The sequence below is a fragment of the Micromonospora sp. ATLC16 genome (genome assembly GCF_057196645.1).
In genome coordinates, this window is the sequence record NZ_JBXUOW010000002.1 from 115,344 (window position 1) to 160,073 (window position 44,730).

The following is a 44,730-nucleotide window of genomic DNA, read 5'->3' on the forward strand; positions in this document are numbered from 1 at the left end:
GTCGTGAGCCGAACACGGAGATCCGACCGTCGGTGGGTTCGCACGCTCGCCGACGTCGAAGAGCCCACCGCGCGGCTGGTCTGCTTCCCGCACTCCGGCGGCACGTCCGCGGTGTACCGCCCGTGGTCCTCGATGCTGCCCGCAGACGTGGCCCTGCACGCCGTGCAGTACCCGGGCCACGCTGATCGACTTGCCGAGGAACCCGCCAGCAGCATCGCCGAGATGGCGGCCCAGGTGGCCGCGGAACTGCTGCGGATGCCGCCCGCCGGGTGCGCACTTGTCGGACACAGCCTGGGCGCGCTGGTCGCCTACGAGACGGCGCGGGCGCTGCGGGCCAACGGCAGCCCCGTACCCCACCTGTTCGTCTCGGGCGCGGCCGGGCCGTGGCTCGCCGGCGGCGGCACCACCCACCAACTCGGTGACGAGGAGCTGTGGGCGGCGGTCGCGAAGCTCGGCGGGATCGAGCCGGAGATCGCCGACCAGACCGAACTACGCGACCTGCTGCTGCCGGTGCTCCGATCGGACATCACCCTGCACGAGACCTACCGGCCCGCGCCGGACGCCGCGCCGCTGGACTGCCCGGTCCGTGGCTACTACAACACGGAGGACCCGCTGGTCGACGCCGACCAGGTAGCCGCGTGGGCCGTGGTCAACGAGCGCGGGTTCAGCATGCGTGCCTGGCCCGGCGGCCACTTCCGGTTGCTCTCCCATCCGGACGAGCTGCTCGGCGACGTCCTGGCGACCCTGACGGAAAGCGGTGTGCCGCAGTGACCCTCGACGGGAGGTCGGTCGTCGTCACCGGCGCCGCCACCGGTATCGGTCTGGGAATCACCGAGTGCCTGGTGAAGTCGGGCGCTAACGTGACGATCGTCGGCCGTCGCGAGCAGCCGTTGCGGGACCTGGCAGAGCGGTACCCCGACACCGTGGCGGTGGTGGCGGCGGATGTGTGCGCACCGGACACCGCCGACCGGGTCGTCACCGTCGCCGCGGAGACCTTCGGCGGGCTCGACGCGGTGGTCAACAACGCCGGACTGGCCCGGTTCGGCCCGATCGACGCACTCGATCCGGCGTACCTCGACGAGATGTTCGCGGTGAACGTCCGCGCGCCCGCCGACCTGATCCGATGCGCGCTGCCGCTGCTGCGGGCCAGCAGCGGCAGCGTCGTCAACGTCTCCTCGGTCGGCGGCGTCCTGTCGATGCCGGGACGCGCCTACTACGGCGCGACCAAGGCCGCCCTCAACAGCCTCACCCGATCCCTGGCCCGTGAACTCGCACCCGGGGTACGCGTCAACGCCATCCTTCCCGGGCCGGTCGACACCCCGATGTGGACCGATGCGGGACTTGACGACGCCGGCATCGAGCGGCTGCGGGCCGACCTGGCCGCTTCCACCCCGATGGGACGCTTCGGCGACCCCACGGAGATCGGTCAATGGGTCTGCACGCTGCTCGACCCGGCGCTGTCCGGCTGGGTCACCGGCGCGCTGATACCCGTCGACGGCGGCCGCACCGCATGAGACCCGCCCAGTCAGCACCAACCCTTCACCGAACAGAGGTGGTCAGAGCGTGAGCCCCGAGATCTCGTCCGCTGCCAGCTTCATCCCCTCCTCGTGTCTGCACACCATCTTCCGCGCCGCGCAGGAAACCGAGCGGCGAACCGGTGCCGAGGTGGTCAAGCTGCACGTCGGCGACCCGTACTTCCATCCCGCGGGCAACGTCGCCGACGCCTTCGTCGACGCGGTGCGGCGCGGCGACACCAAGTACACCGGCCCCGACGGGCTGCCCGAGCTGCGCGAGGCGGCGGTCGAGAAGCTGCGCACGGACAACGGTGTGGACACCGTGGTCGACCGGGTACTCGTCACACCGGGCTCGTGCGAGGGGCTCGCCGCCCTCTTCCAGACCCTCACCGAGCCGGGAGCCGAGATCCTGCTGCCGGAGCTGCACTGGCCGGTCCACCTGCAGCAGAGCCTGCTCGCCGGACTCCGGCCGGTGCTCTACTCGCTGGGGCCGGGTTTCCGACCCGAGGTCGAGCGGGTCGCGGCCGCCGCCGGCCCACGGACCAAGGTATTGCTGATCAACTCACCCGCCAACCCCACCGGTGTGGTGCTGGACCCCGGAGAGATCAGCGCCCTGCTCGAGCTGGCCCGCACGCGGGGTTGGCACGTGGTCAGCGACGAGGCGTACGAGCACTTCTGCTACGAGCGCGAGCACCTGTCCGTCGCCTCGCTGGAACGCGACGTCCCGGTCGAGGAGCGCATCGTGCACAGCGTCTTCAGCTTCTCCAAGAGCTTCGCTATGACCGGCTACCGGCTGGGGTACGTCGCGTTGGCCAACGATCGTGCGGCCGACGTCATGCGGGTGGTCCAGGAGGCGAACATCATCGGCACCAACACCCCGGTGCAGCACGCCGGAGTGGCCGCGCTGGCCAGCCGGTCCGACGCCGCCGCCACCAACCGCAAACTGGTGCAGCGCAACCGGGACGTGGCCCTGCCGCCGCTGGTCAGGGCCGGGCTGCTCAGCGAACTGCCGGCCGGCGGCTGGTACGCGATGCTGGACGTGGCCCGGACCGGACTGGACGCCGAGACGTTCGCCCTGCGGCTGCTGGAGCGCAAGGGCGTCGCCGTGGTCGCCGGCAACGGGTTCGCCATGCGTCCCCAGCTCGACGACCGGGGTCACATCCGTAGCCACGACTACGCGCCCTGGGCACGACACCTGGTCCGGGTGGCGTTCTGCGTGGATCCCGGCTGGCTGGAGACCGGTGTCCGCAAGATCCTGGAGTTCGTCGACGAGTGCGGCGGCGAGGGTCACCACTCCGCCGAATGAGCCGGCACCTTGCCGTCGGCCCAGCGCCGGGCCGGCAGGTACGGCAGTCCGCAAGGCTCTTTGTGCGTTCGAGCGAGGAGGTGGGCACACCATGCCGGAGCCCGTGACAGGCACCGTCGCACCGCCACTGGTCGACCCGGCGCAGTTCCGTTCCCTCATGGCCGCACACCCCGCCGGGGTCGCCGTCGTGACGACGACGGCGACGGACGGTGCGCCTTGGGGTATGACCTGTTCGTCGGTGTGCAGCGTCGCGCTCCAGCCGCCGACCCTGCTGGTGTGCCTACGCGCCGCGAGCCCGACGCTGGCCGCACTGCTCGACGTGTCCACCTTCGCGGTCAACCTGCTGCGCGACCACGCCGAGCCGGTGGCGCAGCTGTTCGCCTCCGGCGCTCCGGACCGGTTCGAGAAAGTCTCGTGGGTGCCGGATCCGGAGTCCGGGATGCCACACCTGATCGAAGACGCCCACACGACCGCGGACTGCCGGGTCAGCAACGCCCTGCCCGTCGGGGACCACGTCGTGGTCTTCGGGACGGTGCTGCGGGTACGCAGCCACGCGGTCGCCCCGGTCAGCCCGCTGCTGTACGGCATGCGGCGGTACTGGTCGCTTGCCGTCACCCCCGCCTCCGAACGCGGCAGGCCCGACCCCGACGGTCGGCCGTGAACGAGTCCTCTGGAGTCGAGATGAGCACTGTCCACCCCGGCGCCCCGCCCGGCGCACCCCGCCCGACCGGCCCGAGGGCCCGGATCCCCGACTGCCCCCTGGGACGCACCGTGGAGGTCGTGGGCCCCTGGTGGACGTTGGAGATCCTGCACGAACTGTTCGACGGCAACACCCGGCTCGGGGCCATCCGCCACAACCTCGGGACACCCACCGAGCTGCTTCTGGAACGCCTCGCTGACCTGCGGACCAAGGGCTTGATCGAGCAGGTGGCCGATGCTCCGGATCCGGACGGCCGAGAGTACCGGCTGACCCCCTTCGGCCGGACGCTTCGTCCGCTGCTGCTGGTCGTCGCGGCGTGGGGCAACCATCGGCTCGCCCCCCAGGACCGCAGCGTCATCCTGGTCGACACGGAGACCGGTGCGGAGGTGGAACCGGTCGTGGTGGACCGGCGCACGGGTCGGCGGATCGACAACGAGAACGTGGTGTTCGCCCGTGGCCCGAAGGCGAGCGCGATGGTCACGGCGCGGTACCCGAAGATCATGCTGACCACCTGAGGTCGTCGTCAGGAAGGGTGGCGGTGCCCCGCCGCGTGCGCGCCGTGAAAGGGTGTGCTGACGCCGTCGTACCGCAGGCGGAGCATCATGCCCTGGTCGGCGTGCGGCAGGTTGTGGCAGTGGTTCATCCAGATGCCCCGGTTGTTCGCCTGGAACGCCACCTCCCACACCTCGCCGGGGCGGACGTCGAACGTGTCCATCCACAGCGGGCTGCCCGAGGACGGCTGGCCATCGCGGGACAGGATCAGCACCGGATGGCCGTGCAGGTGCCAGGGATGGGTCTCCAGACTCCGGTTGACCACGGTGAACCGGACGATGTCGCCCTCGGCTACGAGCTGGTCGGGGATCGACGGGTGACCACGCCCGTTGACGATGTGCGCGAAGGCGGGTCGTCCGTCGACCATGGCCAGCCCCCGGTCGAGTACGAGGGTGAAATGCCGGTCCGCGGTCGCGGTGCGCAGAGGCACGGGGGTCGAGGCCCCGTAGGTGAGCAGGTCCAGTTCCGGCCACGCGGCGGTGTCCTGCCCGGCAGCCGCACCGTCCGGCGCGCCCGGGTGCGGCCGTAGCCACACCGTCGCCACACCGTCGACGAACAGCGCGACGGCGGTGTCCGGCATGGCGAACACCAGATCCCGGCGCCCACCTGCGGCGACCCGTACCGCCGTCCGGCTCGTCTCACCCGGCTCGTGCAGGTCCCGGCCGTCGACCGCGACCAGCCGGAACGGGGTGCCGGCCAGCGCGAAGCGACGCGGGTCGGAGTCGGTGTTGATCAGACGCAGCCGGATCTTCGCACCCGCAGCCGCGACGTGCTCGACGCCCGCGACCGCCGCGCCGTCGCTGAACGTGTGCACGGGAACGACCAGGTCGAGATCCGCGGGGTCCGGATCCGTGCGAGGGGTCACGACGAGCACGCCGTAGAGGCCGCGCCGCACGCCGATGTGGGACGCGTAGTGGGTGTGATACCAGTACGTCCCGACCTGGTCGGCACGGAACCGGTAGACGAAGGCGGCACCGGGCGCCACCGCCGGTTGGCTGAGGCCCGGCACCCCGTCCTCCCCGCACGGCACGTCGTAGCCGTGCCAGTGCAGGGTCACGCCCTCGTCGATGTCCTGGTTGACCAGCCTCACCTCGAGGAGGTCGCCCTGGGCCACGCTGAGCTGCGGACCGGGCACCGCGCCGTCGAAGGTCCAGGCATCGGTGTCCTTCCCGGACGGCAGACGCACGGCGGCCTTGCGGGCGGTCACCCCGTACGCGCGTCGAACGCCGCCCGGGGCGGGAGTGTCCGGCCCACGCAGGTCGGCAACCGACACCAGCGAACCCCGGCTCGGGCCGGGACCACCGCCAACCGTGTGTGCCGCCCCGGAGGAAAGCGCCGCCAGGCCCGCGCCGGTGCCGGTCGCGCCGACAGCTGCCACGCCGCCGGCGACGCCGAGGAAGCCACGGCGGGACAGGCCCATCCCCGCATCCGGGACCGCCTGCACCGCGACGTCCGCGCCGGGTACCGGAAGCGACCGTGCGGTCAGCAGGACGGCCGCCATCACCAGGCCGACCGTGATCAACGCGGTCGGCAGGGTCAGCGGATACCCCACGAGGTAGGTGACCACGAAGCCGGCCAACGCGGCGTACCCGGCGGCGAACAGCGCGACGACAGCTACCTTCTCGCCGGCTGCGCGCCGGGGTGCTCCGGTGACCCGAGCCAGCAGCATCGGTCCGGCGGTCACCGCGGCGGCCAGCGTGGCCGCCCCGAGCAGCGGCAGCCCCAGCAGGACCTTCTCCTGGACGAACCACCAGCCCCGTCCGGCCAGCACCGCTACCGACACGGCCTTGGCCAGGGTGAGCACCAGTGCCGCGCCGAGCAGCACCAGGGCGGCTCTGGCGCGACCCCGTATGACGGTCACTCCGGCGGCGAGCCACGCGGCGGCGCCGAGCAGCGCCCAGACATGATCGAGGACGGTCAGCGCCGCCGTGGTCATGACCGGGTCGCGTGGCTGAGTTCGGTGCGCTGCCAGGCAATCTGGCGAGCCTCACGCACCACCCAGATGGTGACCCCGACGATGATCAGTCCGTTGACGGCGTGTACGCCGAAGATGAGGTGACCCGCCTCGGAGCCCTCACCGAAAGACCGGGCGACCTCCCGGATCAGCGACTGGATGAGCACCAGCCCGGCCACCAGGGCCGTCCTGCCGATGACTCGGCCGGGCATCCGGGCCAGCGCGGAGACAACCGCGAGCACCACAGCGGAGAAGAGGATCAGGTAGCCGAGGAAGCGATGGGGGGAGAACGCCTCCTCGGTCGGCGCGGAGTCGAACGCTCCGCTGGCGGCGAGATAGAACTGTGCGACCTCGGCGAGCAGCAACAGCGACGCCAGGCCCGCGAAGAGCTTCTTCATGGTGCCGATCCTGGTGCCGGGACCGCCCGTCGCGCATGATCCGAGGCGTGACTCCGGCTACGCGAATTCGCGTAGCCGGAGTCGGTCCGGATACGTCGCGGGGCGTAGTCGGCCACGCACCGGAGAGTGCGAGAGGTGCCGTAGGATCGCGGCATGAACCTGCGGGTGATGCCGGAACGACTGCGGGCCTGGCTCGACCGTCGACCTGCCTGGTTCGCGGACGTCCTGTTGGCACTGTTCATCACGGCGGTTCAGGTCCAGAGTGTCAGCGAGCACGGTGCCGTCCTTCCCGAGCCGATCGCCCGCCCCGCCTCGGACTTCGGGTATGCCGGCTACGGCCTGGTGGTGTTGAGTGGCGTGGCCGTCGTCGCCCGGCGCCGCTGGCCGGTCGCCGTGTTCGCGCTCACCGGCGCGACCAGCCTGGTCTACTTCGGTCTCGGGTTCCCTGACCGGATGTCCTGTCTCGGTCTGTTCGTCGCCCTCTACACCCTCGCCGCCTACGGCGACGGGCGTCGGTCGCTGCTGATCGCGGGCACGGGCACCGCGGTGCTGGCCGTCGGTTGGCTGGTCGCAGGTGCGGACGTCCAGCCGAGTGAGGCCCTGGGCTGGGTGCTCTTCCGAATCGGGGCGTCGATCATCAGCATCACGCTCGGCGAGTCCGTCCGGTCCCGCAGGGTCATCGCCGCCGACGCCCAACGCCGGGCCGAATTGTCCGAGCGATCCCGCGAGGAGGAGACCCGAGCCCGGGTCGACGCCGAACGGTTGCGGATCGCCCGCGAGGTCCACGACACCGTCGCACACGCCATCGCCATCATCAACGTGCAGGCCAGCGTCACGGCGCACGTGCTCGACAAGCGTCCGGCTCAGGCGCGCGACGCGCTGCGGGCCATCGAGCAGACCAGTTCGCGGGCCCTGCACGAGATGCGCGCCGTGCTCGGCGTCCTACGCGAGGACGACGGGCGCGAACCGCACCCCGGTCTCGACCAGGTCGACGCGCTCGCCGGCAAGGCGCGCGAGGCCGGCCTGGAGGTCACCATCGAACAGAGTCCGACCGCGACGCCGCTGCCGAGCGCGGTGGACAGCGCGGCCTACCGCATCGTCCAGGAATCGATCACCAACGTGATCCGTCACGTCGGGCCGACCCGGGTGAGCGTGACGATCGAGACCGTCTCCGACGCGCTGCTGATCCGGGTGGTCGACGAGGGTGCCCGTGACCCGGTGCCTGTCGCGGTGGGTGCGGGTCAACCGTCGAGCGGCCGTGGGATCGTGGGCATGCGGGAGCGCTGTCAACTGCTCGGCGGGGAGCTGCACGCCACGGCATGTCCCGGTGGCGGCTTCGAGGTCGTCGCCCGCCTGCCGCTCGCGCCGGTTGCGTCCCTCCCGTGACCGCCGTGCCCATCAAGGTGCTGCTCGCCGACGACGAACGGCTGGTCCGCTCCGGTTTCCGGCTGCTGCTCGACCTGGAGGACGACATCACCGTGGTGGGCGAGGCCACCAACGGCGCCGAGGCCGTCGAACTGGCTCGCGCCACCCGACCCGACGTCGTCCTGATGGACATCCGCATGCCGCGACTCGACGGGATCCGCGCCGCGGCGCAGATCGTCGAGATGCCCGGCATGGACCAGGTCCGCATCCTCATCCTGACCACCTACGACACCGACGAGAACGTATTCGAGGCCCTCCAGGCGGGTGCGAGTGGCTTCCTGCTCAAGGATGCCGGCCCTGCCGAGCTGCTGCACGCCATCCGGGTCATCGCCGCCGGAGACGCGTTGCTCGCTCCACGGGTCACCCGCCGGCTCATCAGCCAGTTCACCGCGCAGCGCAAGGCGGCGCAGGCCGGCGAGGACCGGCTCGCCGTGCTCACCGAACGCGAGCGTGAGGTGCTCGCCCTGGTGGCGCAGGGGCTGAGCAACGACGAGATCGGGGCCGCCCTGTTCCTCAGCCCGGCCACCGCGCGCACCCACGTCGGCCGCATCATGGGCAAGCTGGGTGCCCGCGACCGCGCGCAACTGGTGGCGATCGCTTACCAGACCGGTCTGGGCCAGTACACCGAGCAGCACTGATCCAGTCCCGCACCGCGCGGAAAGGAACAGGCAAGAGTCCACTCGGGAGTGTCATCGGGCTGCCACCATCGGGCCATGAGTGAGCCCGCCCTCGGCGTCCGGTCCCTGGACCTGGTCGATCCAGCCACCTTCGTCGACAACGACGTGCATGGGTTCTGGCGGGACGTGCGGGCGGAGCGCCCGGTCTACTGGCATGCGGCCACCGACAGCAGTCCGGGGTTCTGGGTTGTTTCCCGGTACGCCGATGTCCAGGCGCTCTACCACGACGCGGCGCTCAGTTCCGAACGCGGCAACGTCCTGGATGTCGTGCTGCGGGGAGACGACTCCGCCGGCGGAAGCATGCTCGCGGTCACCGACGGACCGTCGCACCGGAAACTGCGCAATCTGATGTTCAGCGCCTTCACGCCACGGGCGCTCGCCGAGGTGGTGACCAACGTTGAGCTCCGCTCCACCGAACTCGTGTCGGCGGTCGTGGGCGCGGGCTGTTTCGACTTCGCCGCCGAGGTGGCCGAGCAGATCCCGATGAACACCATTTGTGATCTGCTGTCGGTACCGCACGCCGATCGCAGGGACCTGCTGCGGTGGAACAAGATGGCCCTGTCGTCGGACCGGGCCGACAGCAGCGACCTCGACGCGCTCAGTGCCCGCAACGAGATCCTGCTCTACTTCGTCGAGCTGGCTGAGGAGCGGCGGAGCAAACCGGGTGACGACGTGATCAGCATGTTGGCGAGCGCCGAGGTGGACGGGGTCGCGCTCACCGTCGAGGAGATCGCGGTCAACTGCTACAGCCTGATCCTCGGCGGCGACGAGACGTCCCGGATCTCGGCGATCTGCGCCGTGCTGGCCCTGATCGAGAACCCGGACCAGTGGGACGCCCTGCGGACCGGCGTGGTCGACGTCGACTCGGCGGTGGAGGAGGTGCTCCGCTGGGCGACCCCGGGAATGCACGTGGCGCGTACCGCGCGCACCGATCTCACGATCCATGGGCACCGGGTCGGTGCCGGCGACATCGTCACGCTGTGGAACATCTCGGCGAACAACGACGAGTCGGTGTTCCACCAGCCGCGACGGTTCACCCTGTCCAGGTCACCCAACAAGCATCTTTCGTTCGGCCACGGCCCACACTACTGCCTTGGCGCGTTCCTCGGCCGGGCGGAGCTGCGGGCGCTGCTGACCGCCCTTACCAACCTGGTGACCCGGATGGAGCTGTGCGGCAGGCCCCGCCCCATCTACTCGAACTTCGTGTCCGGCTACGACACCCTGCCCGTCCGTTTCGAGATGTCGAGGTGACCGTGAAGAAAGCCGTTTGTGTCATCGGCGCGGGCCCGTCGGGTCTGATCGCGATGAAGGAACTGCTCGACGAGGGCCACACTGTGACCTGCTTCGATCACAACGCCGAGCTGGGCGGTGTGTTCCGCGCCGGGGCGGGCACCGACGAGCCGGGTGCCTACGACTCGACGCTGCTGACCATCTCCAACTACATGATGGCGTTCTCCTGCTTCCCGCCGCCGGAGAAACAGGAGCGACGGTTCTGGACGGCGATCGAATACCGGCAGTACCTCCACGACTTCGCCGACGCCTTCGGCCTGCGTACCCTCATCCGCCCTCGTACCGATGTGCTGAGCGTCGCGAGGAACGACAGCGGCGACGGCTATGTGGTCGAGACCGCGCCCGTGGACGATCCGGCCGCCCGGATCAGTCACCAGTTCGACGCCGTGGTCGTGTCCAGCGGCACCCACCGGGTCCCCAACAAGGTCGGCCTGCCGGGGCAGGAGGACTTCGCGGGCGTGGTCACCCATTCGGCCTTCTACCGCAACGCCGAACCGTTCCGCGGGAAGCGGGTCCTCTGCGTGGGCATCGGCGAGACCGCAGCCGACGTCGTCAACGAGATCGCCCAGGTGGCGGTGAGTTGCACCCTGTCGATACGCCGTTGGCAGTCCGTCGTCGCACGGTTTCCGGGTGACCGGCCGCACCCGAACGACGCCTACACCTCCGAGATGCTGAACGCGCTACCGCTGTCGGCTGCCACGGCTGTCCACCGCATCGGCATGCGGTTGGGCAAGCGGTTCGGCAAGACCGCCGCAAACCGGGCGATTGCGGCATGGAACTCGAACAACAAGAGCTTCTTCAACCACTTCCTGACCAAGAACGATGCGTTCATCCATCGGATCGTCGATGGCACGCTGACGGTCAACGCCTCCGGCATCGAGCGGCTCGGTGCGGACCACGTCGTGTTCAAGGACGGCCGGCGGGAGCAGATCGACACGATCATGCTGAACACCGGGTACACCGAGGACTTCACCCTCCTCAAGGACGTGCACATCACCGACGTACGCCAGATGTACAAGCACATGATCCATCCCGAGCTCGGTACCGGCGTGGTGTTCATCGGATGGGCGCGGCCCGCCGCCGGCGGTGTCCCGGCATGCTCGGAGATGCAGGCCCGCTACTTCGCGCTGCTGTGCAGCGGCAAGCGGATGCTGCCGCCGCCGGAGCAGCTCAATCAGCTGATCAAGCGGCAGGCAACATACGAGGACGAGTTCTTCACCGGCAACCCCGAACTGCGCACGCTGGTGCACTACAACCGGTACATGATCGATTTCGCCAGGGTGATCGGGTGTTCGCCGTGGCGTCCCGAGGTCTTCCGCAACCCGCGGCTGGCCTACCACCTGTGGTGCGGTTCCCAGGTGCCGCTCGTCTTCCGCCTGCACGGGCCGCACAGCGACCGTGAGACGGCACAGCGTCGGGTTCTGGAGCTGCCGGTCGCCTTCAATCCCGCGGAGATCATCCTCGCCACCGCCCTCACCGGTGTCACCCGCGCGCTGGGCGCGGTGGGCCTGGTCAAACGCGACGGCGTCTACTGACCTGCTCCACAGCTCGGGTGCTGCCCGCGACCGACCGGCCGGGCAGCACCCGAAACCTGGCTACCTGGACTGCGCCATCAGCTCGGCCAGCTCGGCCAGGCTCTCGGCCTCGAACACCGAACGCATCGGCACGGTCACGCCCAACTCCTTGCGCATCCGGCTGGCCAGCTTGGCGGCGAGTACCGAGTGTCCGCCCAGCTCGAAGAAGTTGTCCTGCGGCCGCACCTCGGTGATCTCCAGCGTCTCGGCCACCAGGCCGCACAGCCGATCCTCCAGAGACGGCGCGGGACCCGATCCGCCGACGGCGGGCTCGCCGTCGGCGCGCGACGGGACAGGGAGCTGCCCGGTCGGAGCCGTCGCCGCCCGCTCGGCCAACGCCTTACGGTCGATCTTGCCGTTCGGCAGGGTGGGCATCCGGTCGAGCACGACGACGGCGGACGGAACCATGTGCTCGGGCAGTGCGGCCCGGGCGTGCTCGCGTACCTGCGTCGCCACCATCGCCTGCTGTCCCGAGGCCGTGACGTAGGCGACGATGTGCTGCGACGAGGCGTCGGTGCCGGCGAGCACCGCCACGGCCAACTCCACCGCCGGATGCCCCTCCAGGCGTGTCTCGACCTCGCCCAGTTCCACCCGGAAGCCGCGTACCTTCACCTGATCGTCGACACGCCCGGTGAAATAGAGCTGCCCGTCGGCCGCACGCCTGCCCCGGTCTCCGGACCGGTACATCCGACTGCCCGGCGGGCCGTAGGGGTTGGCGACGAACCGTGCCGCGGTCAGGCCCGGACGGTGCAGATATCCCCGGGCCATGCCGCTGCCGGCCAGGTAGAGCTCTCCCTCGTCGCCGTCCCGCAGCTCCCCCAGGTGCTCGTCGAGCACGTGCACCGCGCTGCCGTCCCAGGGCGAGCCGATGCTCACCGTCTGCTGTACGCCCTCGACCGGTCCACCGATCGACGTACCGACGGTCACCTCCGTCGGACCGTAGCCGTTGAACAGCCGCCGACCCTGCGACCACTGCGTCGCCAGGGCTCGGGTACAGACGTCTCCGGTGGAGGTGAGCGTGCCGCCCGACAACAGCCCGGTGCCGTCGGTGATGCTCAGCGCCACCGGGGGCAACGTGGCGTGGTTCACCGCGTACTTCACCATCGTGTCGCGCAGTGACTCGCCCGGCATCAGGTCGTCCTGCTCGGCCATCACCAGCGTCGCGCCGTGCATGAGGGCCATGGTGAAGTCCCAGAACCAGGCGTCGAAGCTGAACGAGGCCCACTGCAGCACCCGGTCGCCGGGGCGGATGTCGTACACCCGGATCTGCGTGGCGACCAGATCCGCCACCCCGGCGTGGGTGAGCGCGACCCCCTTGGGCACGCCGGTCGAGCCGGAGGTGTAGATGACGTACATCAGGTTGTCGGCGGTCAACGGCGCCAGCCGCTCCTGCGCGGTGACGTCGTCCCCGCGCTCGCCCGCGCATTCCGCCACGAAGGCGGGATCGTCGAGCACGATCTCCGGCACACCCAGCTTCAGCGTCGCGACGCTGCTGGTCCGGATCGACAGCATGGCACGCGCGTCGGTGACCATGTGGGTCAGCCGCTCGACCGGGTAGGTCGGATCGAGCGGCAGGTACGCTCCGCCGGCCTTCAGCACGGCGAGAACCGCCGTGATCAGGGCGTCCGAGCGCGGCACCGCGACCGCGACCAACGAATCCGGGCCCACACCGGCCGCGATGAGCCGACGGGCCATCCGATTCGCTCGTGCGTTCAGTTCCGCGTACCCGACGGCGGTCTCGCCGAAGATGACCGACGGCGCATCACCGGCCCGCAGCACGCTCGCCTCAAAGAACTCCGAAACAGTGTCCACTCCGCCTCCGACGCAGCTTTCCTGCCGATGTGGTACCGAACATAGCGGTGGTCGCACGGCCCTTCGCCGTACGCTTTCCCGGATCTTTCAATCTCCTTGAACGCCGACGGACCGCGGGGTCGAATTCATGGCGTGCGCACCGACTCACGTCGAACGGTTCTTCTTCGAGACCGCGGTGACGGCTCGCCGCGGGTCCACCCGAGGCGTCGACGCCCGTGATCCGGGCTCGACGAAGAAGCCGCGCCCCCAGACCGTGCGGATCGCGAGGCCGACGATCTCCAAGCGCCGGCGCAGCCGCATGACGTGCAGGTCCAACGCGTTGCTCGACGAGCTGGCCCCGGAGCTTTCCAGGATCTCCCGCAGCTCGGTCCGGTAGACCAGCTGGCCGTACCTGGTCAGCAGCGGCGCCAGCATCTCGCACTGCATCAGGGAGAGCGTCACGGACGTGCTGTTGAAGTACAGCATTCCGGCCGGGTCCAACACCGGCTTCTCGTTGAGCACGGCCCGGGCCGCCAACTGACGGACCCGGACCTGGAGATCTTCCCGTCCGATGGGTGGACGCACCCAGTCCTCGTAGAGGCTGAGTTGGTCCGGCGGCGCCGCGCCGTGCTCCACGATCAGCAGACAGAGGTGCTGCTGTTCGTGGCATTCCGCGCGGATGTCGCTCTCCGCAGGCCAACGAACGAACTTAACCCGATTCTTGACATCGACCATCGCCTGCATCCCCCATAGCCACCATGTCCCGATGGGAATTAAGAAATGCCACCATTGAGACTCCTCACAGTTCCGTCTGCTTTGCGTCCCAGCGCTGAACCGGTGCGCCGGTCACCAGCGGGCGGTCTCCTCGGTCCGGCCCGGAGGGCGGTGCCGGTGATCCGAGCTTCCCGTCGCGCCTCAGCGACCAGCGCACCAGCGGCCCGGTCACCGCCGTGGTGAGCACGGCGACGAGCACGAGGACGCTGTATCCCAACTGATTGAGGAGGCCGGCCTGATATCCGATGCTCAGCACGACCAGCTCGGTGACCCCTCGGCAGTTCATCAGGATCCCGAATCGCAGCGCCTCGCCGTTCGGCATACCGGCCAACCGCACCACCCCGCCCGCCCCGACGATCTTGGTCACGACGGCCGCCACGAACACCCCGGCGAGCACCAACCAGGTGATCGGCGCGGTGCCGAGCAGCCCGACCGAGGTCGTCAGGCCGACACCGGCGAAGAACAGCGGCAACAGGATGAGCAGGGTGAAGCCCTCCAACTGCTGACAGATCCGTTCCACGACCAGCGAGTCGCGCGGTACGGCGACGCCGAACAGGAAGGCGCCGACCACCGGATGCAGTTGGATGGACTGGGTGAGCACCGAGTAGCCGATCGCTCCGGCCACCAGCACCACCGTCAGCGACTGGCCAGAGCCCAGCCGCCGGACCAGCGCCAGCAGCAGCGGGCGGACGCAGAGCACGGTCACGAGAACCAGCGCGGCCCCGAGCAGCAGGACGCGCAGACCCCCGCCGGCCGCGCTCTGCCCGGCCAGCAGGAAGGCCAGCACCAGCCAGAGCAGACCGTCACCGATGGCCGCTGCCGACACGGACAGCACGCCGACGCTGGTGTGCCGCAGTTTCAGGTCGTCGAGGATGCGCGCCAGCACGGGTAACGCGGTCACCGCCATGGCCAACCCGACGAACATCATCGTGCCCACCGGCGAGCCCTGCGAGCCGACGAACAGCCCGTCGGCGGCGGCGACGATGCCCATCCCGGCCAGCCACGGCAGACCCATGCCGGCGACCACCACCGCCCCGACCACGCCCTTGCGCTCGATCCGGTCGGTACGCAGTTCACAGCCCAGCAGGAAGACGAAGATGACCAGACCCAGTTGCGCGACCTGGTTCAGCCCTTCCGTCACCGCCGGGGGAAACAGGAACCCCGTCGCCGCCGGCCAGACCGCGCCGAGCAGGGACGGACCGAGCACCAGACCGCCCACCATCTCGCCGACCACCGAGGGCTGGCCGAACCGGCGGGCCAGCCCTGCGCACGCCTGGCAGGTCACCAGGACCACCGCGACCGCGAGCAGGAACCGGGTGAGCGTGCCCCCTGCGTGCGGCAATGCCGTGTCCCACAGCGGCACCGTGCTCACCAACACGACCATGCCGACGGTCGCACCGAGCAGGGTCCGGGTCCGGGTGGACAGGGTCGTCACGCCCGCGAGCCGGTCGACGGGGCCGAGTCCGGGCCAGTGCCGGCACCGCCGTACTCGAGCACGGCGTCCCGCAGGCTCTTCGGCCGCATGTCGGTCCAGGACCGGTCGATGTGGTCGACGACCTCCCGTCGGGGCGCCGGGCCGTACACCACCTGCCAACCGGCTGGCACGGTGATGCCTGTCGGCCACAGCGAGCACTGCTCCTCGTCGTTGCGTAGGGCCAGGAATTCTTGGCTGTCGTCGTCGAACGGATTGGACACGCGGACAACCCCTCAGGATCTCGAATGGCTTCCGGATGGCGACGGGCAAGGGTTGTGGCAGGCCCGGTCCTCGTGGCTGGTGTGGTGGTGGCCGGCGAGGTGGGTGAGTGTCCGGTTGTCAGGCCGGTGCGGGTGCCGCCTTCTCGATGAACAGTTGTCGCGCTTTCGCTCGTTGCAGCTTCCCGCTGGTGGTCTTGGGAAGGCTGCGTCTCGGTACGAGATGCACCTGGGCCACGGGCACACCGCTGCGTGCGCTGACCGCGGCCCGCACCGCCTGGCGTAGCTCTTCCTGCTGATCTGCGGTCACGTACGACTCGACGATGAGGTGCAGTTCCTCCGAGTCGCCGTCCTCGGGTCGGTGGCCGACCGCGACGACCGTGCCGAGGCGGACACCCGGCGCCGATTCGGCGGCCTGCTCGAAGTCCGACGGGAAGTAGTTGGCGCCGCGAATGATGATCAGATCCGTGGAACGCCCGGTGATGCGGATCTCGCCGTCTCGCAGATAGCCGACGTCGCCGGTCTTCCACCAGTCCGGCTCGGCGATGGCCGCCGCGGTCTCCGCCGGCAGGCCGAAGTACCCCATCGTGCGCGAGGGGCTGCGGAACTGGATGTCGCCGATCTGGTTGTCGCCCAGCGGCTTTCCGTCGCCGTCGACGATGCGGACCTCGCTGCCCACGACGGGCGCACCGCAGGCGACGACCTGCATCCCGCTCGCCTCCCCCGGGTCAACGTCGATCACCTGACCGTCGGTGGAGGCGGCCGTACGGTCGATGGTGTCGACCCGGACCGGCGCGTTGTGCGGCGGCATGGTGATGGTCAGGGTCGCCTCTGCCATGCCGTAGCAGGGCATGAACACGTCCGGCCGCAGGCCCCACTGCCGGAAGCGGTCGACGAAACGCTGGATGGTGCCGGGATGGATGGGTTCCGCTCCGCAGAATGCCATCCGCCAGGACGACAGGTCGACGCCCTCGAGGTCGCTGTCGCGGACCCGGTCGGAGGTGTAGCCGTAGGCGAAGTTGGGCGCCGCCGCGAGGGTTCCCCCCAGCGCACTGATGTTGCGTAGCCACTCGACCGGTGAGCGGAGGAACTGCGTCGGCGGCAGGAGGACGCTGCTGCTCCCGGTGTAGACGGGAATCATGATCCCCGAGATGAGGCCCATGTCGTGGTACAGCGGAAGCCAGCTCACCGAGGTGTCCTCGGTCGACCACCCCGTCGCCGCGGCACTCTGTGCCAGGTTCGCGGCCAGATTGCCGTGCGAGATCATGACGCCCTTGGGGCGGCCTGTCGAACCGGACGTGCACTGGATGAACGCGAGATCGTTCTCGGATGGCAGCTGGAACCGTCCTACCGAAGCCTCGGCGGACGCGGCCCGCTCCTGAAGCAAGTCCGCGTCGATGAACACCGTGTCCGTCACCGCCTCGGACGCCTGAACCACCGCGGCCCTGGCCAGGACCGCTGCCGGCCGCAGGTAGGCCACCAGATCCTTCACCTGGCCGTCGAATCCGGCCGCCCGCCCGAAGCTCGTCGGCACGGCGATCGCCGTAGGGGCAGCGCCGAGCAGCTGACAGCCGAGGAACGCCGTCACGAACGTCCAGCTCGTCGGTAGGCAGAACAGCACCCGGTCGCCACGACGCACGCCATACTCGGCGAGAACCGCGGCACAACGCAGCGCGTCATCGAACACCGTGTCGTAGCGGCGCGGCTCCACCCGCCCCGGCTCGGGCACCACCGACATGCCCGCCCCGTCCGAGCCGCGCTCCGCCTGGGCCATCAGGGCATGGATCACCGTCGGATAACTCGGCACAATTTCACTCATCAACCCCGCTCCTCACAACCTGGGACGGCCTTACTGACAGCCCTCAACCACATCCCGCACATCGCGCTCCCCCGCCCGACACGTCGTCCCCGCCCGACACGTCGTCCCGGCCGACCGCCACGTTCGCCGGCGTCGAGACGCCTCACCACCGCACCGCCAGGGCGAACGCGAGGCCGTCCGCGTAGTGGGACCACACCGGTACCGACCGGCCGCCGAAGGAGGCGATCAGCCCATCGCCGGCCCGGAGCAGCTCGATTCGCCAGAACAGCAGGCCGCCGCCGACGGCCGTGGAGTCCAGCGCCTTGAACGCGGCCTCCTTGGCCGAGAACAGCTCGACCGGGCGGTACCGGCCGTCGGGCGCGAGCAGGGTCCGCCGCTCCCGCTCGTACAGGACAAAATCGACCATGCGCTCGGTGACGGCCGCGTCCTCGATATCGACGCCCACCCCGGCGGCGCCGGGGACCACCACCGCGACCGCCATCCGATCGGTGTGCGCGATGGACCCGGGGTACCCACGCGGAAAGGCCGGCCTGCCGCCGGCGGCGCGCGGCACGCTCCGGACGACCGAACCCGCCGCGGCCAGCGCCGCCGCCGCGGCCTGACGGCCGGCCAGGAACTGCTCGCCCGGACCGTACGGCGGCGCCACCGGCGACCATTCGAGGTACGTGCCCGATGTGACGAGGGTTCCGAGCCCAGCGGTCACCGAAGTCACCTCACACGCGCAGCGCCGCGACGTGGTCAGCCAACGAGCTGATCGAGCGCAGCACCTCCGGTTGGATGTCGTCGTCCCACTCGAAGCCGAATGCGTCCTCCATCGCCACGAGCAGGCTGACCAGCGCGGCGGAGGACAGCCCCTGCTGACGCAGCGACACCGTGTCCGACACGGTCCGGACGAAGCTGTCCGGGCCGTGCATCTCGACCAGCAGCTCGCGAATGCGCTGCCGGGTCGCTGCCACCTGTTCAGCCATTGTTGTCGACCTCATCGACGAACCTGGTCACCGACGTCGGCCACTCGATCCTCTTCGGATTCGTTTTGGAATTGCTGAGCGTCAGGTTCGACGGACACTCAGGAACCTCACCAGCGGACACCACACCCCCCTTATTCATCCCCCTGCGCGCGAGGCGCATTCGGGTGACTGCGTCACGTCCCGCCGGTGTAACATCATGGGCGAATCCCAGTCCAGGAAGCGCCCACCGGGTGCCATCTCCACGACGTCGCCCGGTGCCGCAACAACCGCGCTGATCTCGTGGCATCGCGCGGATTGCGCCCCTTCACCAAACCGGCGGAGCACCACCGTACGGTATCATCTGTTCAATATGTTGCAATGTGTTAATTCTGCACACCCCGTTGTGCGCTTTCCACACACGGGGCAATCAAGAATAGACCGGACCACACCGGTGAACCGCCAGGGTGGAGATCCATCTTCCCGACGGCCCACATATGTTGACAAATTCCGGACACGGCCTAACGGGCGTCACGCCACATAAAAGAGGTATTGATGCCGAGAATCGCCTCCTGGCTGACCACCCGGAAGCCGAACCTCTCGTAGAGCACGACGTTGCGGTCGACATCCGCCTGGAGGAACGCCGGCACCTGCTGGGTGTCCACGTCAGCGAGAAAGGCCGTGAGCAGTGCCGAGCCGATCCCGTACCCCTGCTGGCGCGGGTGGACGGCGATCGGTCCGATGTGCCAGTGGGGTTTGTGGGGTTCGTGCCTGGCACGCCCACCCACCACCTTCAAGGCACGCGGCAGTCCGAAGCCCATCGCGCGGACCTGCGACGGCACCGACTTGATCTTCTCGCGTGCCGTCATCTGGCAGTGCGGCCACTCCGCGGCCTTGAGCACCCCGGCGAGTTCGCCCTCCCGCTCGGCGACGAGCACGTGGCTGGCCGTGTTGCCGAGCTTCAGGGTACGGGCAGCGTGTTCCATGATCCGGGCGGCCTTGTCGCGGTTGCCGCCGGCGATCGCCAGGTTGCTCGGGTTGAGGGCGAACGCGAGGCCGACTATCCGGCTCGCTTCGGCCATCTCAGTGGGCGTCATCCGTCGTACGGTCACCACGCTCATATGCCAACCTCCGGTTGGGTTGTCGGTCCGGTGGGATGCCGCACCATCCACGGCGCCGTCGAGACGTCCGCCGCGGTGATCCGGGTGGGATGGAAGCCGTGTCGACCGGCCAGTTCCAGAGCCGACAGCACACCGTCGACCGAGAGTCCGCCGTAGGACGGGCTCGCCGTGGCCGGTTCCAGGCCGAGCAGAATGGTCTCGGCCAGGCACGAGTAGACGATGCCCGGCGGCAGCGTGACACCCGGGAAGTGCGGTGTCTGCCCGTCGGGGAGCCGGACCCGGCCACCGGACACGAGGGTGACGTTCGGCAGATCCGCCACCGCCGGGTGCGCGTCGCCCGGCACCGCGAGATCGCAGACGAGGACGTCCCGGTCGGCCGCCAGATGGCTCGGCAGGATGACCGGGTCGGCCGCGTTCGTGGCGCTCACCACGATCGGGCAGTCACGCAACGCGTCGAGGTCCTCGGCGACCGAGACGTCGACCAGGTGGGCCATCCGTTTCGCGACCGCGGCGAGCCTGCGCCCGGATCCGGGTCGGCCGACGAGGACGAGCGAGTCGCAGTGCGGGGCGACCAAGTCGGCCATCACGGCGCCGATGTTGCCGATGCCGCCCACCAGCCCGACCCGACGCGTACCGGAACCGCTGCTGCTCAGATGGCGCTGGAGCAGGTCGTACGCGCAGGCCGCGGTGAGCGAGTTGCCGGAGGTGACGCGTACCTCGTGCTCGATCACTTCCCGCCCGGCGCCGGTGACGATCGAGGTGTAGCCGCCCAGGCCGACCACGTCGCCGCCGAGGGCGACGCCCAGTTCCACCGCGTCCAGTACCGTCCGGGACAACCAGGGCCGATGCCCCGCGCGCAGCGCGTCGACCGCCTGGGCGGCGGTGAACGGCACCGCCACCACGCTGACATCGGCCACGCGCCCGGCTGCTGAGGTCACCCGGTGCCGGACCACCTCGAACGGATCCAGTTCGCCGCGCATCCGGTCCAGGGCCGCCGCGCACCGCCTGTCCGACCATTCCGCCAGTTCGGGCGCCAGGGAGCGCACCGTGGACGCGTTGTCGAGATTGGCGAGGAACACCACGTGCGGAACGTCGTCGTCGCGGCGCTTCCGGCGGGCACGGGGAGGCGACGGCACATGCTGACGCGGTCGCCAGGCTCCCGTCGGTGGCACGGCCAGGTGCGACAGCAACGTCGCGTAGTCACCCTTGGCGAGCAGGCCGGCCACGTCGTCGAACGCCGCGACGGCCCGCTCGATGTCCTCGGGTTGGAGCAGGGCGGACGGCTGCACGCGTACGGTCGTGGGCGCGGACAGGGTCGGCATGACCCGGACCCGATGTGCGTGCAACAACCGACCCGCGATCAGGAAACCGAGCGACTCGGCGTCGAACACGGTGCGCAACAGGGCCGACTGGGGCTGCGGCAGACGAAACTCCACGCCGATGAGCAGCCCCCGACCGCGGACCTCCACGACCGCCTCCGGCCACCGCGCCGCCACCTTGGCGAGTCGGTCCCGCAGTTCCGCGCCGGTCGCGGCGATCCGGTCGCGGTGACTCTCGGAGAGCTCCAGCGCGGCCGTGGCGATCAGCGCGGAGAAGTCGTCCTCGGCGAAGGTGGACGTGTGGTGTCGGCCGAAGTCGGCGACGTATCGGTCGGTGGCGACCATCATCGCCGAGATCTTGGCCAGTCCACCGCCGAGCGACTTCGACAACAGATAGTAGTCGGCGACCACACCGGACGGCTCGGACGCCAGAAACGTGCCGGTACGACCCATGCCGCACTGGATCTCATCGAACACCAGCGCGGCATCGTGCCGGTCGGCCAGCCTCCGCAGAGCGGCGAGGGTCTCGGTCGGAACTTCCCGCACCCCGGCCTCGCCCTGCACCGGCTCGGCGAAACAGGCCGCCACCGTAGACAGGTTGCGGGCCCGGGACTGCGGCACCCCGTCCGCGTCCACGGTGACGGTGCAGACCTCGACCAGCCGGTCGTCCAGCGCCGCCACCACCGCCTCGGGCGTCCAGTCGGACAGCCGCACCCGCCGGGGTCCCGGCACGTGCAGGTCCTCGGGCACGTTGGAGCCGTGGGTCAGGGTGCCCGCGGCGGTCGTCTTGCCGTGGAACGCGTCGCGCAGCGAGACCAGGACCGGCTCGGCCCGCAGCAGTTCGGTGACCTTCTCGACCGCCGCACCGACCACCTCGCCGCAGCGGCGTCCGGCCGCCGGCCCGCTGCCGCACGGAAGGTCGGCGATGCCGTCGCGGTGCAGCCGGCGCAGGGACCGTTCGAGCTCCTCGTGCAGCGCGCCGAGCCGCCTGCGTCGTTCGACCACGGCGTGCTTCACCGCGGCCTCCACCGCCTCCGCACCGGTGGACCCGAGCGTCACGACGTAGTCAACGCCGGTGGTGGCCCGCACGAGCGCCGACAGCTTTGCGGCCAGCCCTGCCGCCCCCGGGCGGATGCTGGCCTGCGCGTTGAAGGGAAGCTGCTCGTCGAGGCACCTTCGGGCCACCGCGACCAGCACCGGATGGTTGTGCCCGAACAGCGAGGAGCCCGCACCGCCGACCAGGTCGAGGACCTGGTCGGCGGTCTCGGTACCGTCCGCCGATTCCGGCGTGAGGTGGTCGCCGTGCCCGCGGCGGTACGCCACGTCGAGGTTGAGTGCCTGGAACAGGCGGCCCAGTTCCGGGCGGGCGTAGCGACCGAATTCGAGGTCGGTGCTCACGGCTGACCGATCCCGTTTCCGACCCGTACGGTCATCGACGCGGTGACCTGGTCCACGACGTCACGCAGCGTGCGCATCGACGCCGCCTGTCCATCGGACATCTGCACCTCGAAGAGGGACTCCATCTCCACGATCAGATCGATCGACCGCACCGAGTCCAGGCCGTAATCCGCCAGTGGCGTGTCCGGATCCAACTCCGGCACCTGCAACCGACGGCGGAACAATTCGTCAACCACATCCAGAACTTCGCGATCCACTGCGCTCCCCCTCCTCACGCAAAGCGCCGTCCCGTCCGGCGCTTCGACAGCCGCCACGTCGGTCGAGCGCGCCGCGACGGGGACTTCCCGACCGTCACCTGGTCAGGCACGGGCTTCGACCTCGTCGATGAACTTCGCGACCAACGCCTGGAAACCCGCCGTGTCGTCCAGGAACGGCAGGTGGCCCGCTCCCGGCATGATCTCGTAGCGACCGTTGGGAAACTTCTCGGCCAGTTCCTTGGCCCCGGAAAGGCTCAGCAACACGTCGTCGTCACCAATGACCACCAGGGTCGGTGCCTCGATCTGAGCCAACACGTCCGCGCTCGTCTCGCCGGTCAGTGCCAGCTTCAACCCGTTGACCAGATCCTCCTTCGTCGACAGAGCCAGGAAGCTCTCCCGCAGTCCGAGGAAACCCGGGGTGCCCAACTCTTCGATCATTTCCGCGCCGAACACCTCCGGGTACAGGTGCGCGTACAGCGGCGCCATCCCGTGCTGCTCCAGCGTCAGCAGCCACGCCCGCTGCACCAGACGATGGCGACGCATACCCCGGGGGCCGAGCGCCGGCCCCGCCAGCACGATCCCCTTGACCCGGTCCGGGTGCTTCAGGGCCACATCCCGCGCCAGCACCGTGGAGATCGAGGTCGACAACAGGTACGCCTGGTCGATCTCGAGCGCATCCAGCAGCCCGACGACGTCCTCGACGTGCTCGTCCCACGTCGGGTACTTCTCCGGGTGCGACGACCGGCCATGACCGCACAGGTCGTAGCTCACCACGCGATGGCCCACCGACAGCTCGTCCGTGAACACCCGCCACGTCGGAGTGGTCATGAAGAAGTTGTTAAGCGTCAGGACGACCGGACCGGCACCGGTCGACTCGTAGTACAGCTCGACACCCTCCCGCCCACGGGCCCGGACCGCATCCTCGCGGTACGCCACCTCAAGACGCTCGAGAACCTCACCAGCAGACACAGCATCCCCCTTATCCCAGTTAAATGCGTTGAGCAGCAGGAAGTACGCCGGCGAACCCGGCGACGACATCGGCTGCCGATGTCTCGTCGGAGACCGATTCGCACGACAGGCCGCAGTACATCGCCATCTCCTCGATGCGGCCGGTGGTCGCCACGGTGGGCACCGCGGCGCTGAAGCGGGGCACCAGGTACGAACGGTCCTCGACCGTCGTCCGGCCGATGAACTTCTTCGGTTGCCCCGGGTCCTCGGTCACCGGTGTGGCCAGCACCCGGTGCCGCCGACCCGGCCACCCGATCTCGTAGACGTCGGTGATCACTGTGTCGGCGCCGTCCGCCGCGCAGACCGCCGTCTTGAAGTGGGGGTGGGCCCAGGACTCCCGGGCCACGACGAACGCCGTACCCAGCAGCACGCCGTCGGCTCCGGCGGTCATCGCCTGCTCGGCGTCGGCCGGGGACCCGATGCCACCCGCCGCGACGACGCAGGCGGTGGGCACCCGGTCGCGCAGCCGGGCGACCAACTCGTCGCGACGCGACACACCGAGCAGGTGTCCACCTGCCTCGATGCCCTGCGCCACCACGACAGCGCCCCGTTCCGCCGCCCGTACGCCATCGTCCACGGTGCCGACCTGGACCACGAGGACCCGGCCGGTGGCGGCGACGCGCTCGAACACCGTCTCGTCGGGCATGCCGAACAGCGACACGTAGACGTGCGGCGGCGTCTCGGCAAGCACCTGCGCCACCTGACGGTCGAGGTCGTCGGGACCGACCACCTCCGGAATGAAATTCACCCCGACCGGTCGCGACGTGCCCGCGACCATCCGGCTCAGCACCACCGACAGCGCCTCACCCATCAGCTTGTAGCCGCCCACGCAGCCGGCCGCTCCGGCGTTGGAGACCGCGCACGCCAGCTCCGTGCCCGCGACGCCACCCATGCCCGACTGGAGCAGGGCCACGTCGGTGCCGAGCACCGTCGCCACGCTCGATCGCATCAGCCCAGGCTCTCCACTGCGGACAGCGCGGCCTCGACACCACCGAAGCGCGCGGTAAGCGTGTGCACCCACCGCTCGACGCCGAACGCCAGACAGCTGGTGTGGGCGGTGTCGGCGCCGGCCTGGATCTCGCACCGCTCGCCGAAGAAGTTCCGGTGGTAGTTGACCGAGCCGATGGCCAGGCCGTCGACGACGAACTCCTCCTTCACCGGGAACAACCGCTGCATCTTCGCCTTGCCGCTGTTCTTGTCGAAGAACGGATCCGTGGCGACCTCGAGCTTGACGTCTAGGCCGAGCTCGGCGCACAGCGCCAGCACCGCGTCCTTGGCCCGACCGAGGTGCTGCTTGGCACCCTCCTCCTGGCCGATGAAGACGATTTCCCGCATGGAGAAGCCGAGCAGCCGCTGCAGGCCGTCGTAGTGCTCCTCGTTGCGGAAACAGGTGCCCAACGTGGTCCGCAGGACCCCGTCTGCCGGCAGCACCGACCCGGCCACGTCCAGATAGATCGCGTAGCAGGCGGCCGAGGGCAGGGCGAACTCGGCGGGCCGCAGCACGTCGGCCGGCACCTGTTCCAACGGCCGGGACGCCCCAGCCAGCAGGGTGCCCACCCGCTCCGGGTCGAGCCGAGCGGCGGCCAACCCCAGATGCGGGAAGTTGTCGTAGTAGTCGAAGGTGTCCAGGTCGCGGGTGCGCAGCAGGAACGGGAACCGGAACTCCTCGGCACTCCAGCCGTCCCCGAGTCGCCGGAACACCGCGTCGATCGCTCTCAGCAATCGCAGCTGGCCGCCGTCGAGGACCCGCAGGCCATTGTCGGTAACGGTAGTCATGACGCCGCCTTCTGCTTCAGAAACCGCGCCCCGATCGCGTTGAGGGTGCGGAAGTCGTCGAGGTCGAGTTCCTCGGGGTCGATCGACTCGCCGGTCAGTTCCTCCAGCAGGAAGATGAACTCGACGAAGGCAAGTGAGTTGATCGCCCGGCTGTCGATCAGGTCGAGGTCGTCGTCCAGCTTGTCGAGTTTGGGATTGCGGTCCAGGATGAACTCCCGCACCGCCTGCATCGGTTCGGTCCTCACTTGACCAGTTCCCTGCCCACGCCGGCCTTCGTCAGGAAGCTGCGCGTCCGCTTGAGGACCCGCTCGTGCGCGGCGTGTCGGGCCGGATGCTCCAGTGCGCGGCGGCGCAGCGCCAAAGCGTCCGGGATGCCGGCGTCGCGGTAGGCCGCCGGGTTGTAGAGCGTGGCGATGCTGTACCGCAGGTAGTTCTCCAGGTACTCGGCGACCAGCGGCACTTCGGCCGGGTCGCGCTTGGCCACCTGACCGAGCAGGTTGGTGAAGACCATCCGCCCGAATGCCACGTGCCGGCTTTCGTCCTGGTGGTGCACCCGGTTGATCTCACGGGCGATGTGCGGCAACGACTCGTCGGTGGCCATGTACGCGTTGTAGTGGTCCACGATCTCCTCGAAGATGAGGATGCGGGCGAACACCACCAGTTCGCGGGCCACCTGCGACAGGTGCTCCACCGAGTCGGCCTGCAGGGACGGCTGGGCCGGGTACAGCTTGCCGCCATAGCGCAGGCAGAACTGCGCGAAGAACCACATGTGCTCGTTTTCCTCACCGATGAAGTGGTGCAGGAACTCCGAGACGTTCGCGTAGGCCCGCTCGTGGATGCGCATCACCACTTCGCTCATCAGCTCGCGGATGCCGTGGATGTTGAGGCTGAAGAAGTTGATGGCCTCGTACTTGGTCAACGCGATCTGCTGCTCACGGGTGAGCTCGTCCCACATCGGCGTGCCCGCGAGGGTGGTCAGGCTCTCGCTCATCCACGGCATGTCCGGCTCGATGGCGTCCGGCCAGTCGAACAACGTGTACGGGTTGTAGTAGCCGGACTCGGCCATGTGCTCGAGCCGGTCCAGCTCCAGCTCGATCGGTTCGATCTCTCGTACCGCCATTGTCAGTCGTCCTCCCCGATAGGTGGTTCAAGAGGTCAGGTTCACCGCACCGACCTGATGTCGGCACGCAACAGCGCCGGCCGTGCCGACCCACATTCGTGGTGTCCGAAGGATGCGTTGCCGGCAGCGGTCGACGGGATGACCTTGTTGTAGATCGAGCCGAGGCACAGCTCCTGGAACTGCTCGGTGTTGGCGGACAAGCGCGCCGCGAGCTGGGCCTTGGCGATGTCGACCGTCTTGGTCACCCCGTCGTCGTCGGTCACCTCGACGCAGGCGTGCGGCAGGTCGAGTGCGCCGCCGAGCACCCCGGTGAACCAGCCGCGCTTCGCCTCCGCGCGGTAGCCCGCCGCGCGGAACCGCTCGGCCAGCAGCAGGCTCGCCGCGATGCAGCTCGTCACTCCGAGTTCGTGCACCAGCGCGTAGTCGGCCTGCATCGGCACGGGGATCATCTGCCAGCGGTAGCCGGCGTGCAGGTAGTCGCGGGTCAACGTGCGCAGGGTCGGTGAAACCAGCGGAGTACGCGCGCCGGTGTTGGTGACGGTCGCGACGTACTCCGCCGACCCTTCGCTCGGCGTCAGTGGCGCGATCTCCTCCAGCTGGCCCCCGAACCGGACCACGTCCGGCCCCTCCAGCCGCCACGGCGCCACCCCCGAGCACTCGTGGCACTCCAGTCGGACCCGGAAGCTCCAGGTCTTCGGCCGCAGCAGGTCGTCGAGCGACCGGCCCGCGAACCGGAACAGCATCCGGAACGCCAGCTCCGGCTGCGTGTTCGACCGGTACGAGTACATGCCGAGGTTGTAGAGGTCGTTGGGGTCGAAGTAACGTACGCCGTCCCGCTCCTCGACCGGCAGACCGGCATCGACCAGTCGATCAACATCGGCCGAGTCGCAGTGCAGCATCTCCCGGGCCACCGACTCCGGCTGCGTCTTGCGCGAGAACTCGTTGGGAACGAATTCGATCGATTCGGCGACTTTTTCCCACGGCGGACACTCAGTCGCTTGTTGCTGTGGCACGATCTCTCCCCCAGGCAGCTCCAACCGGGTCTGCGGCCGGGTCAACGCCGGTCACGACCGCACAGGATTACGAAACACCCGACAATGGGCCATAAGTATGATTCGCTACATTCAGCCGGGCCCTGCCTGACCCTGCGGAACACCAACGCACGCTACCACTCGCTCAACGTCACGCAATCCATTAATTCTGCATATGCCACTGTGCGCTTCCCACGCATCGCGCGATTGCGACGATTCCTCCGTAGACGCCGACAGCAGCCTTCGACGGCCTCACCGGCAAACACTCCCACGACCAGCGGATAAGCATCTCTACGGCCACGTAGGGGCAGCTCAGGGCGCCTCTGCCAGAGTCGGGCACCCGACTCACAGCGGGCCACCGACGACTATGTGGCGAGGGTCACATAATCCAAAGGTTATGGATACGGAATGAAGATCGGTCCACCGGTCGGTGTAGCGCCGACAACACCGCCGGAACCGCCCCGGGCCGGGATCCACAACGGGTGTAATATTTGTTCTTGCAGGTTGCACGGAAGCCCCGGAGCCGGCACCTCTTCGCCACGTCGGATTGCCGACTCTCGCAGAAATGTGACATCTCCAAGGCAGCTCACCCTATGTGCATTTCTCACGGTCGCATTTCGAATCGGCGCCGGTATCGTATGGTGCGGCACAGCGGACGCCCAACGCGTCGTCGCGGTGCAGCGTGGCGGGCGCGGATCGGCGGGCCACGGTCGCCCAACCAAGCCATCGAAGGGGCCAACATGCCGTTGGATCGGATACTGCGCAGTCTCATCGCCTGGCAACATGCCGACGGTGCGCCGCCCCCGCTCCGTACGATGCCGGTCGAGCAGGCCCGCGAGCGCTACCGGGCAAGTGCCATCCGTCCCCGGCGCCAGGGCAGCGATCCGGATCGAACGGTCGTCGTCGACGAGAAGATCGACAGTTTGGACAGCACGCCGATCCGGTCCAGGGTGTACACGCCACGATCCGACACCGACCGGGTGATCACTTACCTGCACGGCGGCGGCTGGGTGACCGGCGACCTCGACACGCACGACCTGGCCTGTCGGGTGCTCGCGGCGTCACTGGGCGCGGTCGTCGTCTCCGCCGACTACCGCAGGGCGCCGGAGTTTCCGTATCCCACACCCCTGCACGACGCCATCTCGGTCGCGCGCTGGACCGGCCGGACGTTCCCCGACCGCGACCACGTGCTCGCCGGCGACAGCGCGGGCGCCCAGCTCGCCCTCGGCGTCGCCCTCGACGCCCGTGCCAACGACGACCCGCGCATCGCCGCGCTACTGCTGATGTATCCGCCAGTCGACCCGAGCCTGCGGATCGCCGCCGCCGGTGCGCACACCGAGGGGTACCTGCTGTCCGTCGACGACCTGACCTGGTGCTACGAGCAGTACCTTCCCGATCCACGGCACCGGAACGATCCCGCCGTCGACCTGCTGCGCGCGGACCTGCACGGTCTACCGCCGACGGTCGTCGCCACGGCCGAGTTCGACCCGCTGCAGCGCGAGGGCGAACTGCTGGTGACGAGCCTGCACGCCGCCGGCGTGCCCGCCCGGCACGTGCCGGGGCCGGGCCTGGTGCACGGCTCGTTTCTGATTCAGGACATCGTGCCCGCCGCGGCGACCAACGCGCAGCAGGTCATTCGGGAGATCGACGCCGTCCTCACCTCCACCCGCCGACCCACCTCATGATCGGCCGCGACCTCATCGGGACGGCCGGACGCGATCACGAGGTCGCGGTCACCAGTGGCTGCCAGTCGGTGTAGACCGGGTCCAGGCCGTCCCCGAGGAACAGCCGACGCATCTCCGCACGCTTGACCTTGCCGCTCGTGGCGCGCCGGACGCCGCCCCGGCGCAGCAGGACGATCCCGTCGGGTCGGACACCGATTTCGCGGGTCAGCGTACGCGTGATCTCGTCGGCCAGGTGGCGCAGCCGGTCCTCGGACGGCCGTCCGTTGATCTCGGAGACCACGACCAGGGCGTTGCCGGACCTGGATTCGCCCCGCGGCACGGTGAAGACCGCACCGATGATGCCCAGACCGGGAACCTGTGCCCGCAACGTCCGCTCGATCTCCTGCGGGTAGAGGCAGCGACCAGCCACGACGAGCAGTTCGGCCGTTCGCCCGGTCACGTACAGCTCACCCTCGTGGATGGTGCCGAGATCCCCCGTGCGGACATAGCCGTCGACTGTGACCGTCCGGTCGGTCGCGGCCTCGTCGCGCCAGTAGCCACGGGAGACGCTGGGACCGCGTACCCAGATCTCGCCGATGGTCCCGGCGGGCAGTGCCACACCGGTGGTCGGGTCGGCGATCAGCACCTCGACGTGGCGCGGCGTGCCACAGCTGACCACACCCGGACCCGCGTCGGTGGGAGTGAACCTGTGTCGCTCCAACTCATGCTCGTCGACCCTGGTCACGACGGCCTCCCGGAACGGGTCCGCCGAGACGAACAGCGTCGCCTCGGACAGGCCGTAGCAGGGGCACACCACGTCGTCGCGCAGCCCGGCCGGAGCGAACCGCTTCGCGAACGCCTCAAGCGTCTCGGCGTGCACCCGTTCCGCTCCGTTGACTCCGATACGCCACCGAGACAGGTCCAGCCCGCCCAGTTGGGTGTCGGTGACCCTGGCGCGACACATCTCGAAGGCGAAGTCCGGGGCGGCGGACACCTGGATGTCATACTTGTCGATCATGCGTAGCCAGCGGTGCGGCTGCCGGATGAAGGCGGCGGAGTGCATCAGGACGCAGCCGCCGCCCACCAGCAGGGCCGGCATCAGGTGACCGAAGAGTCCCATGGCCTGGTGCAGCGGGACCCAGCCGCCGAGCCTGGTCTCGGTGGTCAGCCCGTACACGCGGCGCTGGTTCTCCACGTCGTGCAGGAGGTTGCCGTGGCTGACCGGCACGCCCCGGGGTTCGCCGGTGGTGCCCGAGGTGTACTGGATGATCGCGAGTGTGTCGTGGTCGAGTTCGCTGGGGGACCACGATTCCGCCTCCGGTACGGCGGGACTGTCGGTGGCCAGCAGAGGTAGGTCGGTCAACCCGATCGACTGCGCCCACGTCAGGACGGCAGAGCGGTTGGCCGTGTCGGTCAGCACCGCCGACGGCCCGGCGTTCGCGGCGATCCCTCGGGCGCGCGACCGCTCATGTGGATAACCGCCCGGCAGCGGTGCCGGCACTGCGACCATCCCGGCGTAGAGACAGCCCACGAGCGCCGCAGCGAAGTCGAAGCCGGTGGGATACAACAGCAGCACCCGGTCGCCGGCCGGGTGACGGGCCTGAAGCCACGCCCCGATCCTCCTTGCCTCGGCATCCAGTTGGGCGAACGACCAGCGCCGGTGACCGTCGGGACGATCGATGTCGTCGACAACGATCAGCGCGGTGCGCTCCGGTGTCGTTTGGGCGTGCCTACGGATCGCGGTGGCGGCACTCGCGGTGAGCGACAGATCCATCATTGCCCCGGTTCCTCTCCCTGCCGTGTGCACGAATCCCTGCCGTGTGCACGAACCGTCAGCACCGCGAATGACCTGCGAGGCGCTCCAGGAAGTCAGCGAACGACGGAAGACGCGTTGGTTGCGTCATGTGTCGTCGGTTGAACGGAGAACCGCTTCGATCAGCAGGCTAGCACCGGCCGCATGCGTCATCCACCGAACCAACACCACTAATGAAAAATGCACACCCCGAGTATTAGAAATGCATCCGGATGCGGTGCGTCACACACCGGAGCTTCGCCAGCATAAAGCCGCCCTTCGCGGCAAGGAAAGGTTCCCCAAAGAAATCCAACCGGAGTTGCTGAATGGACCGGGCGGCTCACCCGACTCGCTCAGATCCAGTGCGACTCCCGGGCGATCCGCAGCGCGTCGATCCGGTTGCGCGCGTTGAGCTTCGCGACGACCGACGACAGATAGTTGCGCACCGTGCCGTCGGAGAGGCGCAGCCGAGCCGCGATCTCACCAACGGTGTCCCCCTGGTAGACGTGGGTGAGCACCGAGAGCTCGCGGGGCGTGAGGGGGCAGTCCCCGTTGCCCAGAGCGGCCACCGTCAGTTCCGCGTCGAAGACGCGTTCGCCGAGGTGGACGCGACGGATGGCGTCGAAGAACTGGCGGGGCGGGACATCGCGCTGCACCAGCCCCGCGATCTCTCCCGCGAAGGCCCGGCGCACGACCGGCCGGGTGAACGAGGTCGCGAGCAACATGCTTCGGCAACCCGGGACGCTCGCCACCTTCTCGGCGAACGCCACCGCGTCGCTCTCCTCGCGCTGAAAGCTGATGATCACCACGTCGGGCCGGTGCAGTTCGGCGAAATCCAACGCATCCAAATAGTTACTCATGGATCCGACGACGCGAAACTCCTCCTCCTGCCCCAAGAGGGCAGTGAGCGCAAAACGGGACAGATGCAGAACGTCGGACACGAGCACATCGATTGCCACTTATTCCCTCCAGACGGTTCCCCGACCGCGCCGTTGGGGGCCCAGCGCGCACCCTCGACGTCATAATGTCACACGCGTACGAAAATCTGAAGGTCGATATCTGACAGTGCCGGACGTGCAAATTGCTACCACTGTGGACATTCGCTGGCTCAAGATTGCGACAAGCGTGACAATGTCAAATTCGCGATAGATGTCCGTCCTTCTGCCTATCGGACCAGGGGTCGTCAAGATCGCGGCACCGCCAACCCGAGGCGGTGGCGGACAGCCGCGCCACGTCGCCTTGTCGGCGTCCGAGTCAGGGGAGGCGACCGGTCACCAGATGGTCCGGCACGCGCATCCGCCACGCGTCGGTGATCAGCTCATCGAGCCGCTCGACGGCGACCACCGCCAGGCGCACCATGACCAGGGGAAGCCCGTCGTGGGCCGGGGTGGTGAAGAACAGTGCCGGCTCACCGAGGAGCAGCGCCTGCTTCTCGGCCTCGTCGCCGACGTACAGCACGGCGATGTCGGTGCGAATGACGCGCGGCTTGCCCGGCCGCCGCTCGGGGTAGGACGGTAGCGCCAGAGCCAGCCGGCGTACGTCGGAGGCGTCAGCCATCGCCTCTCCCCGAGATCACCGGTCGCGGCATGCCGAGAGGTTAGCCGCCGACCCCGACATCGCCACCGGAGGAACGGCGCACGGTCCGCGCCTCACCGGTACCGCCGACCCGCCCGCCGCCTCAGCTGGGTGGCGGGACGAACGGCGTACGCCCCACCCACCCGGGATGCCGATGACTCAGGAGGTGAACTTGTCCAGCGCCAACTCGATGGCACCTCTGTCCGGCTGGGCGTACGCCCTCATGGTCTCCTTGTTGTAGGAGATGAAGCTCGGGCACCGCACCGCCGGGGCGTTGACCCGGCCGCCCTCACCGATCTTCTCGCCGGTCTTGGCGGCGTAGAAGGTCAGCGTGTAGCGCGAGGACACGTAGTCGACGGTGACCTGCTTGTCGTCGCGGTCCTTGTACTGGCACTTGCGGGGCGTGCCCTCGCTGCCCTGCTCGAAGGTGAGACAGCCGACGACGGAGACCGATGCCCACTCGGCGGTCTTGGCGTAGTACGGCTTGTCGAAGCCGACGGACTTGCTCAGCCAGGACTCCGGACGCTCCGGGGAGTTGGCGAACGTGTAGACCTTGGTGCCCTTGGCCCCGGTGTAGGGCGCGGCGTTGAGGATCGGGCTGCTCTCACACACGGCGGACATGTCGCTGGAGTTACGGGCGGTGACCGCATTGTTGTTGTCCGGCTGCTCCTCCGCAGGCGGGGCGATCGACGGGGCGCCGGGCGCGTCGCTCCGCTGGCCCGCGACGGGTTCCCCCTCATCGTCACCGGCCAGCACGAAGAAGCCGATGACGCCACCACAGGCGACGAGCATCGCCATCACGGCCGCACCGATTCCCAGACCGAGCCAGAGGCCCTTGTTCGAGGACTTCGTCGGCTGTGGCCCGTAGGGCGGAGGCGGCGGTGGCACCGGCGCACCGTACGGCGAGGGGTAACCGGCCGGAGCGACCGGCGGGCCCGGCGGACCGACCGGGGAGCCGGGTGGTGTGCCCCAGGGGGCGGCGTTCGGATCCGGCTGTTGCCCACCGTACGGAGGGTGGCTGTCACTCATCTGATGCCCTTGTCGAAGTCGTGAGGTTACCTGGCCGATGATCACAGCCAGGGTAGTGAGGAGCGCAAGTCCCGGGGCCACAGTTGATCCCACGCTTCGATGCATCGAAATATTGCGTTATCGTTTCGCACCATCGTAGGCTGCCGCGGGAGCGCTCCCGGCATCATCGTGCCTTGTCGCCCGGGTGCCGTACCCACCACCACGACCGGATTGCGATGGTCCACGATGAAGCAACCCCCACGCCGCCTACGGCGCCTGCTGGTCGCGGCTGGCGCCGTCGGCGCACTGACCCTCGGCGCGTTGACGGTCCTGCCCACCACCAGCGCGATGGCCGCGGCCGGCTGTTCCGTGGCCTACACGACGAACAGCTGGTCCGACGGCTTCACCGCGAGCGTCACCGTCACCAACCTCGGCGACCCGGTCAACGGCTGGACGCTCGGCTTCAGCTTTCCCGACAGCGGCCAGCGGCTCAATCAGGGCTGGTCGGCCACCTGGGGTCAGAGCGGCAGCTCCGTGACCGCGCAGAGCATGACCTGGAACGGTTCGCTCGGCACCGGGGCCAGCACCACCATCGGCTTCAACGGCAGCTTCACCGGCGCCAACCCGTCACCGAGCTCGTTCATGCTCAACGGCACCGTGTGCACGGGCTCGACCACGCCGACCACTCCCCCGCCGCCCACCACGCCGCCGACGACGACCAACCCACCGACCACCCCGCCGCCACCGGGCACCCAGACCCCGGTCAGCATCAACGGGCAGCTGCGGGTGTGCGGGGTCAACCTCTGCAACCAGTACGGTCGACCGATTCAGCTGCGCGGCATGAGCAGCCACGGCATCCAGTGGTTCGGCAACTGCTACAACCCGGCCTCACTCGACGCGCTCGCCACCGACTGGCGCGCCGACCTGTTCCGCATCGCGATGTACGTGCAGGAACAGGGCTACGAGACCGACCCGGCCGGCTTCACCAACCGGGTCAACAACCTGGTCGAGGAGGCCACCCGGCGCGGGATGTACGCCATGGTCGACTTTCACACGCTCACCCCGGGCGACCCGATGTACAACCTGGAGCGGGCCAAGACCTTCTTCGCCACCGTCTCGGCCCGGCACGCCGCGAAGAACAACGTGATCTACGAGATCACCAACGAGCCCAACGGCGTCGGCTGGTCCACCATCAAGAACTACGCCGAGCAGGTCATCCCGGTGATCCGGGCCAACGACCCGGACGCGGTGATCATCGTGGGCACGCGCGCCTGGTCCTCGCTGGGCGTCTCCGAGAGCGCCAACCACTCCGAGATCGTCAACAACCCGGTGAACGCCAGCAACATCATGTACACGTTCCACTTCTACGCCGCGTCCCACAAGGACAACTATCGGGCCGAGGTGGAGCGCGCCGCCGCCCGGCTGCCACTGTTCGTCACCGAGTTCGGCACTGTGGACTACACCGGTGACGGCGCCGCCGACCTGACCAGCAGCACACAATGGCTCGACCTGCTCGACCGGCTGAAGATCGGTTACGCCAACTGGACCTTCTCCGACAAGGCCGAGGGCAGCGCCGCGTTGCGGCCGGGCACCTGCAACGGCAGCACCTACACCGGCACCTCGGTGCTCACCACCTCCGGGGCGTTCATGCGCGACCGCATCCGCACCCCGGACAACTTCCCCACCAGCTGATCCGAGCGCACCACCACCACGCGGCCCCGGCGGTTCAGCGCCGGGGCCGCACTGGTGCGCCGGCTCAGGTCACGTCGGGCCCGGGCCGATCAGCGAATCGGCCGGCCCGGCAGAGCCCGCCCGGTACTCCTGTAGCGGCACCGCACCGGCCTTCCAGGCAGCCAGCACCGGCTCCACGATGCGCCAGCACTCCTCGGCGACGTCGGCGCGGACCGACAGGGTCGGATCGCCCTCGAAGGCGCCGCGCAACACCTCGCCGTACGCGGGCAACTCGCCGGGGCCGAAGTCCGCCGTCAGGTTGACCTGCTCCAGCTCGAAGGGATTCCCGGGACCGTTGACATTGAGGTCCAGGCCGAGCTGATCGGGTCCGAAGCCGATTCGGAGCCGATCCGGCCGGTCGTAGCCGATCAGGCCGTCGGGCACCCGGGTCGGCTGCTTGAAGGTGACGATCGCCTCCTTGCGTACGGTGTCCATCGCCTTTCCCGAGCGCAGCCGGAACGGCACTCCCGCCCAGCGCCAGGTGTCCACCGTGACCGCCAGTTCCGCGAGCGTCTCCGTGCCCCGCGCAGGGTCGACGCCCGGCTCGTCGGCGTAGTTCGGCAGCCGCCGCCCGTCGATCTCTCCTGCGGTGTACCGGCCCCGCCGGCTGGCCGTCACCGGATCGTCGTGCCACAGCCGGGTGGCCCGCAACACCTGCGCCTTGCGTCCCCGCACCTCCTCGGCCCGCAGCGTCGGCGGCGGGTCCATGGCGAGCAGGGCCAGCACCTGAAGCAGGTGGGACTGCACCATGTCCACCAGCGCCCCGGCACCGTCGTAGTAGCCCGCCCGCCCTTCCAGGCCGAGCGTCTCGTCGAAGACGATGTCCACGCAGGCCACGTGCGAGGAGTTGAGCACCGGCTCGAAGATCCGGTTCGCGAAGCGCAGGCCGAGCAGGTTGAGCACCGTCGACTTGCCGAGGAAGTGGTCGATCCGGTGGACCTGGTGCTCCGGTACGAGGGTGGCCAGCAGCTCGTTGAGCGAACGGGCCGAGATCCGATCGACCCCGAACGGCTTCTCCAGCATCAGCCGGGTGCCGGGCGGCACCCCGATGCGGGCCAGCGCGGCGGCCGAGCGGGCCGTCACCAGCGGCGGCAGCGCGAAGAAGATCACCAGCGGTCCGGTACAGCAGCCGAGCAGCGACCGCAGGTCCTCCTCGCGCGTCACGTCGGCCGACACGTAGCGCGTCTCCCGGATCACCTCGGACTCCGCCGGACCCACCGCGCCGACGGCCCCGAAGGAGTCGCTCACCCGACGCCGCCAGCGCTCGTCGTCCCAGCCATCCATGCCGCTGCCGATCAGCCGCAACCCGGGCACCGCCCCGGTGGCCACCAGTCGGCCGAGTCCGGGCAGCAGCAACCGCCCGGTCAGGTCACCGCTGGCGCCGAGCACCAGCAGGGTCTGCCGTACGCCGGTGGCGGCGGGTTCTGCGGGGACAGCTGCGGGGGCGCTCGATGCCGGCGTCGTCATGCCACCACCATGCCCTGTCCGGGTGACCGGCACGCACCGGACCCCGTTGACTCGCCGGTCGTTCGCGCACCGCATCCGGGTCCGTGCGGATCGTCACCCCGGTGGGGTCCGGAAATCCCACCGGTCGTGGTGTCGAGCTGGCGAGCCGATCTTCATGTGGCAGTCTGGTCCCACCGTCGGCCGGGACGAGGCCGGCGGCGTGTCCGACCCTGCGAGGAGACGATCTATCCGATGGCTGCGGACGTCACCAGCACCGACGAGTGGCAGGCCCTGCGCAAGCACGCCGACGAGATCCGTGGGACGCACCTGCGGGACCTCTTCGCCACCGATCACGACCGCGGCCGGCGGTTGACCGTCGAGGTGGCCGACCTCTACGTCGACTACAGCAAGAACCTGGTCACCGACGAGACGTTGCGCCTGCTGACCGCCCTGGCCGAGCGGGTCGGGCTGACCGACCGGATCGCCGCGATGTTCGCCGGCGCCCACATCAACGGGACCGAGGATCGCGCGGTGCTGCACACCGCGCTGCGCCTGCCGGCCGACGCCGCCCTCACCGTCGACGGGCAGGACGTGGCGGCCGACGTGCACGCGGTACGGCGCCGGATGGCCGAGTTCGCCGAGAAGGTGCGCTCCGGTCAGTGGCGCGGGCACACCGGCGAGCGGATCCGCACCGTGGTCAATATCGGCATCGGCGGCTCCGACCTGGGGCCGGTGATGGCGTACGAGGCGTTGAAGGCGTACCGCGACGGGGGCCTGAGCTGCCGCTTCGTGTCGAACATCGATCCCACCGACATCCACGACACCACCGCCGACCTGGACCCGGCCACCACGTTGTTCGTGGTGGTGTCGAAGACCTTCTCCACGCAGGAGACCCTGGCCAATGCCGAGCAGGCCCGGCGGTGGCTGCTGGCCGGCCTCGACGCCGACGCCGACGCGGTGGCCCGTCACTTCGTCGCGGTCAGCACCAACGCCCAGCGGGTGGCGGACTTCGGCATCGACCCGGCCAACATGTTCGGCTTCTGGGACTGGGTCGGCGGCCGGTACTCGCTGCCCTCGGCGGTGGGCCTGTCGGTGATGCTGTCCATCGGGCCGGCGCGCTTCGACGAGATGCTGGCCGGGTACCACGCCGTGGACGAGCACTTCCGGACCGCACCGCTGGCCGGCAACGCGCCGGTCCTGCTCGGCCTGCTCAACGTCTGGTACACCAATTTCCTGGGCGCGCAGACCCACGCGGTGCTGCCGTACTCGCAGTACCTGCACCGGTTCCCCGCCTACCTGCAACAGCTGACCATGGAGAGCAACGGCAAGTCGGTACGCACCGACGGCCGCCCGGTGTCGTACGACACCGGGGAGATCTTCTGGGGCGAGCCCGGCACCAACGGCCAGCACGCCTTCTACCAGCTGCTGCATCAGGGCACCCGGCTGGTGCCGGCGGACTTCATCGCCTTCAGCGAGCCCAACCACGACATCGGCGACATGCACGACCTGTTCATGTCGAACTTCTTCGCCCAGACCGCGGCGCTGGCCTTCGGGCGGACCGCCGAGCAGGTCGCGGCCGAGGGGACCGCGGCCGACCTCGTGCCGCACCGGGTGATGGCCGGCAACCACCCGAGCACGTCGATCGTGGCCGACCGGCTCACCCCCGCCACACTCGGCCAGTTGGTCGCTCTCTACGAGCACATCGTGCTCACCGAGGGCGCGATCTGGGACATCAACCCGTTCGACCAGTGGGGTGTCGAGCTGGGCAAGGTGATGGCCAACCAGCTCGCCCCGCTGCTCACCGGCGACCGACCCGAGCTTGCCGAACTGAACTCCTCCACCGCCGCGCTGATCCGCCGTTACCGCGTCCAGCGTCAGCGGGACTGAGCCCGGGAACCGTCCGAGGGTTGGGTGATCGTGGCTGATCTGACCGTTGCGCAGGCGATCACCCGTGCCCACCGGGAGGAGTGGGCGCGGGTGGTCGCAAGCCTCGCCCGCCGCTTCGCTGACCTCGATGTCGCCGAGGAAGCGACGGCCGAGGCGTTCGTGACGGCCGTGGAGCGGTGGCCGCACGAGGGCGTACCACCCAGTCCCGGCGGTTGGCTCGCCACCACCGCGACCCGCAAGGCGATCGATAGGCTTCGTCGCGACTCGCAGCGCGACGCCAAGCACCGGGCGGCCCGGATCGTCCACGACGACACCCCGGCCGAGCCGACCGGCCCGATCGAGGACGACCGGCTCAGGCTGGTCTTCACCTGCTGCCACCCGGCGCTCGCGATTCAGGCCCGGGTGGCGCTGACGCTGCGCCTGCTCGGCGGTCTCACCGTAGGCGAGATCGCCCGCGCCTTTCTGGTCCAGGAGAGCGCGATGGCGCGACGGATCACCCGCGCCAAGGCAAAGATCAGGGCAGCGGGCATCCCCTACCGGGTACCCGCTGCCGACGACATCGGCGAGCGGCTCGTCGGTGTGCTCGCCGTCGTCTACCTCGTCTTCAACGAGGGGTACCTCGCCAGCGAGGGAGACGAAGCGGTGCGCCTCGGCCGACTGCTCCGAACCCTTCTCCCGGACCACGGCGAGGTGGCCGGCCTGCTCGCCCTGATGCTGCTCACCGACGCCCGACGGCCGGCGCGGGTGTCCCGCACCGGTGAGCTGCTGACCCTTGCGGAGCAGGACCGCAGCGCCTGGGACCGCGCCCGCATCGCCGAGGGCAACGCGCTGCTCCACGAACGGATCAAGGTAGTGGCGGCCGGCGGTGAGCCCCCCGGGCGCTGGTGACCGACGGCCCGTACCCGGAGACGAAGGAGGTCATCGGCGGATTCGTGGTCGTCGACGTGGCGGAACGCGAGGAGGCGCTGGCGTGGGCCGCCAAGATCGCCGTCGCTTGCCGGTGCGCGCAGGAGGTGCGGCAGCTCGTACCGGACCCCGAAACCGACGAGATGCTCCGCCAGGCCGGCCGACGAGGCTGACCTTCCGCCGTTCGGTTGTCTTTCGGTCCGTTCTGGCCCAATGGGTCAGGTGCGGGTGCCCGGACTTCGTCGCCCGGCCGCCGACCAGCACGCCACCGTGACTGTCATCCAACTGTCATCCAACCGTGCGGTCGACTCCAAGGTCATTGCGCAAGGTGGTGGTCGATCGGGACGGCGCGTCGAGTCGCCGGCATCGACGACGAAGGAGACCGCTGTGGTGATGCCGTGGCCCTGGCCGATGCCCGACGATCACTCCTTCCGCGCGCTGTGGGACGAGCCGCAGCACCACGACGAGGATGTCCGGCTCGCCGCTCTGGTCGCCCAGCGGCTGAGCGCCGACTGGTCGACCCGTAGACAACAGATCACGGTGATGGTGCAGAACCGGGTGGTGATCCTCACCGGCTTGGTCGCCAGCGCCGAGACCCGTCGTGCCGCCGGCGATCTGGCCTGGGACGTCGAGGGCGTTGCAGACGTCTGCAACGCGCTACGGCTGGCCGGCCACCGGCGGGGCCGCCGCTGAACTTCGGCCCGTCCACGGCGCCCGGCACCGGTTCCGTGGACGGGCCGGACACCGGCTGGCGACCGGGTCGGCTACGGCGGGTGATCGGGTCGGCTTTTGGTACGGCCGTTCTCAGGCCAGGGAAAGCGAATCTACGCGGAGGCCGCGGGATCCGTATCCGTGGTGCGGCTCTGCAGGAGGGCGAGCGCGTCGGCGCGGGTCTCCGCGACGGGGAACACCTCGTCCAGCCGGGTGACCCGGAGCACCTGACGGATCAGCGGCGAGGTCGACGCCACGCAGAGCAGTGCGCCACGTTCCGTGGCGCCACGATGAGCGCGGACGAGCAGCCCGAGGGCGGTGGAGTCGAGAAGATCTGTCCGGCCGAGGTCCACCAGGACGTGCCCACCCATGTCGGCCGCGTGCCGCAACGCGATGCCGAGGGTGTCACCGGTGTCGAGGTCGACATCGCCGGCGACGGTCACCACGGTGACGGCACCGAGGTGCTCGATGCCGAGAATGCCACCGGGTACGCCGGCAGCGGCGGGGCCGAGTTGGGTGCAGTGCGCGCAGCGGTGCGGGCCGTCGGCCAGCGGGGAACCGCTCCAGCCGTGCTCCGACACCAGCGGCCACACCACCTCCGCCTCGGAGTGCGTCCGCGGCCCGGCGACCGTGTCACCGCAGTTGTCACAGGTCAGGGTGACCAGGTGGTCATCGAGGACGACAGCCATGGCGCGCTCCTTCCCAGGTCGGAGGGGTTGGAGTCCCAACCCTGCCGGGGCCAGGTGGCGGGTACCGCGCGGACACATGACGGTTGGGTGACGAATCGCCTTCGCGCTGCTTGCGGGTCGGATGGGCGACGACGATGTCGCACACTTCGTCTGCTTTGGGATGATAGAAGTAGAGAGATTATTTGATCCCTGTATGCGCCAGGCGACGCCGGCCCGATCTATCTCCACATCATCGCCAACCAGGTGCACCGGCAGCCGCCGTTCAACCGCGGTCGGGATCTGCGACGCAGGCCGTACGCCCCGATCGGGTGGAACGGCAGCCGATCGGGGCGGCGTGCCGTGCGCCGTGGATAGCGTCGGAGGGTATGCCCACGAGGTGAGGAGCGGGTCGTGACCGAGCCGGAGGAAGAGCGCGAGAAGAGCGCGAAGACCGACCCGGTGCTGTTCTCCCCGGACGGCGACCCGCACCACAACCCGGCACAGACGCCGCTACCGGACGAGCACCCGCCGGTGACGTACTCCCACGACGGCGACACCAACGTGATCGACGGCGAGCAGTAGCGGCTACCCGGCGGCTCGTACCGCGGCGGTCAGCTCGTCGTCGTAGCGGGCCAGGGCGCGTCCGTCGGCGGAATAGGCGATCAGCTTCCCGTGAGCCATGGTGGCCGAACGGAAAGAGAACGTCCGGACCCCGGGATAGGCGGCCAGCAGCGGGATGGCGCGTGGCGGACCGCCCGGAGCGGAGTGGTAGTCCAGCCGCGCCACCTGGTCGGAGACCACGCCGTTGACGCGCACCTTGGTCTTTTCGCTGCGGGTGCCGAAGGTGACCGGGGCATCGGTGCCGTAGCGGGCGCACTCCACCGGCCCCCGGCAGACGAAGAAGTACCGCGAGTTGACCACGTCCGCGAGGCGGTATGCCTTGAAGGTGGGATCGACCCCGGCGGGCAACGGCTGCACGGCGAAGAACGCCAGTGCGCCGAGAGACGCGACGCCGACCCGCAGCCACCCTCGCCGGAAGGCCCGGTTGGTATGGGTGCGGGCCGTGGTGAGAGCGACCGCACCGAACCCTGCCACGCAGAGCGCGACGGTGCCGATGGCACGGGCGTTCTCGAAGAGGAACTGCACGCCGGGTCGCATCGACACCGGGGCGAGCACAACACCCAGCGACAGCACCATGCTGGCCAGCAGCAGAGCACCGCCGACCCGCCGGGTCACGCCGACGGCACCCACCAGCAGCATTGCGGCCAGGATGGTCCACACCTGGTGGTGGGTCCAGGAGACCGGGGATGCGGCCACCGTGGCGCAGCCGACCAGCACGGCGGCGTGCCCCGGTCGCCCCAGCCGGTACAGCGCCCGCGCCCGGAGCAACGCCAGGGCACAGATGACGACCACCAAGGCGGCCCAGACCAGCGGAAGGAACGCCTCGTCCATGCCGACACGAAGCAGCATTCCGTGCACCGACTGGTTGCCCAGCGACGCCAGGTCGCCGATCCGGGAGGTCTGCGTGACCGTGCCCGCCCAGTAGGTCAGGCTCTCGGCGGGCAGGACGGCCAGGGCGAGCGCCCCGCAGCCGACGAAGGCGGCCAGCGCGCGGGCGGCGTCGCGGTACCGGCCGCAGGCCAGGAAATAGAGCACGAACAGCAGCGGCGTCAGTTTGATCGCCGCCGCCACACCGACCAGCACACCGCGCAGCCGTGACGGCGACGCGACCCCGTCGAGCAGCGCCATCAGCACGATGAAGATGCTCACCTGACCGAACCGCAGGTTGCTCTGCACCGGCGCGGCGACCATGAGCACCGCCGCGACCGCCGCGATGCTGACGGACGCCGACGTCGTCACGCGATTTCCGGCCGCGCCCCGGCTCGGCATGGCGGTGCGGCCCTCGGCCAGGGCGCGACCGACAGGTACGGCGATGGCGACCACGGCGGCACAGGTCGCCGCCAGCCAGAGCGCTTCGACCACGCCGAGCGGCACGGTCGTGATCGGCCAGAGGACGAGCGCCGCGAACGGCGGGTACGTGAACGGCCCGCCGTTCGGTGCCACGTACTCGTACAGCGGACGCCCGGCCCGCAGATCGGTCAGCGCTCCGTGATAGATGTGCAGGTCGGACAGGCGATCGGGGCGCCGCAGCACCAGCGCGACGGAGACCACTGCCGCGACCGCGAATCCCACCCACAGCAGCGCCGCCCGACGATCCCGCATGGAAAGAGGATAGCTGTGCCCGCGACCGCTGGGCGCGAGGTGGCACACCGCTCGGCGCGGCACCACCACCGCTCAGCGCGGCTGCCCCACCACACCTTGTGACGCCGCGCGCAGGCGAAGAGAATCGTCGATGTTCTGAGAGCCGGACGAGGTAGGGCACCGGGCAGCCCTCGATCGGAACATCACCATGTCCCCTTCCGTCCGGAGGACCCGTTCCATGAGAAGAGCGATCCGACTGTGGTGCGCCGCCCTGGCAACCATCGTCCTGACCGCGCTAGCCGCGCTGTCGCTCCCGACATCGGCGTCGGCGGCGACGCTGACCGAGGTGACGAACTTCGGCACCAACCCGAGCAACCTGCGCATGTACCTCTACGTACCGGACCGGGTCGCGCCACGGCCGGGCCTGCTGGTCGTGGCCCACTACTGCACCGGCAGCGGGCCCGCGATGTACTCGGGCACCCAGTACGCCCGCCTGGCCGACCAGTACGGCTACATCGTGATCTACCCGTCGGTGACCCGCAGCAGCCAGTGCTTCGACGTCTACTCGCAGCAGGCGTTGCGTCGTGGCGGCGGCAGCGACCCGGTAGGCATCATGTCCATGGTGGAGCACGTCCGGAGCCGCTACTCAGTGGATCCGGCCCGGATCGCCGCGACGGGCACCTCGTCCGGCGCGATGATGACGAACGTCCTGCTCGGGCTCTACCCGGACGTGTTTCGCGCCGGCGCGGCCTTCGCCGGGGTGCCCTTCGGCTGCTTCGCCACGACCGGCGGCTCGGAGTGGAACAGCGAGTGCGCCAACGGGCAGATCAGCCGCACCCCGCAGCAGTGGGGAGACCTGGTCCGCAACGCCTATCCCGGGTACATCGGCCCACGGCCGCGGATGCAGATCTGGCACGGCACCAACGACGAGATCCTGCGCTACCCGAACTTCGGCGAGCAGATCAAGCAGTGGACCAACCTGCACGGGCTGAGCCAGACCCCGACCTTCACCGACAGCCCGCAGCCGGGTTACACCCGGACCCGCTACGGCGGTTCCGGAGGTGAGGCACCGGTCGAGGCGATCAGCATGCAGGGCGTGTCGCACAACCTACCGGTCGATGCCGCGCAGGCGATCCGGTTCCTCGGACTCGACGCCGCGTCACCCACGCCGACGCCGACCAGCCCCACGCCCACGCCCACGCCCACGGTCACACCGACACCGACACCGACACCGACGGTCACTCCCACGCCGACGCCCACCACGCCGCCGACGGTGCCGCCCGGCACGGGCTGCCGGGTCGGGTACGCGGTGAACGCCTGGAACACCGGGCTGACCGCGTCGGCGACCATCACCAACACCGGTGCCACAGCGATCAACGGTTGGAACCTGGCGTTCACCCTGCCCGCCGGGCAGACCATCACGAACGGCTGGAACGCGACCTACTCGCCGACCTCCGGGGCGGTGACCGCCCGCAACGTCTCCTACAACGGCACCATCGCCCCCAACGGCTCGGTCACCATCGGATTCCAGGCCACCCACAGCGGCAACACCGCCAGCCCGTCCTCGTTCACCCTCAACGGCACTGCCTGCACGGTCAACTGACCGTAGCCCTCGTCCGGATCGGCCCGGTGTGCCTTAGGCTTACCGCGTACCGACACCCGCGCCGCCACCCCCCACAAGTTACAGCCCCCACCCAAAA

The 44,730-nt window shown here is 69.4% G+C and carries 40 protein-coding genes and 2 pseudogenes; 17 read left to right on the forward strand and 25 right to left on the reverse strand.

The window, feature by feature from the left end; all coding sequences use genetic code 11:
- Positions 1-3: 3 nt before the first annotated feature.
- The 5 genes from AC2CHE_RS01860 (at position 4) to AC2CHE_RS01880 (ending at position 4,035) form a co-directional block, all read left to right on the forward strand.
- Positions 4-771 (forward strand): thioesterase II family protein, encoded by a 768-nt coding sequence (locus AC2CHE_RS01860; RefSeq protein WP_484503119.1) that lies wholly within the window; start codon positions 4-6, stop codon positions 769-771.
- Entirely contained in the window at positions 768-1,514 is a 747-nt protein-coding gene (locus tag AC2CHE_RS01865) for an SDR family NAD(P)-dependent oxidoreductase (RefSeq protein WP_484503120.1), read from the forward strand. Before AC2CHE_RS01860 ends, AC2CHE_RS01865 begins: the two co-directional genes overlap by 4 nt.
- Positions 1,515-1,563: 49 nt before the next feature.
- Positions 1,564-2,820, forward strand: coding sequence for a pyridoxal phosphate-dependent aminotransferase (locus tag AC2CHE_RS01870; RefSeq protein ID WP_484503121.1), 1,257 nt, complete (start codon positions 1,564-1,566; stop codon positions 2,818-2,820).
- Positions 2,821-2,911: 91 nt separating this feature from the next.
- On the forward strand, positions 2,912-3,481 hold the full coding sequence (locus AC2CHE_RS01875) for a flavin reductase family protein (RefSeq protein ID WP_484503122.1): 570 nt from the start codon (positions 2,912-2,914) through the stop codon (positions 3,479-3,481).
- 20 nt (positions 3,482-3,501) lie between these two features.
- Positions 3,502-4,035, forward strand: coding sequence for a winged helix-turn-helix transcriptional regulator (locus AC2CHE_RS01880; RefSeq protein WP_484503123.1), 534 nt, complete (start codon positions 3,502-3,504; stop codon positions 4,033-4,035).
- Positions 4,036-4,043: 8 nt separating this feature from the next.
- On the opposite strand, the gene AC2CHE_RS01885 is transcribed toward AC2CHE_RS01880, so the two are convergent.
- Together AC2CHE_RS01885 and AC2CHE_RS01890 are read right to left on the reverse strand one after the other, a co-directional pair.
- Positions 4,044-6,008, reverse strand: a complete 1,965-nt coding sequence (locus AC2CHE_RS01885; RefSeq protein WP_484503124.1) for a multicopper oxidase family protein — start codon at positions 6,006-6,008, stop codon at positions 4,044-4,046.
- Positions 6,005-6,424 carry a DUF6220 domain-containing protein gene (locus tag AC2CHE_RS01890; protein WP_484503125.1) on the reverse strand — a complete coding sequence of 140 codons (420 nt, stop codon included), beginning with the start codon at positions 6,422-6,424 and terminating at the stop codon, positions 6,005-6,007. Before AC2CHE_RS01890 ends, AC2CHE_RS01885 begins: the two co-directional genes overlap by 4 nt.
- Before the next feature lie 153 nt (positions 6,425-6,577).
- Between AC2CHE_RS01890 and AC2CHE_RS01895 the strand changes: the two genes are divergently transcribed.
- The 4 genes from AC2CHE_RS01895 to AC2CHE_RS01910 all read left to right on the forward strand — a co-directional run bounded on the left by AC2CHE_RS01895 (position 6,578) and on the right by AC2CHE_RS01910 (position 11,351).
- A complete protein-coding gene (locus tag AC2CHE_RS01895; protein ID WP_484503126.1) occupies positions 6,578-7,810 on the forward strand; it encodes a sensor histidine kinase in 1,233 nt (410 codons plus the stop codon).
- A gap of 5 nt (positions 7,811-7,815) precedes the next feature.
- Positions 7,816-8,487, forward strand: a complete 672-nt coding sequence (locus tag AC2CHE_RS01900; protein WP_484503163.1) for a response regulator — start codon at positions 7,816-7,818, stop codon at positions 8,485-8,487.
- Between the two features lie 75 nt (positions 8,488-8,562).
- On the forward strand, positions 8,563-9,777 hold the full coding sequence (locus tag AC2CHE_RS01905; RefSeq protein WP_484503127.1) for a cytochrome P450: 1,215 nt from the start codon (positions 8,563-8,565) through the stop codon (positions 9,775-9,777).
- Positions 9,774-11,351, forward strand: coding sequence for a flavin-containing monooxygenase (locus tag AC2CHE_RS01910; protein ID WP_484503128.1), 1,578 nt, complete (start codon positions 9,774-9,776; stop codon positions 11,349-11,351). The genes AC2CHE_RS01905 and AC2CHE_RS01910 overlap by 4 nt, the downstream gene beginning before the upstream one ends.
- Positions 11,352-11,411: 60 nt before the next feature.
- Here the strand turns inward: AC2CHE_RS01910 and AC2CHE_RS01915 are convergent, their stop codons facing one another.
- The 16 genes from AC2CHE_RS01915 to AC2CHE_RS01990 all read right to left on the reverse strand — a co-directional run bounded on the left by AC2CHE_RS01915 (position 11,412) and on the right by AC2CHE_RS01990 (position 27,422).
- Positions 11,412-13,202 carry a non-ribosomal peptide synthetase gene (locus tag AC2CHE_RS01915; protein WP_484503129.1) on the reverse strand — a complete coding sequence of 597 codons (1,791 nt, stop codon included), beginning with the start codon at positions 13,200-13,202 and terminating at the stop codon, positions 11,412-11,414.
- Between the two features lie 144 nt (positions 13,203-13,346).
- A complete protein-coding gene (locus AC2CHE_RS01920; protein WP_484503130.1) occupies positions 13,347-13,916 on the reverse strand; it encodes a helix-turn-helix domain-containing protein in 570 nt (189 codons plus the stop codon).
- Between the two features lie 64 nt (positions 13,917-13,980).
- Complete coding sequence (locus AC2CHE_RS01925) at positions 13,981-15,390, reverse strand: cation:proton antiporter domain-containing protein (RefSeq protein WP_484503131.1); 1,410 nt, start codon at positions 15,388-15,390, stop codon at positions 13,981-13,983.
- Positions 15,387-15,650: an MbtH family protein gene (locus AC2CHE_RS01930; protein ID WP_484503132.1), complete on the reverse strand. Its 264-nt coding sequence runs from the start codon at positions 15,648-15,650 to the stop codon at positions 15,387-15,389. Before AC2CHE_RS01930 ends, AC2CHE_RS01925 begins: the two co-directional genes overlap by 4 nt.
- Positions 15,651-15,768: 118 nt before the next feature.
- A complete protein-coding gene (locus AC2CHE_RS01935) occupies positions 15,769-17,466 on the reverse strand; it encodes a fatty acyl-AMP ligase (RefSeq protein ID WP_484503133.1) in 1,698 nt (565 codons plus the stop codon).
- A gap of 142 nt (positions 17,467-17,608) precedes the next feature.
- Positions 17,609-18,169: a 4'-phosphopantetheinyl transferase superfamily protein gene (locus tag AC2CHE_RS01940; RefSeq protein ID WP_484503134.1), complete on the reverse strand. Its 561-nt coding sequence runs from the start codon at positions 18,167-18,169 to the stop codon at positions 17,609-17,611.
- Positions 18,170-18,179: 10 nt separating this feature from the next.
- Positions 18,180-18,434, reverse strand: a complete 255-nt coding sequence (locus tag AC2CHE_RS01945; RefSeq protein ID WP_484503135.1) for a phosphopantetheine-binding protein — start codon at positions 18,432-18,434, stop codon at positions 18,180-18,182.
- 497 nt (positions 18,435-18,931) lie between these two features.
- Positions 18,932-19,507, reverse strand: a complete 576-nt coding sequence (locus tag AC2CHE_RS01950) for a GNAT family N-acetyltransferase (RefSeq protein ID WP_484503136.1) — start codon at positions 19,505-19,507, stop codon at positions 18,932-18,934.
- A gap of 20 nt (positions 19,508-19,527) precedes the next feature.
- The gene (locus AC2CHE_RS01955; RefSeq protein ID WP_484503137.1) at positions 19,528-22,248 is read right to left on the reverse strand and encodes an aminotransferase class III-fold pyridoxal phosphate-dependent enzyme; all 2,721 of its coding nucleotides are present in this window, start codon (positions 22,246-22,248) and stop codon (positions 19,528-19,530) included.
- Positions 22,245-22,505, reverse strand: a complete 261-nt coding sequence (locus AC2CHE_RS01960; protein ID WP_210934135.1) for an acyl carrier protein — start codon at positions 22,503-22,505, stop codon at positions 22,245-22,247. The genes AC2CHE_RS01955 and AC2CHE_RS01960 overlap by 4 nt, the downstream gene beginning before the upstream one ends.
- 102 nt (positions 22,506-22,607) lie before the next feature.
- Positions 22,608-23,441, reverse strand: a complete 834-nt coding sequence (locus tag AC2CHE_RS01965; protein WP_484503138.1) for an alpha/beta fold hydrolase — start codon at positions 23,439-23,441, stop codon at positions 22,608-22,610.
- A gap of 52 nt (positions 23,442-23,493) precedes the next feature.
- On the reverse strand, positions 23,494-24,462 hold the full coding sequence (locus AC2CHE_RS01970; protein WP_484503139.1) for an NAD(P)H-dependent flavin oxidoreductase: 969 nt from the start codon (positions 24,460-24,462) through the stop codon (positions 23,494-23,496).
- Complete coding sequence (locus tag AC2CHE_RS01975; RefSeq protein ID WP_484503140.1) at positions 24,462-25,289, reverse strand: class-II aminoacyl-tRNA synthetase family protein; 828 nt, start codon at positions 25,287-25,289, stop codon at positions 24,462-24,464. Before AC2CHE_RS01975 ends, AC2CHE_RS01970 begins: the two co-directional genes overlap by 1 nt.
- Positions 25,286-25,534, reverse strand: coding sequence for a phosphopantetheine-binding protein (locus AC2CHE_RS01980; RefSeq protein ID WP_198413196.1), 249 nt, complete (start codon positions 25,532-25,534; stop codon positions 25,286-25,288). Before AC2CHE_RS01980 ends, AC2CHE_RS01975 begins: the two co-directional genes overlap by 4 nt.
- A complete protein-coding gene (locus AC2CHE_RS01985; protein WP_484503141.1) occupies positions 25,531-26,409 on the reverse strand; it encodes a diiron oxygenase in 879 nt (292 codons plus the stop codon). Before AC2CHE_RS01985 ends, AC2CHE_RS01980 begins: the two co-directional genes overlap by 4 nt.
- A gap of 41 nt (positions 26,410-26,450) precedes the next feature.
- Positions 26,451-27,422: a hypothetical protein gene (locus AC2CHE_RS01990; RefSeq protein ID WP_484503142.1), complete on the reverse strand. Its 972-nt coding sequence runs from the start codon at positions 27,420-27,422 to the stop codon at positions 26,451-26,453.
- A 758-nt stretch (positions 27,423-28,180) separates the two neighbouring features.
- On the opposite strand from AC2CHE_RS01990, the gene AC2CHE_RS01995 reads away from it, so the two are divergent.
- Positions 28,181-29,125, forward strand: a complete 945-nt coding sequence (locus tag AC2CHE_RS01995; protein WP_484503143.1) for an alpha/beta hydrolase — start codon at positions 28,181-28,183, stop codon at positions 29,123-29,125.
- Between the two features lie 34 nt (positions 29,126-29,159).
- Here AC2CHE_RS01995 and AC2CHE_RS02000 read toward each other — a convergent pair whose 3' ends face one another.
- The 4 genes from AC2CHE_RS02000 to AC2CHE_RS02015 form a co-directional block, all read right to left on the reverse strand.
- A complete protein-coding gene (locus tag AC2CHE_RS02000; protein ID WP_484503144.1) occupies positions 29,160-30,881 on the reverse strand; it encodes a fatty acyl-AMP ligase in 1,722 nt (573 codons plus the stop codon).
- Between the two features lie 368 nt (positions 30,882-31,249).
- A complete protein-coding gene (locus AC2CHE_RS02005; RefSeq protein WP_484503145.1) occupies positions 31,250-31,855 on the reverse strand; it encodes a response regulator transcription factor in 606 nt (201 codons plus the stop codon).
- Positions 31,856-32,150: 295 nt separating this feature from the next.
- The gene (locus tag AC2CHE_RS02010) at positions 32,151-32,453 is read right to left on the reverse strand and encodes a hypothetical protein (protein WP_484503146.1); all 303 of its coding nucleotides are present in this window, start codon (positions 32,451-32,453) and stop codon (positions 32,151-32,153) included.
- A 177-nt stretch (positions 32,454-32,630) separates the two neighbouring features.
- Entirely contained in the window at positions 32,631-33,500 is an 870-nt protein-coding gene (locus AC2CHE_RS02015; protein WP_484503147.1) for a hypothetical protein, read from the reverse strand.
- A gap of 225 nt (positions 33,501-33,725) precedes the next feature.
- Here AC2CHE_RS02015 and AC2CHE_RS02020 point away from each other — a divergent pair, with 225 nt between their 5' ends.
- The gene (locus AC2CHE_RS02020; RefSeq protein ID WP_484503148.1) at positions 33,726-35,171 is read left to right on the forward strand and encodes a cellulase family glycosylhydrolase; all 1,446 of its coding nucleotides are present in this window, start codon (positions 33,726-33,728) and stop codon (positions 35,169-35,171) included.
- A 69-nt stretch (positions 35,172-35,240) separates the two neighbouring features.
- Here the strand turns inward: AC2CHE_RS02020 and AC2CHE_RS02025 are convergent, their stop codons facing one another.
- Positions 35,241-36,677, reverse strand: a complete 1,437-nt coding sequence (locus AC2CHE_RS02025; RefSeq protein ID WP_484503149.1) for a glucose-6-phosphate dehydrogenase — start codon at positions 36,675-36,677, stop codon at positions 35,241-35,243.
- 231 nt (positions 36,678-36,908) lie between these two features.
- Between AC2CHE_RS02025 and pgi the strand changes: the two genes are divergently transcribed.
- From pgi to AC2CHE_RS02045, 4 genes and pseudogenes are all read left to right on the forward strand, one after another.
- Positions 36,909-38,543, forward strand: coding sequence for a glucose-6-phosphate isomerase (gene pgi, locus AC2CHE_RS02030; protein WP_484503150.1), 1,635 nt, complete (start codon positions 36,909-36,911; stop codon positions 38,541-38,543).
- Between the two features lie 30 nt (positions 38,544-38,573).
- Positions 38,574-39,428, forward strand: a pseudogene (locus AC2CHE_RS02035) (RNA polymerase sigma factor); the annotation flags it as partial.
- Positions 39,425-39,622: pseudogene (locus AC2CHE_RS02040) on the forward strand (YciI family protein); the annotation flags it as partial. The pseudogenes AC2CHE_RS02035 and AC2CHE_RS02040, both read left to right, overlap by 4 nt.
- A 220-nt stretch (positions 39,623-39,842) precedes the next feature.
- Positions 39,843-40,142, forward strand: a complete 300-nt coding sequence (locus tag AC2CHE_RS02045) for a BON domain-containing protein (RefSeq protein WP_484503164.1) — start codon at positions 39,843-39,845, stop codon at positions 40,140-40,142.
- A 131-nt stretch (positions 40,143-40,273) separates the two neighbouring features.
- Here the strand turns inward: AC2CHE_RS02045 and AC2CHE_RS02050 are convergent, their stop codons facing one another.
- A complete protein-coding gene (locus AC2CHE_RS02050) occupies positions 40,274-40,849 on the reverse strand; it encodes an STAS domain-containing protein (RefSeq protein WP_484503151.1) in 576 nt (191 codons plus the stop codon).
- 390 nt (positions 40,850-41,239) lie between these two features.
- Between AC2CHE_RS02050 and AC2CHE_RS02055 the strand changes: the two genes are divergently transcribed.
- Positions 41,240-41,410, forward strand: a complete 171-nt coding sequence (locus tag AC2CHE_RS02055) for a hypothetical protein (RefSeq protein WP_484503152.1) — start codon at positions 41,240-41,242, stop codon at positions 41,408-41,410.
- 3 nt (positions 41,411-41,413) lie between these two features.
- Here AC2CHE_RS02055 and AC2CHE_RS02060 read toward each other — a convergent pair whose 3' ends face one another.
- On the reverse strand, positions 41,414-43,051 hold the full coding sequence (locus AC2CHE_RS02060) for a glycosyltransferase 87 family protein (protein ID WP_484503153.1): 1,638 nt from the start codon (positions 43,049-43,051) through the stop codon (positions 41,414-41,416).
- Between the two features lie 217 nt (positions 43,052-43,268).
- Between AC2CHE_RS02060 and AC2CHE_RS02065 the strand changes: the two genes are divergently transcribed.
- Positions 43,269-44,633 (forward strand): extracellular catalytic domain type 1 short-chain-length polyhydroxyalkanoate depolymerase, encoded by a 1,365-nt coding sequence (locus AC2CHE_RS02065; protein WP_484503154.1) that lies wholly within the window; start codon positions 43,269-43,271, stop codon positions 44,631-44,633.
- Positions 44,634-44,730 lie beyond the last annotated feature (97 nt).

What these genes read in the sequence shown, in the direction of transcription:
- AC2CHE_RS02050 (WP_484503151.1), bottom strand. Translation starts at nt 40,849, where the DNA reads ATGGCTGTCGTCCTCGATGACCACCTGGTCACCCTGACCTGTGACAAC.
- AC2CHE_RS02065 (WP_484503154.1), top strand. Translation starts at nt 43,269, where the DNA reads ATGAGAAGAGCGATCCGACTGTGGTGCGCCGCCCTGGCAACCATCGTC.
- pgi (WP_484503150.1), top strand. Translation starts at nt 36,909, where the DNA reads ATGGCTGCGGACGTCACCAGCACCGACGAGTGGCAGGCCCTGCGCAAG.
- AC2CHE_RS01935 (WP_484503133.1), bottom strand. Translation starts at nt 17,466, where the DNA reads ATGAGTGAAATTGTGCCGAGTTATCCGACGGTGATCCATGCCCTGATG.
- AC2CHE_RS01895 (WP_484503126.1), top strand. Translation starts at nt 6,578, where the DNA reads ATGAACCTGCGGGTGATGCCGGAACGACTGCGGGCCTGGCTCGACCGT.
- AC2CHE_RS02060 (WP_484503153.1), bottom strand. Translation starts at nt 43,051, where the DNA reads ATGCGGGATCGTCGGGCGGCGCTGCTGTGGGTGGGATTCGCGGTCGCG.
- AC2CHE_RS01905 (WP_484503127.1), top strand. Translation starts at nt 8,563, where the DNA reads ATGAGTGAGCCCGCCCTCGGCGTCCGGTCCCTGGACCTGGTCGATCCA.
- AC2CHE_RS02025 (WP_484503149.1), bottom strand. Translation starts at nt 36,677, where the DNA reads ATGACGACGCCGGCATCGAGCGCCCCCGCAGCTGTCCCCGCAGAACCC.
- AC2CHE_RS01995 (WP_484503143.1), top strand. Translation starts at nt 28,181, where the DNA reads ATGCCGTTGGATCGGATACTGCGCAGTCTCATCGCCTGGCAACATGCC.
- AC2CHE_RS01970 (WP_484503139.1), bottom strand. Translation starts at nt 24,462, where the DNA reads ATGCGATCGAGCGTGGCGACGGTGCTCGGCACCGACGTGGCCCTGCTC.
- AC2CHE_RS01950 (WP_484503136.1), bottom strand. Translation starts at nt 19,507, where the DNA reads ATGACGCCCACTGAGATGGCCGAAGCGAGCCGGATAGTCGGCCTCGCG.
- AC2CHE_RS02045 (WP_484503164.1), top strand. Translation starts at nt 39,843, where the DNA reads ATGCCGTGGCCCTGGCCGATGCCCGACGATCACTCCTTCCGCGCGCTG.
- AC2CHE_RS01890 (WP_484503125.1), bottom strand. Translation starts at nt 6,424, where the DNA reads ATGAAGAAGCTCTTCGCGGGCCTGGCGTCGCTGTTGCTGCTCGCCGAG.
- AC2CHE_RS02015 (WP_484503147.1), bottom strand. Translation starts at nt 33,500, where the DNA reads ATGAGTGACAGCCACCCTCCGTACGGTGGGCAACAGCCGGATCCGAAC.
- AC2CHE_RS01880 (WP_484503123.1), top strand. Translation starts at nt 3,502, where the DNA reads ATGAGCACTGTCCACCCCGGCGCCCCGCCCGGCGCACCCCGCCCGACC.
- AC2CHE_RS01875 (WP_484503122.1), top strand. Translation starts at nt 2,912, where the DNA reads ATGCCGGAGCCCGTGACAGGCACCGTCGCACCGCCACTGGTCGACCCG.
- AC2CHE_RS01975 (WP_484503140.1), bottom strand. Translation starts at nt 25,289, where the DNA reads ATGACTACCGTTACCGACAATGGCCTGCGGGTCCTCGACGGCGGCCAG.
- AC2CHE_RS01920 (WP_484503130.1), bottom strand. Translation starts at nt 13,916, where the DNA reads ATGGTCGATGTCAAGAATCGGGTTAAGTTCGTTCGTTGGCCTGCGGAG.
- AC2CHE_RS01885 (WP_484503124.1), bottom strand. Translation starts at nt 6,008, where the DNA reads ATGACCACGGCGGCGCTGACCGTCCTCGATCATGTCTGGGCGCTGCTC.
- AC2CHE_RS01945 (WP_484503135.1), bottom strand. Translation starts at nt 18,434, where the DNA reads ATGGCTGAACAGGTGGCAGCGACCCGGCAGCGCATTCGCGAGCTGCTG.
- AC2CHE_RS02010 (WP_484503146.1), bottom strand. Translation starts at nt 32,453, where the DNA reads ATGGCTGACGCCTCCGACGTACGCCGGCTGGCTCTGGCGCTACCGTCC.
- AC2CHE_RS02000 (WP_484503144.1), bottom strand. Translation starts at nt 30,881, where the DNA reads ATGATGGATCTGTCGCTCACCGCGAGTGCCGCCACCGCGATCCGTAGG.
- AC2CHE_RS01985 (WP_484503141.1), bottom strand. Translation starts at nt 26,409, where the DNA reads ATGGCGGTACGAGAGATCGAACCGATCGAGCTGGAGCTGGACCGGCTC.
- AC2CHE_RS02020 (WP_484503148.1), top strand. Translation starts at nt 33,726, where the DNA reads ATGAAGCAACCCCCACGCCGCCTACGGCGCCTGCTGGTCGCGGCTGGC.